52 protein-coding genes, 1 tRNA gene and 1 riboswitch (2 of these 54 running past the window's edge) are annotated in these 56483 nt (G+C 68.9%); of the genes, 29 read left to right on the forward strand and 24 right to left on the reverse strand.

Annotated elements, in window-relative coordinates; all coding sequences use genetic code 11:
- Positions 1 to 189 carry the 3' portion of a protein phosphatase CheZ gene (locus tag CMO28_RS16840; protein ID WP_014744530.1) on the forward strand. It extends 363 nt beyond the left edge of the window, so only the last 189 of its 552 coding nucleotides appear in the window; its start codon lies off the left edge, out of view; the stop codon is at positions 187 to 189.
- A gap of 84 nt (positions 190 to 273) precedes the next feature.
- Here the strand turns inward: CMO28_RS16840 and CMO28_RS16845 are convergent, their stop codons facing one another.
- The 3 genes from CMO28_RS16845 to CMO28_RS16855 all read right to left on the reverse strand — a co-directional run bounded on the left by CMO28_RS16845 (position 274) and on the right by CMO28_RS16855 (position 1954).
- Entirely contained in the window at positions 274 to 1386 is a 1113-nt protein-coding gene (locus CMO28_RS16845) for a class I tRNA ligase family protein (RefSeq protein WP_296715412.1), read from the reverse strand.
- A gap of 272 nt (positions 1387 to 1658) precedes the next feature.
- Positions 1659 to 1735, reverse strand: a tRNA-Asp gene (locus CMO28_RS16850).
- A 27-nt stretch (positions 1736 to 1762) separates the two neighbouring features.
- Positions 1763 to 1954: a hypothetical protein gene (locus CMO28_RS16855; RefSeq protein WP_296715414.1), complete on the reverse strand. Its 192-nt coding sequence runs from the start codon at positions 1952 to 1954 to the stop codon at positions 1763 to 1765.
- On the opposite strand from CMO28_RS16855, the gene CMO28_RS16860 reads away from it, so the two are divergent.
- Complete coding sequence (locus tag CMO28_RS16860; RefSeq protein ID WP_296715415.1) at positions 1953 to 2507, forward strand: hypothetical protein; 555 nt, start codon at positions 1953 to 1955, stop codon at positions 2505 to 2507. The genes CMO28_RS16855 and CMO28_RS16860 overlap by 2 nt on opposite strands.
- Positions 2508 to 2588: 81 nt before the next feature.
- Here the strand turns inward: CMO28_RS16860 and CMO28_RS16865 are convergent, their stop codons facing one another.
- The 3 genes from CMO28_RS16865 to CMO28_RS16875 all read right to left on the reverse strand — a co-directional run bounded on the left by CMO28_RS16865 (position 2589) and on the right by CMO28_RS16875 (position 6489).
- On the reverse strand, positions 2589 to 3368 hold the full coding sequence (locus CMO28_RS16865; protein WP_322111375.1) for a MetQ/NlpA family ABC transporter substrate-binding protein: 780 nt from the start codon (positions 3366 to 3368) through the stop codon (positions 2589 to 2591).
- 146 nt (positions 3369 to 3514) lie between these two features.
- A riboswitch (SAM riboswitch) is annotated at positions 3515 to 3592 on the reverse strand.
- Positions 3593 to 3743: 151 nt separating this feature from the next.
- On the reverse strand, positions 3744 to 5042 hold the full coding sequence (locus tag CMO28_RS16870) for an O-acetylhomoserine aminocarboxypropyltransferase/cysteine synthase family protein (protein ID WP_014744534.1): 1299 nt from the start codon (positions 5040 to 5042) through the stop codon (positions 3744 to 3746).
- A 232-nt stretch (positions 5043 to 5274) separates the two neighbouring features.
- Entirely contained in the window at positions 5275 to 6489 is a 1215-nt protein-coding gene (locus CMO28_RS16875) for a LeuA family protein (RefSeq protein WP_296715420.1), read from the reverse strand.
- Between the two features lie 209 nt (positions 6490 to 6698).
- On the opposite strand from CMO28_RS16875, the gene CMO28_RS16880 reads away from it, so the two are divergent.
- The 6 genes from CMO28_RS16880 (at position 6699) to CMO28_RS16905 (ending at position 13710) form a co-directional block, all read left to right on the forward strand.
- On the forward strand, positions 6699 to 7625 hold the full coding sequence (locus CMO28_RS16880; RefSeq protein WP_296715422.1) for a LysR family transcriptional regulator: 927 nt from the start codon (positions 6699 to 6701) through the stop codon (positions 7623 to 7625).
- A 106-nt stretch (positions 7626 to 7731) separates the two neighbouring features.
- Entirely contained in the window at positions 7732 to 8229 is a 498-nt protein-coding gene (locus tag CMO28_RS16885; protein ID WP_296715423.1) for an NAD(P)H-dependent oxidoreductase subunit E, read from the forward strand.
- Positions 8226 to 9782 (forward strand): formate dehydrogenase beta subunit, encoded by a 1557-nt coding sequence (locus CMO28_RS16890; RefSeq protein WP_296715425.1) that lies wholly within the window; start codon positions 8226 to 8228, stop codon positions 9780 to 9782. Before CMO28_RS16885 ends, CMO28_RS16890 begins: the two co-directional genes overlap by 4 nt.
- A gap of 11 nt (positions 9783 to 9793) precedes the next feature.
- Complete coding sequence (gene fdhF / locus CMO28_RS16895) at positions 9794 to 12634, forward strand: formate dehydrogenase subunit alpha (RefSeq protein WP_296715426.1); 2841 nt, start codon at positions 9794 to 9796, stop codon at positions 12632 to 12634.
- The gene (gene fdhD / locus CMO28_RS16900) at positions 12621 to 13448 is read left to right on the forward strand and encodes a formate dehydrogenase accessory sulfurtransferase FdhD (RefSeq protein ID WP_296715428.1); all 828 of its coding nucleotides are present in this window, start codon (positions 12621 to 12623) and stop codon (positions 13446 to 13448) included. Before fdhF ends, fdhD begins: the two co-directional genes overlap by 14 nt.
- Before the next feature lie 16 nt (positions 13449 to 13464).
- On the forward strand, positions 13465 to 13710 hold the full coding sequence (locus CMO28_RS16905) for a formate dehydrogenase subunit delta (protein WP_296715429.1): 246 nt from the start codon (positions 13465 to 13467) through the stop codon (positions 13708 to 13710).
- On the opposite strand, the gene CMO28_RS16910 is transcribed toward CMO28_RS16905, so the two are convergent.
- From CMO28_RS16910 to CMO28_RS16930, 5 genes are read right to left on the reverse strand one after another with little or no spacing between them, the layout of a single operon-like run.
- Positions 13688 to 14830 carry a serine hydrolase domain-containing protein gene (locus CMO28_RS16910; protein WP_296715431.1) on the reverse strand — a complete coding sequence of 381 codons (1143 nt, stop codon included), beginning with the start codon at positions 14828 to 14830 and terminating at the stop codon, positions 13688 to 13690. The two genes, CMO28_RS16905 and CMO28_RS16910, sit on opposite strands and share 23 nt — an antisense overlap.
- A gap of 44 nt (positions 14831 to 14874) precedes the next feature.
- Positions 14875 to 16695, reverse strand: a complete 1821-nt coding sequence (locus tag CMO28_RS16915; RefSeq protein WP_296715432.1) for an ABC transporter ATP-binding protein — start codon at positions 16693 to 16695, stop codon at positions 14875 to 14877.
- Complete coding sequence (locus tag CMO28_RS16920) at positions 16692 to 18224, reverse strand: aldehyde dehydrogenase family protein (protein ID WP_296715434.1); 1533 nt, start codon at positions 18222 to 18224, stop codon at positions 16692 to 16694. The genes CMO28_RS16915 and CMO28_RS16920 overlap by 4 nt, the downstream gene beginning before the upstream one ends.
- 51 nt (positions 18225 to 18275) lie before the next feature.
- Complete coding sequence (locus CMO28_RS16925) at positions 18276 to 19631, reverse strand: NAD(P)/FAD-dependent oxidoreductase (RefSeq protein ID WP_296715435.1); 1356 nt, start codon at positions 19629 to 19631, stop codon at positions 18276 to 18278.
- Positions 19618 to 20046 carry a Rid family hydrolase gene (locus tag CMO28_RS16930; protein WP_296715437.1) on the reverse strand — a complete coding sequence of 143 codons (429 nt, stop codon included), beginning with the start codon at positions 20044 to 20046 and terminating at the stop codon, positions 19618 to 19620. Before CMO28_RS16930 ends, CMO28_RS16925 begins: the two co-directional genes overlap by 14 nt.
- Positions 20047 to 20328: 282 nt before the next feature.
- On the opposite strand from CMO28_RS16930, the gene CMO28_RS16935 reads away from it, so the two are divergent.
- The 5 genes from CMO28_RS16935 to CMO28_RS16955 all read left to right on the forward strand — a co-directional run bounded on the left by CMO28_RS16935 (position 20329) and on the right by CMO28_RS16955 (position 25992).
- On the forward strand, positions 20329 to 21474 hold the full coding sequence (locus CMO28_RS16935) for an NAD(P)/FAD-dependent oxidoreductase (RefSeq protein ID WP_296715439.1): 1146 nt from the start codon (positions 20329 to 20331) through the stop codon (positions 21472 to 21474).
- A gap of 88 nt (positions 21475 to 21562) precedes the next feature.
- The gene (locus CMO28_RS16940; protein WP_296715441.1) at positions 21563 to 23221 is read left to right on the forward strand and encodes a peptide ABC transporter substrate-binding protein; all 1659 of its coding nucleotides are present in this window, start codon (positions 21563 to 21565) and stop codon (positions 23219 to 23221) included.
- Between the two features lie 18 nt (positions 23222 to 23239).
- Positions 23240 to 24190 (forward strand): ABC transporter permease, encoded by a 951-nt coding sequence (locus CMO28_RS16945; RefSeq protein ID WP_062763777.1) that lies wholly within the window; start codon positions 23240 to 23242, stop codon positions 24188 to 24190.
- A 5-nt stretch (positions 24191 to 24195) separates the two neighbouring features.
- Complete coding sequence (locus tag CMO28_RS16950) at positions 24196 to 25065, forward strand: ABC transporter permease (protein WP_296715443.1); 870 nt, start codon at positions 24196 to 24198, stop codon at positions 25063 to 25065.
- A gap of 24 nt (positions 25066 to 25089) precedes the next feature.
- Complete coding sequence (locus CMO28_RS16955) at positions 25090 to 25992, forward strand: LysR substrate-binding domain-containing protein (RefSeq protein WP_296715444.1); 903 nt, start codon at positions 25090 to 25092, stop codon at positions 25990 to 25992.
- A 47-nt stretch (positions 25993 to 26039) separates the two neighbouring features.
- Here the strand turns inward: CMO28_RS16955 and CMO28_RS16960 are convergent, their stop codons facing one another.
- The 4 genes from CMO28_RS16960 to CMO28_RS16975 all read right to left on the reverse strand — a co-directional run bounded on the left by CMO28_RS16960 (position 26040) and on the right by CMO28_RS16975 (position 29246).
- Positions 26040 to 27278 carry an MFS transporter gene (locus CMO28_RS16960; protein ID WP_296715446.1) on the reverse strand — a complete coding sequence of 413 codons (1239 nt, stop codon included), beginning with the start codon at positions 27276 to 27278 and terminating at the stop codon, positions 26040 to 26042.
- A 10-nt stretch (positions 27279 to 27288) separates the two neighbouring features.
- Positions 27289 to 28011, reverse strand: a complete 723-nt coding sequence (locus tag CMO28_RS16965; RefSeq protein WP_296715447.1) for an L-threonylcarbamoyladenylate synthase — start codon at positions 28009 to 28011, stop codon at positions 27289 to 27291.
- Positions 28012 to 28255: 244 nt separating this feature from the next.
- Positions 28256 to 28849: a hypothetical protein gene (locus CMO28_RS16970; protein WP_296715449.1), complete on the reverse strand. Its 594-nt coding sequence runs from the start codon at positions 28847 to 28849 to the stop codon at positions 28256 to 28258.
- 172 nt (positions 28850 to 29021) lie between these two features.
- Entirely contained in the window at positions 29022 to 29246 is a 225-nt protein-coding gene (locus CMO28_RS16975; RefSeq protein ID WP_014744555.1) for a hypothetical protein, read from the reverse strand.
- Positions 29247 to 29367: 121 nt separating this feature from the next.
- On the opposite strand from CMO28_RS16975, the gene CMO28_RS16980 reads away from it, so the two are divergent.
- From CMO28_RS16980 to CMO28_RS17020, 9 genes are all read left to right on the forward strand, one after another.
- Complete coding sequence (locus CMO28_RS16980; protein WP_296715450.1) at positions 29368 to 29871, forward strand: cupin domain-containing protein; 504 nt, start codon at positions 29368 to 29370, stop codon at positions 29869 to 29871.
- Positions 29868 to 30362, forward strand: a complete 495-nt coding sequence (locus tag CMO28_RS16985) for a hypothetical protein (RefSeq protein ID WP_296715452.1) — start codon at positions 29868 to 29870, stop codon at positions 30360 to 30362. The genes CMO28_RS16980 and CMO28_RS16985 overlap by 4 nt, the downstream gene beginning before the upstream one ends.
- Before the next feature lie 78 nt (positions 30363 to 30440).
- A complete protein-coding gene (locus CMO28_RS16990) occupies positions 30441 to 31067 on the forward strand; it encodes a TetR/AcrR family transcriptional regulator (protein ID WP_296715453.1) in 627 nt (208 codons plus the stop codon).
- Positions 31068 to 31405: 338 nt separating this feature from the next.
- Entirely contained in the window at positions 31406 to 31930 is a 525-nt protein-coding gene (locus CMO28_RS16995; protein WP_416370975.1) for an RNA polymerase sigma factor, read from the forward strand.
- Positions 31927 to 32886: a FecR family protein gene (locus CMO28_RS17000; RefSeq protein WP_296715458.1), complete on the forward strand. Its 960-nt coding sequence runs from the start codon at positions 31927 to 31929 to the stop codon at positions 32884 to 32886. Before CMO28_RS16995 ends, CMO28_RS17000 begins: the two co-directional genes overlap by 4 nt.
- Before the next feature lie 164 nt (positions 32887 to 33050).
- Entirely contained in the window at positions 33051 to 35519 is a 2469-nt protein-coding gene (locus tag CMO28_RS17005) for a TonB-dependent siderophore receptor (protein ID WP_296715460.1), read from the forward strand.
- 10 nt (positions 35520 to 35529) lie between these two features.
- Positions 35530 to 36753 carry a PepSY-associated TM helix domain-containing protein gene (locus CMO28_RS17010; protein ID WP_296715462.1) on the forward strand — a complete coding sequence of 408 codons (1224 nt, stop codon included), beginning with the start codon at positions 35530 to 35532 and terminating at the stop codon, positions 36751 to 36753.
- Between the two features lie 75 nt (positions 36754 to 36828).
- Complete coding sequence (locus CMO28_RS17015; RefSeq protein ID WP_296715463.1) at positions 36829 to 37344, forward strand: flavin reductase family protein; 516 nt, start codon at positions 36829 to 36831, stop codon at positions 37342 to 37344.
- 112 nt (positions 37345 to 37456) lie between these two features.
- Positions 37457 to 37915, forward strand: coding sequence for a hypothetical protein (locus CMO28_RS17020; RefSeq protein WP_296715465.1), 459 nt, complete (start codon positions 37457 to 37459; stop codon positions 37913 to 37915).
- A 38-nt stretch (positions 37916 to 37953) separates the two neighbouring features.
- On the opposite strand, the gene CMO28_RS17025 is transcribed toward CMO28_RS17020, so the two are convergent.
- The gene (locus CMO28_RS17025; protein WP_296715466.1) at positions 37954 to 38460 is read right to left on the reverse strand and encodes a DUF2147 domain-containing protein; all 507 of its coding nucleotides are present in this window, start codon (positions 38458 to 38460) and stop codon (positions 37954 to 37956) included.
- Between the two features lie 187 nt (positions 38461 to 38647).
- Between CMO28_RS17025 and CMO28_RS17030 the strand changes: the two genes are divergently transcribed.
- The 3 genes from CMO28_RS17030 to CMO28_RS17040 all read left to right on the forward strand — a co-directional run bounded on the left by CMO28_RS17030 (position 38648) and on the right by CMO28_RS17040 (position 41378).
- Positions 38648 to 39220: a histidine phosphatase family protein gene (locus tag CMO28_RS17030; RefSeq protein WP_296715468.1), complete on the forward strand. Its 573-nt coding sequence runs from the start codon at positions 38648 to 38650 to the stop codon at positions 39218 to 39220.
- Between the two features lie 263 nt (positions 39221 to 39483).
- Entirely contained in the window at positions 39484 to 40743 is a 1260-nt protein-coding gene (locus tag CMO28_RS17035; RefSeq protein ID WP_296715469.1) for an MFS transporter, read from the forward strand.
- A 23-nt stretch (positions 40744 to 40766) separates the two neighbouring features.
- The gene (locus CMO28_RS17040; RefSeq protein WP_296715471.1) at positions 40767 to 41378 is read left to right on the forward strand and encodes a hypothetical protein; all 612 of its coding nucleotides are present in this window, start codon (positions 40767 to 40769) and stop codon (positions 41376 to 41378) included.
- Here the strand turns inward: CMO28_RS17040 and CMO28_RS17045 are convergent.
- From CMO28_RS17045 to CMO28_RS17080, 8 genes are all read right to left on the reverse strand, one after another.
- Positions 41362 to 42267 (reverse strand): class I SAM-dependent methyltransferase, encoded by a 906-nt coding sequence (locus tag CMO28_RS17045; RefSeq protein WP_296715472.1) that lies wholly within the window; start codon positions 42265 to 42267, stop codon positions 41362 to 41364. The genes CMO28_RS17040 and CMO28_RS17045 overlap by 17 nt on opposite strands.
- Positions 42264 to 43424: a M50 family metallopeptidase gene (locus tag CMO28_RS17050; RefSeq protein WP_296715474.1), complete on the reverse strand. Its 1161-nt coding sequence runs from the start codon at positions 43422 to 43424 to the stop codon at positions 42264 to 42266. Before CMO28_RS17050 ends, CMO28_RS17045 begins: the two co-directional genes overlap by 4 nt.
- On the reverse strand, positions 43421 to 45802 hold the full coding sequence (locus CMO28_RS17055) for a lantibiotic dehydratase (RefSeq protein WP_296715476.1): 2382 nt from the start codon (positions 45800 to 45802) through the stop codon (positions 43421 to 43423). The genes CMO28_RS17050 and CMO28_RS17055 overlap by 4 nt, the downstream gene beginning before the upstream one ends.
- Complete coding sequence (locus CMO28_RS17060; protein WP_296715477.1) at positions 45799 to 46653, reverse strand: hypothetical protein; 855 nt, start codon at positions 46651 to 46653, stop codon at positions 45799 to 45801. Before CMO28_RS17060 ends, CMO28_RS17055 begins: the two co-directional genes overlap by 4 nt.
- Positions 46653 to 47570 (reverse strand): DUF692 domain-containing protein, encoded by a 918-nt coding sequence (locus CMO28_RS17065; RefSeq protein WP_296715479.1) that lies wholly within the window; start codon positions 47568 to 47570, stop codon positions 46653 to 46655. Before CMO28_RS17065 ends, CMO28_RS17060 begins: the two co-directional genes overlap by 1 nt.
- A 65-nt stretch (positions 47571 to 47635) precedes the next feature.
- Entirely contained in the window at positions 47636 to 48265 is a 630-nt protein-coding gene (locus CMO28_RS17070) for a LysE family translocator (RefSeq protein ID WP_014744576.1), read from the reverse strand.
- An 83-nt stretch (positions 48266 to 48348) separates the two neighbouring features.
- The gene (locus CMO28_RS17075; RefSeq protein WP_231889549.1) at positions 48349 to 50412 is read right to left on the reverse strand and encodes a B12-binding domain-containing radical SAM protein; all 2064 of its coding nucleotides are present in this window, start codon (positions 50410 to 50412) and stop codon (positions 48349 to 48351) included.
- A gap of 270 nt (positions 50413 to 50682) precedes the next feature.
- Entirely contained in the window at positions 50683 to 50886 is a 204-nt protein-coding gene (locus CMO28_RS17080; protein ID WP_296715484.1) for a hypothetical protein, read from the reverse strand.
- A gap of 306 nt (positions 50887 to 51192) precedes the next feature.
- Here CMO28_RS17080 and CMO28_RS17085 point away from each other — a divergent pair, with 306 nt between their 5' ends.
- The 4 genes in view from CMO28_RS17085 to CMO28_RS17100 are tightly spaced (at most 14 nt apart) and all read left to right on the forward strand, a layout consistent with a single transcriptional unit that may run on beyond the window.
- Complete coding sequence (locus CMO28_RS17085; RefSeq protein WP_296715486.1) at positions 51193 to 51480, forward strand: hypothetical protein; 288 nt, start codon at positions 51193 to 51195, stop codon at positions 51478 to 51480.
- A 10-nt stretch (positions 51481 to 51490) separates the two neighbouring features.
- On the forward strand, positions 51491 to 51718 hold the full coding sequence (locus tag CMO28_RS17090) for a hypothetical protein (RefSeq protein WP_296715488.1): 228 nt from the start codon (positions 51491 to 51493) through the stop codon (positions 51716 to 51718).
- Positions 51690 to 56417: a choice-of-anchor I family protein gene (locus CMO28_RS17095; RefSeq protein ID WP_296715489.1), complete on the forward strand. Its 4728-nt coding sequence runs from the start codon at positions 51690 to 51692 to the stop codon at positions 56415 to 56417. Before CMO28_RS17090 ends, CMO28_RS17095 begins: the two co-directional genes overlap by 29 nt.
- Before the next feature lie 14 nt (positions 56418 to 56431).
- Positions 56432 to 56483, forward strand: the beginning of a protein-coding gene (locus tag CMO28_RS17100; protein ID WP_296715491.1) for an Ig-like domain-containing protein. 1970 nt of this gene lie beyond the right edge of the window; the window shows 52 of its 2022 coding nt (coding positions 1-52); it begins with the start codon at positions 56432 to 56434; its stop codon lies off the right edge, out of view.

The following is a 56483-nucleotide window of genomic DNA, read 5'->3' on the forward strand; positions in this document are numbered from 1 at the left end:
GCCAAGGTGCGCAAGGTGCTGCAACAGGTGGACGCCCATCTGGAAGAACTGCTGGAGATCGTGGGCCATGATCAGGTGGCGGCCCTGCCGCCGCCCGCGGAGCGCGAGGGCGATGCCCGGCTGCTCAACGGCCCGGTCGACGACGCCACCCGCGTGTCGCAGAGCGACATCGACAGCCTGTTCGACTGACGTACCAATCCCTCTTTATGCGAACGGCGGCGCTGTGAAGCGGCCGCCGTTTTTGTTTCAGGCTGATGTGTTCGTCCGCTCCGCTCAGGCGGCGGCCGATCCGCTTTCCAGCGCGACCAGATCCGCCTCGTCGACCGTGTCGAAACCGGGGGCGGCGCCACGCACGAAGCGGGCGCTGCATGACGGGATCTCGCCGCCGACCCGGGTCCAGGCCTCGCCCCAGCCGGTGCCGAGCCCCAGGAAGCCTGCGACCGCATCGGCGGTGGCCGGCATCACCGGGCGCGCAAACAGCTGGAACAGGCCGGCGAGCCGCGGGATCCGCTCGGGCGTGCCGTAAAGGCGAGCCTGTTTCATCTGGCCGTTCAGCCCCAGCACCACGCCGGCCAGCGCCGCCAGAGAGAAGCTGCGGCCATCGAGTGCCGCATGCAGCCGGGCCCGGAAATCGGTGATCAGGTCGTCCTCGGCCCGGTCGTGGGGCAGGGCGGTGCCGGCCACCGGGTCCAGATTGGCGATGGCACCGAGCGAGGTGCCGAGGTCACGGACCAGGAACAGATTATGGGTGCGGGCCAGATCGGCCAGCGACAGCTCGCGGGCGTCGTGCGGTTCCGACATCAGCGCCAGATAGAAGCGCAGTGCCTCGGCCGGGACCCGGTCGAGCAGGTCGTTCAGGAAGATCGCCCGGCCGGTCGAGGGGTCGAAGCTGCGGCCGGACAGGTCGGTCAGTGCCGGCGGCGCCACGATCCGGGTGTCGGTGATCGGCCCCAGATCCGGAATCTCGGCCACCGCCTCGATCAGGCTGCGGGCAGTGAGGGCATCACGGCCGGCGAAGACCGTCAGGCGCACCGGCATGGGCTTGTCGCCCAGTTGCCGGCCCTGCTGGCGGCGCAGCGGCAGCACGCCCGGGCCTTCGCCCTGGAAGGTGAGCACGCCGTCGATGCCGATCCCGGCGCGGCGCAGCGTGGCGGCCGCGCGGCCGCCCTCTTCGATGCCGTCCCGCAGGCTGCCGTCCCGGCTGCTGCGCGGCCGCGGCGCATCACCCGCCGCGACCAGCACCCGGGCCGACCGGCCCAGCAACCGCTGGCCGCGGGCATAGACATCGGCCGCCAGCCAGATGGATGCGAAACCGGCCGCATCGATATCCCGGTCGCCGGGCGGTGCGGCGCACAGAATCAGTTCATCGGTCAGCACCGTGGTCATTGCCGCGGCTCTCCCCTTGTGCCCTGTCGCGGTTGATGCCCTCTCGCGGGGTCGATGCCCGCGATCCGTCAAGGTTAGGAGGGGGGGCGACAGCCGTCAACATCAAGGGTTGTTCAATTGAAAACGAATGCGCGCAGAGAGATTTATGCCCCAGACAAACCGGCGCTGGTCGCCAGTCTTCCGCGCGGCCCTGCCGGCCGATGCAAATACCGCAAAAGGAAAACGCCCGGCCCATCCAGAGATGAACCAGGCGCTTTCAAAATCCGAGCGAGTGGCGGGAGTGACGGGACTTGAACCCGCGGCCTCCGGCGTGACAGGCCGGCGCTCTAACCAACTGAGCTACACCCCCGTAGCCTCTCGCGTGCCCCACCGTGTCTCAGTGGGTGCGCGGTTTATAGCCAGTCGGCGTGCGCTTGAAAAGCCCTTTTTTTCGACCTTGTGACGATTGCGCGTCGCCGCCACATGTTGAACCAAGAGGGCCGGTATCGGCGCCGGTCCGAGCACCAAAGTCGAGGACATCACCCATGCCCTTCCAAACCGAGGTCCGCCCGCCGAGTTCGACGATCATGCTCACCGCGCTCCGGATGCTGGCCATGCAGCCGGCCGACAAGCACCGGGTGGGGGAGCGTCTGCTGCAGGATCTGGCGCGCATCGCGCCCAAGGCGGCAGAACTGTGCGATCCGGCGGCGCGGGCCGAATTCGACCGCCGCGTGGTCATCGATCTCCGGCGCCTGCTGGTCTCCGGGTTGATCCGGCGGGGCGGCGATGGCCTGCTCGGCATCACCGATCGCGGGCGCGAGGCGCTGAAGGAGAACCCGGAAGGGCTCGACGACACCGTATTGATGCGCTACCCGGAATTTCGTGCCCATCTGGCCCGGCGCTGCGGCCTGGTGATCGACCCGGCCGCGGGGCTGGACGGCGCGATCGAGCCGCCGGTCGAGGGCGGCGACGCGCCGATGCGCAAGGCGCCGGTGGTCCGCGAGCTGCAGGAAGGCTTCATCGCCTTCCTGGACGGCCAGACCGCGACCGACAACCCCTATGAAACCGACACCCAGGCCTTCATCACCTGGGAAGAGGGCTATTGGGAGGCGGCAGGCATCGCCCGCAACGAGATGGCTTGAGCACCACACCATAGCCCTACATGCAAACGGGCCGCCCGGGGATGTCCCCGGGCGGCCCGTTCTTCGAGATCTGGGGACGGATCACCAGGCGACGACGAGCGCGCCCTTGTACTGCTCGTTGATCCAATCCTTGATCTTCTGGTCGTGATAGGCCTCGACCAGGGTCTTGGCCCAGGCGGCGTCGGCATCGACCTTGCGGACGGCGATCACGTTGGCATAAGGCGACTCGGCCGCCTCGCGCGCGATCGGGTCCTTCACCGGATCGAGCCCCGCCTCGACGGCGTAGTTGGTGTTCACGGCCGAGGCTGCGGTGTCGTCCAGCGAGCGCGGCAGCTGGGCGGCGTCGAGTTCGATGATCCGCAGGTTCTTGGGGTTCTCTGCGATGTCGAGCGGCGTGGCCTTGAGACCCGCCCCCTCGCGGAGCTTCAGCACGCCCTGGGCCTGCAGCAGCAGCAGGGCGCGGCCGCCATTGGTCGGGTCGTTCGGGATGGCGACCGAATCGCCGTCCTTCAGTTCGGCCAGGCTCTTGATCTTCTTCGAATAGATGCCGAGCGGGAAGACCACGGTCTTGGCGATCGACACCAGACCATAGCCGCGATCGGCATTCTGGTTGTCGAGATAGGGCTGGTGCTGGAACGAGTTCGCCTGGATATCGCCCGCGGCGAGCGCCTGGTTCGGCACGACATAGTCGCTGAACTCGATGATGTCGATATCGAGGCCCTTCGCGGCGGCGATCGGCTTCACCTGCTCCAGGATCTGGGCATGGGGGCCGGGGGTCACGCCGATCTTGATCTCTTCGGCCTGCGCCGCACCGGCGGCGACGAGCCCGAGGATGGCGGCCGCGCCGCCCAATGTCTTCAGAATCCGCATCTGGACTGGTGTCCCTGCATCTTGTCCGTCGGATCGGGGCCACGGGGGCGGCTGCAACCCTGATCCCGTCCGGCCGCCTCACCCTTGCGGGAGACCTGCCGGACCAAACACGAAAAAACCCGCGTGACAGCGTCGCGCGGGTTTCCGACCCCTCCGCTTTAGCTGCATTTGTAACGCGCCCGCAAGCTGTGGCTCAAATCGGCGCGACAGGGGCACCCTAAAACACCGCCACGCTTACGTCAATTGCCGATCGACAACACGGCAGCCATGTGGAAACCGCAGGCAATCCTGCCCGATTGCGAAACGGCAGCGGGCGCATGGCTTTCACCATGCGCCCGCCGCAGGCATTCCGCAGGGACCGGCCGATCAGGCCGACGTCGCCGCCGCCAGCGCCTGTTCGATGTCGGCGATGATGTCGTCGACATGCTCGATGCCGATCGAGAGGCGGACATAGCCCGGGGTCACGCCCGAGGCCTTCTGCTCCTCTTCCGACAGCTGGCTGTGGGTGGTGGTGGCCGGGTGGATGGCCAGGCTGCGCGCATCGCCGATATTGGCGACATGGTAGAGCAGCTTCAGCGCCTCGATGAAGGCGCGGCCGGCCTCGGCGCCGCCCTTGATCTCGAAGCCGATCAGCGCGCCATAGCCGCCCTTCAGATACTTATCGGCGCGGGCGCGCGCCTCACCCTCGGCCAGACTCGGATGGGTGACGGTCAGCACCGCCGGGTGCTCCGACAGGAACTTGGCGACCAGGGTCGCGTTCTTGTTGTGCTCGCGCATGCGCAGCGGCAGCGTCTCCAGGCCCTGAATGGTCTGGAAGGCGTTGAAGGGCGAGGCGGCGCAACCCAGGTCGCGCAGCAGGGTGACGCGGGCCTTGATGATATAGGCGATGGGGCCGAGCGGCTTCACCGCCTGGGTCCAGACCGCGCCGTGATAGCTGGCATCGGGGGTGTTCAGCAGCGGCTGACGCTCGGGGAAGGCCTCCCAGTCGAAGGTGCCGCCATCGATGATGATGCCGCCGATCGAGGTGCCGTGGCCGCCGATATACTTGGTGGTGGAATAGACCACCACGGCCGCGCCATGTTCAAGCGGCCGGGCGATGATCGGGGCGGCGGTGTTGTCGATGATCAGCGGGATGCCGAAGGACTTGCCGATCTCTGCGACCTCGGCGATCGGGAACACCCGAAGCTTGGGGTTGGGCAGGGTCTCGCCGTAATAGGCGCGGGTCCGGTCGTCGGTGGCGCGGCGGAAATTCTCAGGGTCGGACGGGTCGACGAAGCGGACCTCGATGCCCTGCTGGCGCAGCGTGTTGGCAAACAGGTTCCAGGTGCCGCCGTAAAGATCTGTCGACGAGACGACATTGTCGCCTGCCTGGGCGAGGTTCTGGATCGCCAGCGCCGAGGCCGCCTGACCGGACGAGACGGCGAGCGCCGCCACACCGCCCTCGAGGGCGGCCAGGCGCTGCTCCAGCACGTCGGTGGTCGGGTTCATGATCCGGGTATAGATGTTGCCCAGCTCCGACAGCGCAAACAGGTTGGCGGCCTTCGCGGTGCTTTCGAACTGATAGGAGGTCGTCTGATAGATCGGCACCGCCACCGCGCCGGTGGTGGGGTCCGCACGATAGCCCGCATGCAGAACGGCCGTCTCGGGGTGACGGTACTGGGTCATCTGGTCTCGCTCCCTGGATGGTGCCGGGCCCGGATCATGTCTTGAAGGGGGCAGTGCCGGCCCGTTGCGGCACTGTATATAAACGACACGCATTGTGGAACCGGCTTCAAACACAAAAAATCTTTGTCAATTTGGCAGAAAAAAAGCTCCCGGCGATGATGACCGCCGGGAGCAGAAGGGGCCGGGAGGCCCTGCGGGACAGGGAAGACGATGCTTCGCGGCCTGCGGCAGCTCAGCCGGGCAGGCCGGTGCCGCTGTCGGCCACTTCGCGATAGAGGGCGACCAGCGCGCCATGATCGTTGAAGCGGTCGGGGGTCGGATCGGCCGCCAGCCGGTCGCAGACCGCATCGATCTTGTCGATGTCGATCACCACCCCGGCCTCGGCGAGACGGCGGGTGATGGCGTTGCGCGGTGTGCCGCCGACCATGACCGCATTGGGGCGGAGCGCCGCCACCGGCCGCACCGGCCAGGCCTCGGCCGTGCGCGCCCAACCGAGATGGGTGGGGGCGGTGACGGTGCGGGCCTCGGTGCCGAGCAGCGGCTTGGTCGGCATCAGCGGCAGGCGGATCATCTCGCGCAGGGCATGGGCGGCTTCGATCACCGGCTCCAGCGCCACATCGGTCGCAAGCCCCATGCGCGGACCGTTGAGCCGCAGCTGGGCGATCGCCTCTTCGAGCGCGGTATTGCCGGCCCGCTCGCCGATGCCGCAAAGCGTCGCCTGGAAGCTGTCGGCGCCGGCTTCCAGCGCCGCCAGCGTGTTGGCGAGCGCCAGCCCCATATCGTCGTGGCAATGGGCCGAGAGGATCACGTCCGGACCGACCCAGGACCGCATGGCGCGGACCAGGGCGGCGAATTCATGGGGCAGGGCACAGCCGACCGTATCGGGGATCGCAACCGTGCGCGCGCCTGCTTCGACCGAGGCCTTGAGCAGGCGCTCCAGGAAGGGCAGGGAGCCCCGGGTGGCGTCTTCCGGGGCGACGGCGATGTCGTCGAACCCCAGAGAGGCCGCGTGGCGCACGCTGCGCACCGCCTCCTCGATCGCCTCTTCGGCGGTGATCCGGCGCTTGTGCTCCAGATGGATTTCCGAGCCGACCAGCAGGATCTCGATCTGGGCATTGCCGCTGGAGCCCAGCCCCTCGGCGATGATGTCGATGTCGCGTTCGGCGGCCCGGCAGAAGGCGCAGATCTTGCTTGCCCGCGGGCCCTGGGCCATTTCGCGGAAGGCTTCGAAATCCTCGCCCGACGAGGCCGGAAAACCGCCTTCGACCAGATCGAGGCCCAGCGCATCCAGCCGGCGGAACATCGCCACCTTCTGCTCGGCCGACATCACGTTGCCCGGCGCCTGCTCGCCGTCGCGCAGTGTGGTATCGAAGACCATCACCCGTCGCGGCTGAGGTGCGGTGGCGGGCTGGCGGATGTGAACGATGCCGTTCTCGGTGGTGTCCATGGCTTGCCCCGTCGCTGGCTGCTGCCGATCGTGCAGAACCCTTTGATCGTGGCGCGGGTCTGCATACACAACCACTGGTACATATACCTGATGGTTTTGTCGATCCAAAACTTGCGCACGTCTGGCGCGATGATACGGTCCCGGGATTGGCAGCCTCGGATCGGGGCGTTATCACTGCATGTTTCTCCCGTCTGCCGAGGAGCTGCCCCTTGATCGACCGGCTGGAGTTTCTGCTGGCCCTGTCCCGCGAACGCCATTTCGGCCGCGCCGCCCAGGCCTGCGGCGTGTCGCAGCCGACGCTTTCCGCCGGGGTGAAGGCGTTGGAAGACCTGCTCGGCACCATGCTGGTCCAGCGCGGCTCGCGCTTTCGCGGCTTCACGCCCGAAGGCGAACGGGTGCTGGACTGGGCGCGACGCATCGTCGGCGATGCACGCTCGATGCGGCAGGAAATCGATGCGCTGAAGCGCGGCCTGTCGGGCACGCTCCGGATCGCGGTGATCCCGACGGCGCTGGGCATCACCCCGCGCCTGACCACCGGCTTCCGCATCCGCAACCCCGAGGTGCGTTTCGCCATCCGCACCTGCACCTCCACCGAGGTGCTGCAGCTGGTCGACGATCTGGCCGCCGAGGCCGGCATCACCTATCTGGACAACGAGCCGCTGGGGCGGGTGGGCACGGTGCCGCTCTATCGCGAGCGCTATCACCTGCTGACCGCCGCCGACAGCCCCGAGGGCGGCCGCGCCTCCATCGCCTGGGCCGAAGCGGCCGGGCTGCCGCTCTGCCTTCTCAGCCGCGACATGCAGAACCGCCGGATCATCGACGGCATGCTGGCGGCCGCCGGCGGCGATGCGGCGCCGCTGCTCGAATCCAATTCGGTCTCGGTGCTCTCGGCCCATATCCGCACCACCCGCTGGTCCACGATCATGCCGGTGGGGCTGGCCGAGGCGCTGGGTCTGGTGGGCGACGGCCGGATCAATGCCGTGCCGCTGGTCGATCCGGATGTTTCTCACCAGGTCGGGCTGGTCGTACCCCAGCGTGAGCCGATGATGCCGCTGACCGCGGCCCTGGTCGCAGAAGCCCGCCGTCTGGTGGCCGCCGACAGCGCGTCGATGCCTCAACCCCGATCACGACGATAGGAAAAGCTGATCGTGTAACGGAAACGCGATATTGATGCGGCGCCGGCCGGGGGCCATCCTCACCTAGAGGACTTTCGCCCAGGACAACCAGAAAACGGGCCGGGGAATGACGCGATACGACAGCTGGACGCCCGAAAAGGGCGCCCTGATCATCGGTGATATGGCGGCGGAGGGCCGGACGGCCCTGCTGCCGATCCTGCACGAGATCCAGGCGAGCTTCGGCCATGTGCCGGCCGAGGCGGTGCCGATGATTGCCGAGGCGCTGAACCTGACCCGGGCCGATGTTCACGGCGTGGTCAGCTTCTATCATGATTTCCACGAAACACCGGTGGCACCCCGGGTGCTGAAGCTCTGCCGGGCCGAGGCCTGCCAGGCCGCCGGTGCCGACCAGGTGGCCCGCCGGGTGGCGGAGCGGACCGGCCTTGCCTGCGGCGAAACCTCGGCCGACGGGGCGCTGGCGGTGGAGGCGGTCTATTGCCTGGGCCTCTGCGCCACGGCGCCGTCGGCGATGCTGGAAGGCCCGGGTGTCGAGGGCGGCCGACGGCTCGGCGCAAGGCTGGGCGGGCCCCGGCTCGAACGCCTGATCGACGAGGCGGTGCGATGAGCGTGACGATCTACCTGCCCAAGGATGCCGCCGCGCTGGCGCTTGGCGCCGACGAGGTCGCGGCCGAACTCACCCGTCTTGCCCGCGCAGCCGGGCGGGATCTCAATCTGGTGCGCACCGGCTCTCGCGGTCTGTTCTGGCTGGAGCCGATGGTCGAGGTGGCGACCCCTGGGGGCCGCATCGCCTATGGCCCGGTGGAGGCATCCGATGTCGAGGGGCTGGTCGCGGCCGGTCTCTTCGAGGGGGGGGCCCATCCGCTGCGGCTCGGTGCCCCCGCCGCGATCCCCTTCCTGGCCCGTCAGACCCGGTTGACCTTCGCACGCACAGGCATCGTCGATCCGGCATCGGTCGAGGATTATCGCGCCCATGGCGGCTGGGCCGGGCTTGAACGCGCGCTGGAGTTGGGCCCTGAGGGCATCGTCGAGGAGGTGGTGCAGTCGGGCCTGCGCGGCCGCGGCGGGGCGGGTTTCCCGACCGGCGTTAAATGGCGCACGGTCGCGGCTGCAAAGGCGCTGCAGAAATACATCGTCTGCAATGCCGACGAGGGCGACAGCGGTACCTATGCCGACCGGATGATCATGGAGGGCGACCCCTTCGTGCTGATCGAGGGCATGGTCATCGCCGGCATCGCCGTCGGCGCCAGCCGCGGCTATGTCTATCTGCGCTCGGAATATCCGCATGCCGCGGCGGCCTTTGCCCTGGCGCTGGACGAGGCGCGCCGGGCCGGGCTTCTGGGCGCGCGCATCGGCGGCTCGGCCCATGATTTCGACATCGAGCTGCGCATGGGCGCCGGCGCCTATGTCTGTGGCGAGGAAACCGCGCTGCTCGACAGCATCGAGGGCAAGCGCGGCCAGGTCCGCGCCAAGCCGCCGCTGCCGGCGCATCAGGGCCTGTTCGGCCGGCCGACGGTGATCAACAACGTCATCTCGCTCGCCAGCGTGCCCTTCATCCTGGCCGAGGGGGCGGGGGCCTATCGCGATTTCGGCATGGGGCGGTCGCGCGGCACCATGCCGATCCAGCTGGCCGGCAATATCCGCTTCGGCGGGCTTTACGAGACCGCCTTCGGCGTCCCCCTGGGCGAACTGGTCGACGAGATCGGCGGCGGCACCGCCAGCGGCCGGCCGGTGCGGGCGGTGCAGGTGGGCGGGCCGCTGGGGGCCTATTTCCCCCGCGCCTTGTTCGACACCCCCTTCGACTACGAAGCCTTCGCGGCGGCCGGCGGGCTGATCGGCCATGGCGGGGTGGTGGTGTTCGACGACACCGTCGACCTGCGCGCCCAGGCGCGGTTCGCGATGGAATTCTGCGCGATCGAAAGCTGCGGCAAATGCACGCCCTGCCGGATCGGCTCCACCCGCGGGGTGGAGGTGATCGACCGGATCGGGGCGGGGGATCCGAAACAGATCACCCTGCTGCGCGACCTCTGCGAGACCATGAAGTTCGGATCGTTGTGCGCGCTGGGCGGTTTCGCCCCCTATCCGGTGCTGAGCGCGCTCGATCATTTTCCCGAGGATTTCGGTGCGGGCGCGACCGGGTCCGCCGCCGCGGCCGAATGAGGAGACCGGACATGTCGCTGATCCACGAAACCGATTACGGCACCCCGGCCTCGCACGCCACCGCCATGGTGCGGCTGACCATCGACGGCCGCGAGGTGGAGGTGCCCGAGGGCACCTCGATCATGCGGGCGGCGACCGAGGCCGGGGGCGCCATCCCCAAGCTCTGCGCCACCGACATGCTCGATGCCTTCGGGTCGTGCCGGCTGTGCCTGGTGGAGGTGGAGGGCCGCAACGGCACGCCCGCCTCGTGCACCACGCCGGTGGCCGACGGCATGGTGGTCCATACCCAGACGCCGCGCCTGCAGAAGCTGCGCCGCGGGGTGATGGAACTCTATATTTCCGACCACCCGCTCGACTGCCTGACCTGTGCCGCCAATGGCGATTGCGAATTGCAGGACATGGCGGGTGCGGTTGGCCTGCGCGACGTGCGCTACGGCTATGACGGCGCCAACCATCTGGTGGCCGAGAAAGATACCTCGACGCCCTATTTCACCTATGATCCGTCGAAATGCATCGTCTGCTCGCGCTGTGTCAGGGCCTGCGAAGAGGTGCAGGGCACTTTCGCGCTGACCATCGAAGGGCGCGGCTTCGGCTCACGCGTCGCGGCCGGCCAGGGCGAGGCCTTCTTCGACAGCGAATGCGTGTCGTGCGGCGCCTGCGTCCAGGCCTGCCCGACGGCGACGCTGACCGAGACCACGGTGATCGAGATCGGCCAGCCCGAACGCTCGGTCGTCACCACCTGCGCCTATTGCGGGGTGGGCTGCACCTTCAAGGCCGAGATGCGCGGCGAAGAGCTGGTGCGCATGCTGCCCTACAAGGACGGCAAGGCCAATCGCGGCCATTCCTGCGTCAAGGGCCGCTTCGCCTGGGGCTATGCCACCCATCGCGAGCGCATCCTGAAGCCGATGGTGCGCGAGCGGATCACCGACCCCTGGCGCGAGGTGTCGTGGGACGAGGCGATCGGCCATGTCGCCCGCGAATTCCGCCGCATTCAGGCCAAATACGGCCGCACCGCGATCGGCGGCATCACCTCGTCGCGCTGCACCAATGAAGAGACCTTCCTGGTTCAGAAGCTGATCCGCGCCGGCTTCGGCAACAACAATGTCGATACCTGCGCCCGGGTCTGTCATTCGCCGACCGGCTATGGGCTGAAGACCGCCTTCGGCACCTCGGCCGGTACCCAGGATTTCGATTCGGTCGAACAGTCGAATGTGGTGATGGTGATCGGCGCCAACCCGACCGACGGCCATCCGGTCTTCGGGTCGCGGCTGAAGAAGCGGCTGCGCCAGGGCGCGAAGCTGATCGTGGTCGATCCGCGCCGGATCGATCTGGTGCGCACCCCCCATGTGGCGGCTGCCCATCACCTGCCGCTGCGCCCGGGCACCAATGTCGCGGTGCTGACGGCACTCGCCCATGTCGTCGTCACCGAAGGCCTGGTCGACGAGGCTTTCGTGCGCGCGCGCTGCGACATGGAAAGCTTCGGCGCCTGGGCGGAATTCGTCGCCGACCCGGCCAATGCGCCCGAAGCCGTGGCGCAGTATACCGGCGTCGATCCCGAGGAGATCCGCAAGGCCGCCCGGCTCTATGCCACCGGCGGCAATGCCGCGATCTATTACGGACTGGGCGTCACCGAGCACAGCCAGGGCTCGACCACGGTGATGGCGATCGCCAATCTTGCCATGGCCACCGGCAATATCGGCCGGCCGGGCGTGGGCGTGAACCCGCTGCGCGGCCAGAACAACGTCCAGGGCGCCTGCGATATGGGCTCGTTCCCGCACGAGCTGTCGGGCTACCGCCATGTCGCGGATGATGCCACCCGCCAGATGTTCGAGGAACTCTGGGGCGTGGAGCTGGATCACGAGCCGGGCCTCAGGATTCCGAACATGCTCGATGCCGCCGTCGGCGGCAGCTTCAAGGGGCTCTATGTCCAGGGCGAAGACATCCTGCAATCCGACCCCAACACCGCCCATGTCGCGGCCGGGCTGGCGGCGATGGAATGCGTGGTGATCCAGGACCTGTTCCTGAACGAGACCGCCAATTACGCCCATGTCTTCCTGCCCGGCTCTACCTTCCTTGAGAAGGACGGCACCTTCACCAATGCCGAGCGCCGCATTCAGCGGGTGCGCAAGGTGATGTCGTCGCGCTCGGGCAAGGCCGATTGGGAGATCACGCTCGACATCGCCCATGCCATGGGCTTCCGCATGGATTACAGCCACCCGTCCGAGATCATGGACGAGATCGCGCGGGTGACGCCGACCTTTGCCGGCGTCTCTTACGACCGGCTCGACGCGTTGGGCTCGATCCAGTGGCCGTGCAACGAGAAGGCGCCCCAGGGCACGCCGGTGATGCATGTCGACGGTTTCGTGCGCGGCCAGGGCCGGTTCATGATCACCGAATATGTGCCGACCGACGAGAAGACCGGGCCGCGCTTCCCGCTGCTGCTGACCACCGGCCGGATCCTCAGCCAGTACAATGTGGGCGCCCAGACCCGGCGGACCGAGAATGTGCGCTGGCATGAAGAGGATCTGCTTGAGATCCACCCCCATGATGCCGAGGAACGCGGCATCCGCGACGGCGATCTGGTGAAGCTGCAGAGCCGCGCCGGCGCCACCGCGCTCAAGGCGCTGATCACCGACCGGGTGGCGCCGGGCGTGGTCTACACCACCTTCCATCACCCGATGACCCAGGCCAATGTGGTGACCACCGACTATTCCGACTGGGCGACCAACTGCCCGGAATACAAGGTGACCGCGGTCCAGGTCTCGCCCTCCAACGGCCCCACCGACTGGCAGGCACGCTATGACGATTTCGGCCGTCAGAGCCGGCGCATCGTGGTCGATGCAGCGGAGTGACGAGGACCAGCGGCCGCTGGCCCGGGTGACGCCCGCCTTCTGGCACGAAGGCAATGCCAGCAGGCGGGCGCGTACCATTCCCGACGAGGTGGCGGTCGCCTTCACCTACAACCAGAGCACCCATGCGGTGATGATGGCGAGCCCGGCCGATCTGGAAGATCTGGCCGTCGGCTTCAGCCTGAACGAGGTGATCGTCGAGCATCCCGGCCAGATCGAGGAGATCCGGGTGGCGGTGCTGGAGGACGGCATCGATCTGCGCATCCGTCTGGATGCCGACCGCGCCGCCGGGCTGATCGAACGGCGCCGCCATGTCGCGGGGCCGAGCGGCTGCGGGCTTTGCGGCATCGACAGCCTGGCCGGCGCCATGCGGCCGCCCAGAACGGTGGGGGCGGGGCTGCGGCTGACGCCCGATCAGGTGCTGGCGGCGCTGGACGCGCTGGGGCCGCATCAGATCTGGGGGCGGGAAAGCCGGGCGATGCATGCCGCCGGCTGGTGGCATCCCGACCGCGGCATGGCGCTGGTGCGCGAGGATGTCGGCCGGCACAATGCGCTCGACAAACTGGCGGGCGCACTGGCGCTGGGCGGCCTGCCCGCGGCCGAGGGCGTGGCGGTGATCACCAGCCGGGTCTCGATCGAGATGGTGCAGAAGGTGGCGATGGCCGGGATCACGGTGATGATCGCGGTCTCGGCACCGACGGCGCTGGCGATCCGCACGGCCGAGGCGGCCGGCATCACCCTGGTTGCGGTTGCCCGCGCCGATGGTTTCGAAGTCTTCACCGGGGCCCGGCGGATCGCCGGCCTCGACCTGTCCTGAGGAAAGCTGACCGCCGATGTCCCCCGACAAGCTGGTGATGATGGCCAACCAGATCGGCCGTTTCTTCGTGGCCCAGGGCCCCGATCAGGCGGCCCAGGGCACCGCCGAGCATATCCGCCAGTTCTGGGACCCGCGGATGCGCGCCGCGATCCTGGAGCACCTGGCCGCCGGCGGCGAGGGCCTGGACCCCCATGTCCGCCGGGCGGTGGAGATGCTGCGCGACGGCCAGGCGGCTGCGATCAGCTCAAAGCCCGGGCAATAGCCGCAAAGAAAGCGTCATCGTCGATTTCCAGCCGGCGTTTGTAACCGGGTTTGGAGCGCGCGCTCGCCACCACGACCACCAGGCCATGGGCCGGGTTGATGTGGATGTACTGGCCATAGATGCCTTCGGCCTGGAAGCTGCCGGCCAGGATCGGATCGTCGAGTTCCGGCACCCACCACATATAGCCATAGGGGATGCGGCGGCCGTCGATCTCGTACGGGCTGCCGGCCTCGTCACGCCAGCCGGCGGGCAGGATGGAGTGGCCGTCGATCCGGCCGTCGTCCAGCACGAACTGGCCGAAGCGGGCATAGTCCGAGAGGGCGGCATTCATGCCGCTGCCCGAGATGGTCATGCCCTCGGGCGCCTCGCACCACCAGCGGGCATCATGGGCCATGCCGATCCGCGACCAGATCCGGCTTGAAAGATAGTCGGTGAGGCGCATGCCGGTCGCGGCCTCGACCACCGCCGCCACCAGATAGCTTTCGCCGGTGTTGTAGGCCCAGGCCCCGCCGGGTGGCGTTGCGGCGGGCAGGCCGGTCATGAAGCCGATGATCCCGCCCGGCTGCCAGCGGGCCTGAACCTCCAGCAGCTGCCGGCGGTCCGAGGTTGGATCCACATAGTCTTCATTCCAGCGGATGCCCGAGCACATCCTGAGCACCTGGCGGAGCGTGACCGCGCGATAGCCGCCGCCGAGGGGGACGTATCTGGTGACCGGGTCGTCGATCGAGCCGATGGCGCCCTCGGCGATCGCCACGCCCACAAGCGTGGAGGCGATCGATTTGGCGAGCGAACAGGAATGCCAGAGCGTATCCGCCGTCACGCCGCGCTGGCAGATCTCCGCCACCCGCCGGCCGTCCTTCAGCACCATCAGCCCGGCGACGGCGTTGGTCGCCAGATAGTCGTAAAGGTCGAAGACGCGGCCCTTGTCCCGGATCGCGAGCGGCGGCAGCCCGCCTGCCGGATGGTCTTCGAAAGCCCGCACCGGGCCGGAACCGCGGGAGATGATGCGGGTCGGGAACCAGCCGGTGTCGGTGGTCATGGTCCGGATCATCTCGTCAGGTAGCAGCTGGCCGTCATAGAAGCGGGTGAGATGGGCGCGGGCCGCGGCGGAGAGGGCCATGTCCGGTCGTCCTCGTCTTGTCGGAAAGCAGGCAATGGAGCGTGTCAGGCCATCACGAAATGGCCGGGCGCCACTTCGTCATACCGCCGGAGCGGCGGTTCCCAGCCGGCGGGGCGCAGCGGGCTTGCGATCTCGGCGGGGGCGATGTCGCGGCGGCGGAAGCGCGCGGCCGGGTCCGCCACCGGCACGGCGTCGAGCAGCCGGCGGGTATAGGCGTGGCGGGGATCGTAGAGCACCGCCGCGCGCGGCCCGATCTCGACGATTTCGCCCAGATACATCACCGCCACCCGATGGGCGACGCGCTCCACCACGCCCATATCGTGGGAGATGAACAGATAGGCGAGGCCGAGCCGGGCCTGCAACTCCAGCATCAGATTGACCACCTGGGCCTTGATCGACACATCGAGCGCCGAGACCGCCTCGTCGGCGATCAGCACCGAGGGTTCGAGCGCAAGCGCGCGGGCGATGCACAGCCGCTGACGCTGCCCGCCCGAGAATTCCTGCGGCCGGCGTCCGGCCATCTGCGGATCGAGGCCGACCAGGGCCAGCAGTTCGGCGACCCGCGCCCGGGCGGCGGCACCCCGGGCGATGCCGTTGATCTCCAGCGGTGCCGCGATTGCGGTGCCCACCGAATGGCGCGGGTTGAGGCTGGAGAAGGGGTCCTGGAACACCATCTGCACCCGGCGCACGGCATCGCGGCGCGAGAAGCCGTCGAGCGGCCGGCCGTCGACCAGCACCTCGCCGGCATGGGGGCGGGTGAGCCCCATGATCGTGCGGCCGATGGTGGACTTGCCGCAGCCGCTTTCGCCGACCAGCGCCAGGGTCTCGCCCGGTGCGACCGTGAAGGAGACGTTTTCGACCGCGTGCACGGCGGGCCGCCGCCGGGCCAGCAGCCCGCCGCCGGTCAGATAGCGGGTGGTGAGGCCACGAATTTCAAGCGCCGGTGCCGCCGCATGGTCGGGGGTCACGTCAAGCGGCGCCGCCGGGGTGGCGGCACCGCTCTCGGGATCGATCGCATCGAAGGGGGTCGGGCGATCGATCGACCGCATCGCCCCCAGCCGCGGCACGGCCGCGAGCAGGGCGCGGGTATAGGGTTGTTGCGGGGCGTCGAAGATCCGGGCGGTCTCGGCGGTTTCGATCAGGGCGCCGCGGCACATCACCACCACCCGGTCGGCGATTTCGGCCACCACGCCCAGATCATGGGTGATGAACAGCACCGACATGCCGTCTTCCGCCTGCAATTCGCGGATCAGCCCCAGGATCTGGGCCTGAATGGTGACGTCGAGTGCGGTGGTCGGCTCGTCGGCGATCAGCAGTTTCGGCCGGCAGGCCAGCGCCATGGCGATCATCACCCGCTGGCGCATGCCGCCCGAGAAATTGTGCGGATGGTCGCCCAGGCGCGAGGCCGCGGCCGGAATCCTGACGCGGTCGAGCAGGCGCACCACCTCGGCATCGGCGGCGCGGCGGTCCAGCCCGCGATGCAGCATCAGCGCCTCGGCGATCTGGAAGCCGATGGTCCGGACCGGGTTCAGGCTGGTCATCGGCTCCTGGAAGATCATCGACATCCGGCCGCCGCGAACCCGGCACATGGCGGGCTCGGGCAGGGGGGTCAGCTCCTGGCCCTCAAGGCGAACGGAGCCGGTCGCCCGGCTGGTCGCGGGCGGCAGCAGGCGCATCGCCGCCATGGCGGTGACGCTCTTGCCCGAGCCGCTTTCGCCGACCACCGCCACGGTCTCGCCCGGGCAGACGGCGAGCGAGATGTCGCGGACGACGCTGGTCCAGCCGGCGGGGCCGCGGAAGGCGACGCCCAGCCCCGCGATCTCGAGGACGGGGGCAGGCACCGGCGGAGAGGCCGTCTCGGTCATGCCGCCCCTCCATATCTGCGGTCGACCGGCGTCTTCAGGCCGATCCACACCGTCTTGACCTGCTGATACTGCGCCATCGCCTCCCGGCCCTTGTCGCGGGCGAGCGAGCCCGACTTGCCCCAGCCGCCGAAGGGCGTCTTGACGTCGCCTTCGGTGAAGCCGTTCACCGCCACCGTGCCACAGCTGAGCCGGCGGGCGAAGTGGAGCGCGCGGTCGATGTCGCGCGTGAAGACCGTGGCATGCAGTCCGTATTCGGTGCCGTTGGCGACCGCGAGCGCTTCGTCCATGCCGTCGACCGGCAGGGTGCCGAGAACCGGGCCGAAGATTTCTTCGCGCGCGATCGACATGCCGGCGGTGAGGTCGCCGAAGACCACCGGGGCAAGGAAGCTGCCCGCCGCCAGCGCCGGATCGACCCGGCCGGTGTACACCAGCCGCGCCCCCTCGGCCCGGCCGCGTTCCAGATGGGCCAGAACCCGGCGGCGGTGGCCGGCCGAAATCATCGGCCCCATCCCGGTCGCGGGGTCGAGCGGATCGCCCGGCGCCAGCGACTGCAGCCGGTCGACGATCCGCGCCAGATAGTCCTCCTGCAGGCGGCGCGGCACGATCTGGCGCATATTGGCCGAGCAGTTCTGCCCGGCATTCCAGAAGGCGGCGGTCACCGCATGGTCGATCAGCTCAGGGGTGAGATCGGCATCGTCGAGCACGATGAACGGGCTCTTGCCGCCCATCTCCAGCCCTACGGTCTTCAGATTGCTGCTGCCGGCATATTGCAGGAACAGCCGCCCGACCTCGGTCGAGCCGGTGAACGAGACCGCATCGATATCGCCATGCTGGCCGATCAGCCGGCCGGTGGTCTCCCCCGGGCCGGTGACGACGTTGAGCACGCCTTCGGGCAGCCCGGCCTCGATCGCGAGTTCGGCGAGCGCCAGCGTGGTCAGCGAGGTCTCTTCGGCCGGCTTCACCACCACCGAGCAGCCGGCGGCGAGCGCCGGTGCCAGCTTCCAGGCCGCCATCAGCAGCGGGAAGTTCCAGGGCAGTACGGCGCCGACCACGCCGATCGGCTCCCGCATAATCAGCGCGCAGGCGCCTTCGCCGGTGGGGGCGATGTCGCCATAGCTCTTGTCGATCGCCTCGCCATACCACTGGAAGAAGTCCGGCACCTCGCCGCCGATTTCCTTCAGGCAGTCGCTGACCGGCTTGCCGCTTTCCAGGCTTTCCATCACCGCAAGGCGCGGGGCGGCGGCGCGGATCAGCCCGGCCAGGCGCAGTAGTACCTCCTTGCGCCGTTCGGGCGTCGCCCGTGACCAGACACCGTCGCGAAATGATCGACGGGCTGCGGCAACCGCGCGGTCGACCTCGTCGGCACCGCAGAGCGGCAGGGGGGCGAGCACCGCGCCGGTCGCCGGGTTCAGCGTCTCGAACAGGGCACCGCTGCGGGCGGCGGCCGGCGCGCCGTCGATGAAGGCCCGCGAGGGCAGGCGCAGCTCTGCGGCGATCCGCCGGGTGTCTTCGAGGGTCGACCAGGTCATGGGCGCAGGCTCCGTGGCGAAAGATGGGAAGCAGACCAGGCGCAATAGCTTTCAGATGCCGCCATAGGGGCGGCGCCACCTGCCGGTTGCGAAGCGGTCGGCGGCGAAGGGGGTGATGTCGACCGGTGCCGGCCGGCCCATGGCCAGATCCGCCAGCACCCGGCCGACCGCGGGGCCGAGGCCGAAGCCGTGGCCCGAAAAGCCGGTGGCGACCAGCAGGCCGGGCGTGGCGGCGGGGGTGTCGATCACCGGCAGGGCGTCGGGCATCACGTCGATGGCGCCGGCCCAGGATTTGGCGATCGGGGGCGTGCCGGCGGCGGGGAACAGCGTCGCGAAGCGCCTGGCCGCATCCGACACCCGTTTCGGATTGGCCGGGATGTCGGGCGCGCGCGGCCGCAGGGTGCGCGTGGTCGCGGGTTCCGCCAGACGCTCGATCAGGTCGTCGGCGAAGGGGCGGCCCAGCTTGAGCGAGAAGGCCCGCCGCCGCTGGATCAACTCGCGCAGGAAGAAGCCGGCGGCGCGGAAGGAATCGAGGGTGAGGTCGACATCGGTGCCGCCATCGGTGGCGATGATGCACGACCCGTCGGGCCGCTGGCGCAGGCCCAGCCCCGCGCCCACGAAACAGGGCAGGTCCAGATCGGCCATCGGCGCGGTCAGGGCCACGGTACTGCGCACGGTCTTCTGCGGCAGGGCCGGGATCAGCCCGGCCAGCAGGCGGTGGCTGCGGGCGCCGGCCGTGCAGATGACGGTGGATGTGGCGATGCGGCCGTGTTCGGTGACGACACCGCTGATCCGGCCGGCCGCGGTCTCGATCGCCCGGGCGCCGCAATCCTCGATCAACACGGCACCGGCTGCACAGGCGGCGCGGGCGAACGCGAGGGTTGCGAGCAGCGGTTCGGCCTGGCCGTCGCCGGCAGCCAGGATGCCGCCGGCGGTGCGGCTGCCGAGGCTCGGAAACGCCCGCGTCACCTCGGCCGCGCTCAACAGCCGGGTGTCGTGGACCCGGTCGCCGGCCTCTTTCAGCCAGTCGGCATGGGAGGCCTGTTCGGCATCATCGGCGGCGACGAACAGGCAGCCGCGCTGCCGCCAGCCGGTCTCGTGCCCCAGATCGGCCTGAAGCCCCGGCCAGAGCGACAAAGCGAGCCCCGCCAGCGGCAGTTCCGCCGGGTCGCGGCAGAGGCTGCGCACGAAGCCCCAGTTGCGGCCCGATTGCTGCGAGCCGATCCGCGCGACATCGATCAGCACGACACTCTGCCCGGCCCGGGCAAGATACCAGGCGGCGGCACAGCCCATGATGCCGCCGCCCAGGATCACCGCATCGGCCGTGGCGGGCAGCGGCTCGGCACCGCCGGCAAGCCGGGCCAGGGTGTCGGCGGGGGCGTGCCCCAGAAGACTAAGCGACGGCATCGAGCACGGCATCCATGTCCATCTCGACCCGGATGTCGGGGTCGAACAGCCCGGCCTGAACCGTGGTGCAGGCCGGATCGATGCCGCGGAAGGCCTCGGCATAGCCGTCCATGACCGCGTCGTAATCCTCGGTGCGGGCGATGTAGATCCGCACCCGCACCACATGCTGCAGCCCGCCGCCGGCCTCTGCCAGAACGGCGGCGGCATTGCGGAAGATCTGGGCGGTCTGGGCCGCGGCACCCTCGGCCAGCACATCGGCTTTGTAGTCATAGCCGGTGGTGCCCGATATCCGGACCCGGTTGCCGGTCACAACGGCCCGGGCATAGGCATAGCGCCGTTCCCAGGCGCTGCCGGAATAGAGCCGCCGGCCGGTCGAAGGCGGGGTCGAAGACACGGGATGGGGGAAGTCGGTCATCTCTGGCACCGTCGCGGGTTGAACTCCGCCATGAGGATCGGAGACCGGCGCCGCCGACGTCGATGTCAAAAAATCGCGCCTGGGGTGCAATAAATCGAACCGGCATAGGAGCTGGTTCTATGGGGCGAGGATCCCTGCGCGAGACAGGATCCGCTGTCACCCCGCCACACTTTATTGGGTCGGGCCTGCGATTTATTAGAATCGACACCCGATCCGGCCCTGCGATCCAATTGGGTCCGCCGATCGACGGCGACGAGACAGCCTCAGGGAGAGCGGACGGATATGCGTGCGGACTTCGTCATCATCGGTGGTGGCATATCGGGGGCGGCGGCGGCCTTCTTCCTGTCGGAAGCAGGGCAAGTGGTGCTGATCGAGCAGGAGAGCCATTTCGGCACCCACAGCTCGGGCCGGACCGCGGGCCAGTTCACGGTCGGCATCTCCGCCGACACGATGCGGGCGGCCGCTGCCGCCAGCCGCAGCTTCTTTCAGACCCCGCCCGAGGGCTTCGCCGAGGGGCCGCTGATCAGCCCGCGCGGCAGCCTGACGGTTGCGCGGCGCGACCGGTTCGCGGTGCTCGACCGGCTGGAGGCACGGATCGCCGAGGCCGGCGGCCGGGCGGAGCGGCTGGACCGCGCCGGCGCGCTCGCAGCCTTCCCGGCGCTTCGGCCCGAGACGGTCGATGAGGCGGTGCTGGAGGTGGATGCCGCCGATATCGATGTCGACCGCCTGCTTCAGGGATATCTGCGCGGCGCCCGGCGCAACGGCGCCCAGACCGAAACCGGTGCTGCGGTAACCGCCATCCATCGCGAGGGCGGGCTCTGGGTGGTCGATACCGCGACCGGTCGCCACGAGGCGCCGGTGCTGGTCAATGCGGCCGGCGGCTGGGCCGACCGGGTGGCGGGTCTGGCGGGTGTGGCGCCGATCGGCCTGACCCCCTATCGCCGCACTGCTTTCACCTTTCCACTGATGCAGGCTCCGGAAGGCGGCAGCCTTGGGGGCGACTGGCCGCATGTCACCTCGGCCGAATATGACTGGTACGTCAAGCCCGAGGCCGGCTGTTTCATGGGCTCGCCCGCCGATGCCCATCGGGTTCAGCCGGGCGAGATGTATCCGGAAGATTTCGATGTCGCGCTCGGCATCCATGCGATCGAGCGCGACACCAGGCTGACCATCCGCCGGCCGCTGGCCAGCTGGGCCGGCATGCGCAGTTTCGTGGCCGACCGCAACCCCGTCTGCGGCATGTCGGGCGCGGCGCCGGGCTTCGTCTGGCTGGCGGCGCAGGGCGGCTGCGGCGTGCTGACCTCGCCGGCGCTCGGCCGGGCGGTGGCGGCGATCGCCTGCAACCGGCCCCTGCCGGACGATCTGGACGACTGGGGCCTCCGCCTTGCGGCGCTGTCGCCCGACCGGCCGGGCCTTGCGGCCGGCTGACGCCTTCTCTTCCCCCCGCGCTGCCCTATGACCGGCAAAAAGCCGGCACGATCGACCAAAAAAGAAGATCCATCGGGAGACTTACGTCATGCAGACGCCTTCGCTTTCGAAGCGCAGCTTTCTGAAACTCTCCGCCGCGGCGGGGGTGGCCGGTGCGGTCGGCGGCATGGCCGCGGGGCCGTTCCGCGCCCTTGCCGCCGGCCCCGAGCCTCGGCCGGGCGGCCAGGTCATCGCCGGCATCTCTCAGGAGCCGACGGTGTTCAACCCGCTGATGCCGGGCAGCGAATACGACCAGGGCATCTGGTGGCAGCTGTTCAGCACGCTCTGGTACATCGATGCCGACGGCACGATCGTGCCGGATCTGGCGGCGGAGTTGCCCACGGTCGCCAATGGCGGGCTGTCGGCCGATGGCCGGATCTGGAAGATCCGGCTGCGCAAGGGCGTCACCTGGCATGACGGCACGCCCTTCACCGCCCATGACGTGAAGTACACGCTGGACCTGATCAACAATCCCGATTTCCGGGTGCGCAACCGGGTCGGCCACTCCCTGCTGCGCAATGTAACGGTCACGGCGGACGACGAAATCCAGTGGGTGCTGTCCGAGGCCTTCGCGCCCTATATGTCGGTGCTGTCGCTCACCTTCATCGTGCCCCGCCATATTCTGGGCAAGGCGGATGATCCGAACACCGCCCCCTTCAACACGGCCCCGGTCGGCACCGGCCCGTTCCGCTGGGGGGAGGGCCGGGCTGGCGAGCTGGTGCTGCTGGAAAAGAACCCCGCCTATCACGGCGACGGGCCCTATCTCGACCGGGTGGTGTTCCGCTACATCCCCGATCAGACCATGCTCTACACCCAGTTCCGCAGCGGTGAGATCGACTATCTGGGCCTCTCCGGCCTGCAGCCGGCCTTCGATGCCGAGGCCCGCGCCCTGCCGGACCGGCGCATCGTGGCGGCACCGGCGCCCTTCGTCGAGCATATCGCCCTCAACCACGGCTTCGCGCCCTTTGCCGACAAGGCGGTGCGCCAGGCGCTCTATCTGGCCATGAACCGCAAGGCGCGGCTGGAAGCGATCTATCCCGGCCGGCCGATCGAGACCGAATCCTACGTCCCCCACGGTCATTGGGCCTTCGATGACGGGCTGCCGAAGCACAGCCACGATCCGGCGGCGGCGAAGGCGCTGCTCGACAAGGCCGGCTGGCTGCCCGGCGCCGACGGCATCCGCCAGAAGGACGGCGTGCGCCTGGCCTTCACCAATTCGACCAGCGCCGGTTCCCAGTCGCGCGAACAGGCCCAGCAGCTGCTGAAGCAGGACTGGCGCGAGATCGGCGTCGACATGACGATCGACAACATGCCGGGCGCGGTGATCTGGGGCGAATTCTGGCAGAAGTCGCAATATCAGTCGGTGATGGTCGCCTCCAACTTCCTGCAGGGCAGCGACCCGGACGTCACGCCGCGCTTCTCCAGCAAGGCGATCCCGGCCCAGGGCGGCAGCGGCCTCAACACCTATCAGTACCGGAATGCCGAGGTTGACGGGCTGCTGGAACGCGGCAGCCGCGAGATGGACCAGGCGGTGCGGCGCAAGATCTATCAGCGCCTGCAGCAGATCATCCGCGAGGATCTGGTCTTCCTGCCGGTGTCGCAGTCGGTGATCGTCGAAGGGGTGAAGGCGAAGCTCACCGGCTATCGCCCGAACATCAATGCCTCGTCGAACTGCTGGAACATGCGACACTGGTTCTGGGCGGCGTGACGGAGGATCTTCCGGACCATGACGATCTATCTGGCGCGACGATGCGGGCAGGCCGTGGTGCTGATGCTGCTGGTCTCGGTCATCGGCTTCGGCATCCTGCATCTCGCCCCGGGCGGGCCGCTGTCGCAATACGTCCTGTCGTCGAACATGGCGCAGGAGGATATCGACCGGATCACCCGCCAGCTGGGGCTGGACCGGCCCTTCCTGCTGCAATATGTCGACTGGCTCGCCCGGATGGTGACCGGTGACTGGGGGCAGTCCTATCGTGACGGGCTGCCGGTTCTGACCAAGATCGCGACCCATATCGGGCCGACGCTTGAAATCATGCTCGCCTCCACCGTGATCGCCGCCCTGCTGGGCGGCGTGATCGGCATGCGGGCGGCGGTGCGCCGGCATTCGCTGACCGACCTGCTCGCCACCGGCGGTGCCATGATCGCGCTGTCGATCCCGACCTTCTGGTTCGCCCTGATGGCGATCTATCTGTTTTCGATCGAACTCGGCTGGTTGCCGTCCGGCAATCGCAGCACCATCGGCGACGGCTCGCTCGGTGACGTGCTTCATCACATGGTCGCACCGGTGATGGTGCTGGCGCTGGTGGAGACCGCGGTCTGGGCGCAGTTCATGCGGGCCTCGATGCTCGACACGCTGGGGCAGGACTATATCCGCACCGCCCGTGCCAAGGGGCTGCGCGAACGGGTGGTGATCCGCGCCCATGCGCTGCGCAACGCGCTGCTGCCGATGATCACCCTGGTCGGGCTGCAATTCCCCACCCTGCTCGGCGGTGCACTGGTCACCGAAACGGTGTTCAGCTGGCCGGGCATGGGCCGGCTGTTTCTCGACAGCCTGGAATATCGCGACTATCCGGTGGTGATGGGCATTCTGATGCTCTCGGCGCTGATGGTGATGGCAGGCTCGCTGCTGGCCGATCTGCTTTATGCGGTCGCCGACCCCCGGATCAGGATGGATTGACGGCGATGACAGTGCAGACCGCCCCCGACATCACGGCACCCCCCATGCCGCCCGGTTTCCTGCGCCGGCTGATGGCGCGGCCCGCCACCGTCGCCGGTGCCGGGCTCATCCTGGCGATGGCCGCCGCCGCCTTTCTCGGGCCGCTGATCGATCCGACCGATCCGGACAGGATCGACGTGCTCGCCCGCTTCCTGCCGCCGCTCAGCCCCGGCCATCTGCTTGGCACCGACGAGCTGGGCCGGGACGTGCTCGCCCGCCTGCTCGGCGGCGGGCGGATCTCGCTCGCGATCGGCTTTTCGGCCATGCTGCTCTCGGTGGTGATCGGAACTGCCATCGGCATGGTCGCGGGCTGGCGCGGCGGGGGGATCGGCACCGTGCTGATGCGCTTCGTCGATGCGATGATGGCGTTTCCGACCGTCTTTCTGGTGCTCGCCCTGGCCCTGCTGATCAGCCCCGGCCTTGCCTCCACCACCATCCTGATCGCCGCCACCTCGTGGATGAGCGTGGCGCGGCTGGTCGAAGGGCAGTATCGCGCCCTGCGCACGGCCGATTATGTCGCGGCCGCCCGCACCGCCGGTGCGTCGGATCTTCGCATCATGGTGGTGGAGCTGCTGCCCAATGCGGCAGGCGCGATCATCGTTGCCGCCACGCTCAACGTCGCGCGGGCGATCCTGCTCGAATCCTATGTCAGCTATCTGGGTTATGGCATTCAGGCGCCGATGGCGAGCTGGGGGAACATGTTCAACAATGCCCAGGTCTATCTGACCTCGGCTCCCTGGCTCGCCATTCTGCCGGGCCTCGCCATCACCCTGACGGTCACCAGTTTCAACTTCATGGGCAACGGGCTCAGGGATACACTCGACCCCCATCGCTGACGACCGGCCATCAGGAGGCGCGCCATGTCCCGACGTCTGCCGTCGCTCAACGCGCTCAGATGCTTCGAGGTGGTGGCGACCCATATGGGGGTGAAAAAGGCCGCGCAGGTGCTGAATGTCAGCGAAAGCGCGGTCAGCCGTCAGGTGCGCATCCTGGAGGAACAGCTGGGCGTGTCGCTGTTCCTGCGCACCCATGGCGGCATGGAGATCACCGAAGAGGGCCGCCGCCTGGCCCTGGCGGTGACGGAAGCCTTCGATCACATCGCCAATGCGATCGATCCGTTCCAGAACGACCAGGATGTGGTCACGCTGAAGGTGATCCCCACTTTCGCCCTGCGCTGGCTGTTCCCGCGGTTGCACAGGTTCCACGAGCAGTATCCGATGATCCGGATCGTGGTCCAGACCCGTCTGAACGATATGACGGTGGACGAGACGGGCGCCGATCTGGGCATCCGCTATGGCCGCGGCGGCTTTCCCAACGAGGATGCGACCGAGCTTTACGCCGAATGGATCGTGCCGGTGGCGGCCCCCGGGCATCTGGATTCCGACCGGCCGGAGGAAGATCTGCGCAGCGCCATGCTCCTCCACCCGCTGCCCGATCATCAGGACTGGATCACCTGGTCTGAGAAGTCGGGCATGCCGCTGCGCGTCCATGACGGGCTGGATTTCGACGCGCTCGACATGGCGCTGAGTGCCGCCGAAGCCGGTCTCGGCGTCGCCATCGCCGACGTGGTCCTGGCCGATCAGGCAATCCGCGACGGCCGGCTGGTGGTGCCGATCGACAGGGCGGTGCCGAGCGGCGTGTCCTATTTCCTGGTCCGCCGCCCCGAACTGCGTCGCCGCCGCCAGGTCCGCCTTGTGGAAGACTGGCTGCTGGCCGAGATCGCAACCGCGCGCGAGACGATTGCCGGCTACGCGCGCGGCTGACCTGCACGAACTGACCCGCACGAACCGACCTGCACGAGCTGCCCCGTCTATGCCGTGCGGCGCTCCGTTCCGCGGCCCATCAGCTGTTCGCCGGCCAGCGCATAGGCCAGAACCAGGGCCGCGAACAGCACCGCCACACCCGACATCAGCGGCACGAAGCCATAGGCCGCCAGACACCAGCCGCCCACGGCGAGCACGGCGGCGTTGGTGAGCCCGTACCAGCGTTCCATGCGGCCGATCAGCCGGGCGCGGGCAGGGGCCGCCATCGGCAGGCGGTTGAGATTGGCCATGGTCACCGGCCGGATGCCGCCGGTGGCGAAACCGAGCGCGGTGATCGCGACCAGGCCGGCGATCAGGTTTTCCGAGGCGGTGGCGAACAGGATCAGCGAGACCAGGCCGATCGCCGGCATGGCCACCGTGATCGCCCGGGCGCCGATCCGGTCCATCACGGTCGGCGCATAGCGGGCCGATAGGAAGGCCGCCAGGTTGAACAGGCTGAGCACCAGCCCGAACCAGTAGAGATCGACCTTCAGCGTCAGGAAAAACAGCGCCGGCAGAAAGCCCACGAAGGCTGCAAGCGCGAAGGCGCGCATCAGCACGTAATAGGCCATCCAGCCGGCTTCCCCCGGCACGCTGGTCGCCGGGGCGGGGGAAGCGGGCGCGCCGGGGCTGGCCGCGGTCTGTGCCGGCGCCGCCGGGGTGCTGACCATCAGGATCGCGATCGCCGAGACCAGGGCCGCGGCCAGTGCGGCCAGGAAGGGCAGTTCCGGGGCGAAGCGATAGAGCACACTGCCCGCCGTACCCGCCACCAGCACCGCCAGGAAGATCAGAGACGCGGTGCGGCTTTCATGGGTGCGATAGGCGATGACCTCGTCATCGCCGTGCAGACTGCGCAGCAGGGCCGAATCCGTGCCCTGGGCCAGCGCATAGCCGATGCCGCCGGCGATCTGGGCCGCCAGCAGCCACCAGAAGCCGCCATCGGCCGCCAGCGGTGCCGGCAGGGGCGAGGCGACGGCGAAGGCCACGATCATGCCGAGGCCGGCCGCCTTCAGCACCTCCCCGGTGGCGATCACGCCCTTCTGCGGCAAGACCCGGCCAAGCCGGCCGGCCGGGCCGACCGCCAGGCAGATGGTCAGGCCATAGGCCGCCAGCAGCAGTTCCAGCCGGAAGATGTCGAGCCCGCGTTCGTAGAAGAACACGAACAGGATCGGCAGGTGGAAATAGAGCCGCGACAGGATGCGATAGACATAGATCAGCGGCACGTCGCGTGGGCTGCGGATGCTCATGACCGGGTCCTCACGCGCTGGCCGCGCGGCCGCGGACCTCGTTCACCCGCTGCATCAGGCGCTGCTTGTAGGCCTCGGTGTCGGTATCCAGATTGGGGAAGACCTCCTGGATGCGGCTGACCGGATAGACCCCGGCGCGGACCAGATACGGCCGCTCGAACGTGAAGTCGACGATGGTGTTGGCCTTGACCGCACTGTCCGAGGTGGCGCCGGGCGTGTCGCCGCCCAGATCGATGATCAGATCGACCCCGTCGCCGATATCGGCGACCGCCTTCTCGAGGTCCACGAAGATATCGCCCTGGCCCGAGATGTTGGCCGAGGTGGCCCCCACCGGCCGGCCGGCGGCGCGGATGATGTCTTCCAGCGGCGATGCGCCCTGGCAGGCCACGCCCAGCGTGTCATAGCCCATGGTGAAGGCCGGCGGCAGGTCGCAGGCCTTGTCGAAGATCAGCGTCAGCTCCCCCGGCCACAGCCGCTCGAAGGCATCGGGGGCGACCCAGTCGGGGACCACCACATGGCGGGCCGCCTCGGCCGGATTGGCGATCGAGAAGGTCAGCGGACCGAATTTGGTGCGCTTCTTCACGTCGAACACCCGCTGGATGGCATCGGCGTTGAAGGCGTCGCAGATCAGGTTGTACTGCGTGCGCGTGGGGGTGATGACCAGCCCGCCTGCGCGGATCACCTCGGCCGCCTCGTCGATCGCGCCGGCGGAGAGTTTCACGATATTGACCATGGTGCCTGCCGTCCCTTGCCCGTTCGGACCCTGTCGACCCAGGTTCTGCCCCCGTTGCCCCGGGGACCGGCCGTGTTCCGGCCGGACGTAACCCTGGATCGCCTGGTCCGTGATCCGATCAATTATGGCGACAGGCTATCATCGTCTTTCCTGAATCGGAAGCATGCAGATCAACTTGTACGGGATGTATGCGACAGCCGGGTTCATCCCTGGGTTCCGTCATCCGGGAGCCGGAGCCTGCGGATCAGTTTCCGGTGGGGGCGCCGATGGCGAAGGCGGCAAAAAGCTCCCGCGCCATCGCACGGTCGACCGGCTGGCCGGCATCGCGGGCCAGCGCCAGATAGGCGCGCAGGATCGGCGCCATCGACGGCCCATAGGTCTCGCGCTCGGCCAGGAAAAGCGGGCGGAGCAGCAGCACCGCGCGCTGGACCTCTTCAAAGGCCACCCGCATCCGTCCGGCGCGGGCATGGGCGTCGGCGATGGCGGTCAGCACACGCGCCATTGATGGCAGAAGAACCCGGTTGTGGCGGGTGGCCTGCTGCGACAGGCGCCGGAACACGTCGCGGGCGGCATCGATATCGCCGCGACCGGCATCGGCCACCGCCAGCGGTTCCCCCACCTGGGCGGCGGATTGGGAGAGGCGATAGGCCGCCGCCGCCGTATCGGCATTCGAAGCGATGCGGTCGACCAGCAGGAAAAAGATCTGTCGGGCGAGATTGCGGTCGCCCCGTTCCAGGGCGGACCGGCCCAGATGTTCCGCCCGGGCGGCCGCCTGTTCGGCGTCGCCGTCGCTGATCAGCATGCGGGCGTCGTGATCGATGGTCATACCGTCGGTCATGTCGGGCAGCCTGGCTGAGGAGGCGGGGCCGTGCGGGGGCGCGGGCGGCGGGGGAGGCCTTGAGCGTGGCAACACGCCGCAGGCGCCATAGTTATGGTCGCGTGGCGCATGCGAAACAAGGGTTCCCGACCCGTGGCCGCATGGATTGCGGGATTTCGTCGGCCGGCCCGGTTCAGGGGCCGCGGGGCGGCCGGCTGTCGGGGTTGACGGGGGGACGTTCCTGCCTGCCGCGATTGCGCAGCCCATGGACCAGCAGGGCCAGGATCCAGGCGGCAAGCGGGACCAGAAAGAAGCCGTCGAACAGGGGATGCGCGGGATCCGCCCCGGTCACCGCGGTGACGAAGGTCATCCAGACCAGGGTGAAGACGATGAGCGCGCGGCGCCAGCGATCAGGCATGCCGCAAGAATGCCCTGGTCGCCGCCGCCATGCAATCATGGCGTCTGTTCGATTGCGGCCATGTCCCTTCCGCCGCTATCCTGGGCGGATGGGACATGAAAGGCGACAGTGGAGACGCCCGATGAGCCATGCCCCCAAAGATACACGCCTTGCGGCCTTGCCCCAGGCGGCAGCACGGATCGTGGAGGCCCTGGGGCTTGCCCCCCATCCCGAAGGCGGATGGTTTGCCGAAGTCTGGCGCAGCCCTGCACCCGATGGGGGCCGGGGGGCTTTGACCACGATCTATTTCCTGCTGGCCCGCGGAGAGCGGTCGCACTGGCACCGGGTCGATGCCGAAGAGGTCTGGCATCACTATGCCGGGGCGCCGCTGGCGCTGGACATGGCACCCGACGATGCCGCGGCCCCGCGGCGCCATCTGCTGGGCTTCGACCCCCTGCACCCCGCGGATGCCAATGCCGGCCGGCCGGTGCTGGTGGTGCCCGCCGGCTGGTGGCAGGCGGCGGAAACCCTGGGCGAGTACACGCTGGTCGGCTGTTCGGTGGCGCCCGCCTTCACCTTCGACGGTTTCGAACTGGCGGCACCGGGCTGGGCGCCGGGACGACCGGCCGGCAGGCCGGCATCGTGAGCCCGGCACGGGACGCGCGCTGGCAGGCTGTCGCCGCCCTGACCGTCACGGAACTGGCCGGCGGCGACTGCCCCTCGGCCGAGCGGCGCGCGCGCCGCATGCTGCGGATCGCCCGGGATGCCGAAGGCGGATCGGGGCCGCGCCGGTCGGCGGCGCTGGCCGGGCTGTCGGTGCTGCTGTGGCGGCCGCCGCATCTGGTGCGCCGCGACGCCATGCCCTGGCTGGACCTGATCGCACCCTATCGCGCCGAAATCGCCGCCGACCACCGGCTGGGCGAGGCGATGATGCTGACCGGCCTGGCGCTGAGCTTCGCCATGGGTCCGGATTCGCCGGAAATCCGCCGCTGGGCGGGTATCGCCGGGCCCGATATGGCCGCGCGGGTGGCAGGCATTACCGCGCCGCCGCCGCCCGATGGTGACATGCCCACGCAGGCGCCCTGCACGCGCCCTCAGCGCAGGGCTTGGCGTTCGCGCGCCACTCGGTCAAACTGAGCCGGTCATCCGATTTTTTTATGTGGTTTCCCGCAATGCAACAGCGGGGCCATGCCGGCAGTGAAGGAGAAGCACATTATGGGCAGGCCGCGAGGCTTCGACCGCGAACGGGTCCTCGATCACGTGGTGGATCTGTTCTGGCGTCACGGATATGACGGCACCTCGGTAGAGGCTATCCGTCATGCCACCGGCATCGGGCCCAGCAGCCTGTATGCAGCCTTCGGGGACAAGCGCACGCTGTTCTTCGAAGCGGTGGACCGCTACCGGGCGCGGGTGGTCGACAAGGCGCTTGATGGTCTGGAGCAGGATCGCGGCGACGGGCTGGCGGCGATCCGCGCCTTCTTCACCCGGGTGGTCGACGGCATCATTGCGGGTGAACGCCGCTGGGGCTGTCTGATGACCAATTGTGCGGTCGAACGCGCGCCCTGGGACGAGGCGGCGGCCGAGGCGGCGCGCGCGCATCTGCTCAGGGTTCGTGCGGCCTTTGCCGGTGCGCTGGCACGCGGTGCGACCGGTGCCGACGAGACGCAGATCACTGCCGTCGCTTCCATGCTGACCGCGGTGCTGCAGGGGCTGAACGTCATGGCCCGGGCGGGTTTTGGCCGTGCGCCCATTCAGGCTGCCGTCGATGCCGCGATCGCGAGTGCCGAGGGTGCCGCCATGCTGCCGGTTGCGCGCAGAATGCCGGCCGCCATCGCCTCCTGAGCCGGGAGATCCGCGGCGGACGCTGATTTCGCGATGCAGAATGATCGTATTTGGCGGAATTATGCGGGACCCACTTGCTTTTTCCGTATCCTGGAGTAAACGTTTCGTAACGCGGCGGCCGTGAGCCCCGTGTCGAGAGCTTGCCGGACTGCCGCCGGGGGGGAGGGCGGTCCGGCCGTACGCCCGGTGTGGGGAAACCTGCGCCGGGCGTCCTCGTTTCAGAGACGGGATCTGCCCGTCCGATGCGATCCCCTAATTGCAAATAAGTCTCAATCTTGATATTCCGAGAGCTGACGGAGGCCGGGCGGACCGGCGGGCTCTTCGGGATAGTGCGGATCTTGGACCGAACGGCGCTCGACCGGCTCAACCACATCTATTCAGGCCGGCGGCGCATCCTGGTGCGCAGCCTGTTGCCGATCGTCGGCAGCCTGGCGGTGGCCGAGGATCTGGCGCAGGAGACCTATCTGAAGGTCCGGGCCGCGCTGGCACAGACCCAGATCCAACATCTGGAACCCTTCCTTTTCCGCACCGCCCGCAATCTGGCGCTGGATCATCTGCGCCGGGAGCGACGCCAGGGCGCCGTGCTGCGCCAGGGCGAGGATCAGGACGATCTTGCCCATATCGCCGCCGACACGCCCAGCCCCGAGGCGGAAGTCGGCGACCGTCAGTTGCTCGACCGGCTGGAACAGGTGATGTCGCGGTTGACGCCGCGCCAGCGCCGGGTGATGGTCGCCTGCCGGCTGGAAGGCCGCAGCTATGCCGAGGTCGCGGCCGATCTGGGCGTGTCGACCAGCACGGTTCAGAAGGATCTGAAGGACGCGATGGCCGCCTGTCTGGGCAGTTTCACGGGTGGCAGGCGATGACCGACCCCATCGATGCAGCCCTGCTCGATGCGGCGCTGGAGCGCTTCATCCGCGCCCGCGATGTCGATGCCGACCCGGCAGACAGGCAGGCACTGGCCGACTGGGCGGCCGCCGATCCGGCCCATGAAGCCGCGCTCGCCCGGGTGGAGGCGATGTGGGGCGCCGATGTCTTCGCAACCGCGCTGGCCAGATCGGTGCAGCCGGCGACGTCTGGCGCAACACGCCGGCCACGGCAGCGGGCCTGGCCGCTGGCCCTGGCCGCCTCGGTCCTGCTCATGATCGGCATCGGGGCGGCGCTCGACCTGCCGCTGCGGCTGCGGGCCGATGCGATCACCGCCACCGGCGAACGCCGGCTCGTGGTGCTGGCCGACGGTTCCCGCGTGACGCTCGACACCGACAGCGCCATCGCGGTCACGATCGACGAGACCGGACGGCATCTGACCCTGCTGGAGGGCCGGGCCTTTTTCGAGGTCACGCCCGACGCCGCCCGGCCGTTCGAGGTGGCGGCCGGACCCGCCAGGGTGCGGGTCACCGGCACCGCCTTTGCCGTGGGGTTCACCGCCGACGACGCGGTCATGGTGCAGGTCCGCAGCGGCCGGGTGGAGGCGGGGGCCGCCGGCCGCAGCCGCGCGCTGGGTGCCGGCGACGCGCTGCGCCTGGACGGCACCGGCCCCGGCATCGTCACCCGCCCCGATCCCGCCCGCCCCGATCCCGCTCAGGGGCTGGGCTGGCTGGATGGCCGGCTGGTCTTCGTCGACCGGCCGCTTGGCGATGTCCTGGCCGAACTCGACCGCTATCTGCCCGGGCGGATCCTGGTCACGGACCCTGCCATTGCCGCCCGCCGCGTCACCGGCAATTACCGGCTGGACGATCCGGCCGGCAGCACGCTCGCCCTTGCCGCCGTTGCCGGTGCCGAGATCACGCAGATCACCGGCAGGCTGTTGATTCTGCATTGAAATTCTCCCGGCATGCCGGGCGCCTGAAAATTTTCTTCAGAAAAATTTACGCGATCCGTCGCCCGGTGACGTCAGGTCTGCGGGGCGTAACTGCATACGAGACGCAATCGCAAGACATGCAGCACGCCCCGCCCTTTCGGTGACGCACAGGCGGGACGATCCACATGACCAGACGGCATCAGCAGCGGCGCAAGAGTGCAGGCCGCCACACCACCGGGCGCCAGGCCGCCATGGCCCTGGTTGGCGCGGCCATTCTGGCCGGCGCCGGGATGGGCGCCAGCACGGTGGTGCAGGCGCAGAGCGCGGCTGCCGTCCAGGATCAGCCGCATGATTTCGACATCCCCAGCCAGCCGCTGGTCGGGGCGATCAACGCCTTCAGCGCCGCCACCGGCTGGAATGCGGGCTTCGCGGCCGGGCTCGATGCCGGTGTCGTCTCGCCCGGCGTACAGGGCCGGCTGGAAAGCGAGCAGGCCCTGCGCCGGATGCTGGCGGGCACGGGGCTGACCTATCGCCTGACGGGGCCGCGGGCGGTGATGCTGGAGGCCCTGCCGCCCGCGCCCGACGGGGCAACGCAGCTCGATCCGCTGACGGTGGATGCGGGGCGCCAGGGCACGGCGCGCGGTGCCGTTCCAGGGATCGTCGCGACCCATTCGGTGACGGCGTCGAAGACCGACACGCCGATCATGCTCACCCCCCAGGCGGTGTCCGTGGTCACCCGCGACCAGATGGACATACAGGGCTCTGCCACCGTCTCCCAGGCGCTGCGCTATACGCCGGGCGTGATCAGCCAGTATGGCGATGTCGATCTCCGGGTCGACTGGTTCACGGTGCGCGGCTTCACCCCCGGGCGCTATCTCGACGGGCTGCGCCTGCCCTTCGGTGCGCGCGGCTACAGCCAGCCCCGCATCGAGCCCTATGGGCTGGAGCGGATCGAGGCGCTGAAAGGCCCGGCCTCGGTGCTCTACGGCCAGAATGCCCCGGGCGGCCTGCTGAACATGACCTCCAAGCGCCCGACGGCCGAGAGGTTGAACGAGATCGAACTCGGCACCGGCAGCTATGACCGCCGTCAGCTGGCCGGTGATTTCTCGGGCGCGATGGATGACGACAGGCGTCTGCTCTATCGCCTGACCGTGCTCGGGCGCCAGGCCGACACCGAATACGATTATGTCGAGGAGGATAAGATCTTCGTCGCCCCGGCCTTCACCTGGGCCGGCGACGACACCACGATCACGATCCTGTCGCAGTATCAGAAGATCCGCTCGGAAGGCGGCGGCGGTGCGCCGGCCCTGCCGGCGGTGGGCACGCTCTACCCCCATCCCGACGGCTATATCCCGACCAGCCGCTTCGTGGGCGAGCCCGATTACGACCTGTTCACCAACGAACAATGGATGCTGGGCTACGAGGTCGAGCACCGGCTGGACGATGTCTGGACCTTCAGCCACAGCCTGCGCTATGCCGATGTCGATACCGACACCCGCCGCGTGCAGGGCTATGCCCTGGCGGACACGACTCTTTACCGCTACGCCTGGGCTTTCCCCGAGACGGCGCGGACGGTGACCCTCGACACCCGGACCGAAGCGACATTCGAGACCGGGCCGGTAGGTCATGACCTGCTGATGGGCGTCGACCTGCAATATGAGCGCAGCCATTTCGAGGAGACCCACCTGGCCGGGGCGGGCACCATCGATATCTTCGATCCGGTCTATACCGGCGGCATCTCTGTGCCCTCAGTCAATATCGACATTGACCAGACCCGTCGGCAGGTGGGCGCCTATGTCCAGAACCTGATGAGTTTCGGTCGCTGGCATCTGATGCTCGGCGGGCGCTACGACCATGCGCAGTCGAAGACCGACACGGACAGTGAAAGCCCGGACGAGCAGTACGTCATCCGCCAGAATGACGAAGCCTTTACCGGCCGGGCCGGTCTGGTCTATGCCTTCGATAACGGTCTTGCCCCCTATGTCAGCTACACGACCTCGTTCCAGCCTCTGGGCGGGCGGAACGACGAAGACCAGCCGCTGCAGCCGACCAAGGGCCGTCAGGCCGAGATCGGGCTGCGCTATCAGCCCACCGGCTATGCCTCAATGATTACGGTTTCGGCCTATCATCTGGTGCAGCAGAACGTCGCCACCAGCACGTCGGGTGCCGCCTATATCCAGACGGGTGAGGTAGAGGTGAAGGGGCTGGAGGTCGAAGCCCATGCCGAGCTGGGGGATGGCTATCGCGCGATCGCAAGCTATGCCTACAGCGACAGCGAAATCACCGAGACCCTGCGCGAGGGACAGCTCGGCAACCAGCTGGCCTTCGTGCCGCGCAACACGGCCGCTCTCTGGCTGGACAAGAGCTTCGAGGACGGCATCGCCGAAGGTCTGGGGCTTGGTGCGGGCGTGCGCTATATCGGCCACCTTTATGGCGATCTGAACAACGACTTCAAATCGCCGGGTGTCACCCTGTTCGATGCGGGCCTGCGCTTCGATCTGGGCCGGCTCAGCCCCGATGCCGCCGGGGCCAGCCTGGCGGTCAACGCCACCAACCTGCTGGACGAACGCTATGTCTCCACCTGCCTGTCGGCCACCGGCTGCTATTGGGGCCCCGGCCGGGCGGTGACTGCCTCGATCAAGTACCGGTGGTGACGGACAGGCGATGCGCAGCTTTCTGGTCAGGCTTCATCGCTGGGCGGGGCTTTCCACCGCGCTCTTCCTGGTTCTGGCCGGGCTGACCGGCAGTGCCATCGTCTTCCGGCACGAGCTGGACGCCTGGCTGAACCCGACGCTGTTCCTGGCGCCGGGGCAGGGGGCGGTACTGGCTCCGGATCAGATCGCGGCGCGGGTGGCGGCGATCGATCCGGGCATCGCGGTCACCGCCCTGCCGCTGCGGCCGGTGGCGGGCGAGGCGGTGCTGGTGACCGTGCTGCCGCGGCCGGGCAGCCCGCCGCCCGGCTATGACCAGGTCTTCGTCGATCCGGTGACCGGCGAGATTCTGGGCCGGCGCGACCAGATGACCGCGATCATGCCCTTCCTCTACACCTTCCACTATTCCCTGACTGCCGGGCCGGTTGGCAAATGGCTGCTGGGGGTGGTGGCGCTGATCTGGGCGCTGGATGCGCTGGTGGCGCTGTGGCTGACCCTGCCGCGGGGGCGGCTGCCCTTCACCCGCGGCTTCGGGGCCGGCTGGGCGCCGGCGTGGAAGATCAAGCCCGGCCTGTCGCTCGGCGGCGCCGGCAGCCATCGCCGGGTGCTGGATCTGCATCGCGCCCCGGGATTGTGGCTGTGGCTGGTGTTCCTGGTGCTGGCGATCAGCAGCGTGACGCTGAACCTGGAAACCCAGCTGGTGCGGCCGCTGCTGGGCCAGGTGGCGGCGCTGTCGCCGAGTGCGCGCGAGATCGGCGCGCCGCGCTACCGGCCCGACCCGCCGCCGCCAGCGCTCGGCTTCGAAGCGGCGGCGGCCCGCGCCGAAGCCTATGCCGCGGCCCGGGGCCTGGCGCCGCAGGCGGTCGATGCCTATCACTATGCCGTCTTCGGGGTCTATATCGTCAGCCTGGACGAGGCGGCGCCGCATGATGTCTGGGCGATCGACACCGGCCACCCGCATCTCTATCTCGACGACCAGACCGGCGAGGTGCTGATGGCGACCATCCCCGGCCAGGGCACCCCGGGCGACGTGTTCCTGCAAGTGCAGTTCCCGCTGCATTCAGGCCGGATCGGCGGGCTTGCCGGTCGCATCCTGATCGCGGTGGCGGGCGTGGCGCTGGCGGTGGTTTCGGTCACCGGGGTGGTGATCTGGTGGCGCAAGCGCCGCGCGCGCCGGCAGGTTGCGGCGCGCGAGACCGCGGCCGCCCGAAAGGGGCCGGCATCGGCACGGGTTTGACTCGTCTCCATCCGATCGCATATCCATGACACTGCAAGGCCGGCCTGGTGCCGGCGGATCGCGTGCGAGGATGGGATGACCGACACCCTGAGATGGGCGCTGCAGGGCAGCCCGGCCGATGGCGACAGCCGCGCCTATCGTTCTGCGCTCGGGCGCTTCGCGACCGGGGTGACCGTGGTGACCTGCCGCGATGCCGCGGGCCGGCCGGCGGGGCTGACGGTGAATTCCTTCACCTCGGTCTCGCTGGACCCGGCGCTGGTGCTCTGGTGCCTGGAGCGGACCTCCCCCAGCCTGAACGCCTTCACCACCAGCGGCCATTTCGCGATCAACGTGCTGGATGCCGATCAGCAGCCGCTTTCGGACCTGTTCGCCGACCCCGAGGCCGACCGGTTCGCCGGGCTTGCGGTCGAAGACGGGCTGGGCGGCGCGCCGCTGCTGCCGGGCTGTCTGGCACGGTTCGAATGCGCGCTGCATGCGCTGCATGACGGCGGCGACCATGTCATCCTGGTCGGCGCCGTCCGGCGCTATGCCGAACGGCCGGGCAATCCTCTGCTCTATTTTTCTGGAGAGTATGGCCGGCTCGGCGTCTGACGGCGGATGGCGTTCCACCGGCGTATGCTGTCACGCAAGCGTCACACTTGTCATGGCGGGGGCCAAGGCCGACATTCCTGTCCAGGACGAGGGTGTCGAGGGGAGGCAGGGCATGCCAGATCGTGACTCGGTCCTGGCGGCGCTGGTGGCCGACGGCCAGTCGCTGGTTCACGACCAGCTGCCCGATCTGATCGGGCTGGCCGAGACGGTGGCGACCGTTGCGCGCGACGATCCGCGCCACCCGGCGGGGCTGGTGGCGGCACTGATCCGGGTCAGGACCCTGCTGATCGACCAGCTGCGCACCGAGGCGGGGATCGTGCACCCGCTGATCCGCCTGGGCGGCAGCCCGATGCTGGCCGACATGATCCGGGGCATCCAGGCGGGCCAGGCGGAGATCGAGCGGGAACTTGACCGGATGCTGTCGATGACCGACGGCCTGAAGCCGCCGCCGGACGTGACGCCGTCCTGGGCGGCGCTCTATGTGGCGATCGGCGTCATGGCCGACAGGATCCGCCGTCGCCATGCGCTGGCCCGCACCGACGTGTACGGGCCGCTGGTCGCTGAGGCTTAGCCTTCGCGGATCCACGCTTAGCCGTCGCGGATCCGGGCCTAGCCCTCCCGGATCCACGTCTGGCTGCGGCCGAACAGCGACAGGCCGATGAAGCCGCGGACCTCCAGCGTGTTGCCGTCGGGCGAGAGCGTCATCTTCGCGTCGTAGATCTCGCCGTTCTTGGGGTCGAGGATTTCGCCCCCCTCGTAAGCCAGGCCGTCGCGGACCAGCCCGGTCAGGATTTCCATACCGGTGATCTTCTGCCCGGCGCGGGTGTCGGTGCATTCATGGCAGACGGGATCCGGATCCTCGCCCGGCTCGCGGAAGAGTTTTTCGATCCGGCCGTACCAGCGGCCGTCCCGCTCAAAAATTCTGACCAGAGACCGCGGCTTGCCGGTTTCGTCGTCGATCGTCCGCCACAGCCCGGCGGCATCGGGATTGCCGTGCCCGGCCTGATCGTCGGCAGACTGGGCCAGGGCAGGGTGGCGGCCGGCGGCAAGAGCCAGGGGCAGGGCGGCAAGCCCGGCCAGCAGCAGGCGTCGGTTCAGAGGGGCGGAAGAGGGCATGGAACAAGGGCCTCCGATGGGGGATGGGCGGTCGGCACAGGCCATCATCCTATGATTGAACGGCGGCGGCAATCCTGACGGATCGGCAGGTTCCGGCCCGCTTGTGCATCCCCGGGGTTGCAAGCGTCATCAAAGCGCAGGCAGGCTGGCGCCATAACAGATACGGAAACGCCCGGGAGCCCGCCAGATGACCAGCCAGACCACACGCCTGCTTTTCGTTCGCCACGGCACCGCCACCCGCATGACCGAAGAGCTGCGCGACCCGCCGCTGGCGCCGCGCGGCCGCGACGAGGCGGCGGAAACCGCGGCGCATCTGGCAGCGCTGCTTGCAGACCAGCGGCCCCGGCTGCTGGCGAGCCCGCTGGCGCGCACCACCGAGACCGCGACCATCATCGGTGCGGCGCTGGGGCTTGCGCCCGAACCCGCGCCCGCCTTTGCCGAGATCCCCTGGACCGACGGTCAGCCGGTCGTCTCCCGCGCGGCCGACATCAAGGACTGGCTGGGGCGCGGCTGGGGCGACATGCCGGCGGCACAGCGCGCCTGGGCGGCCGGCGTGGTAGAGGCGGCCCGGGGCCTGTCGGGGCTGGTGGTCGTGGTGTCGCATTTCGTGCCGATTAACGTGCTGGTCGGCCATGCCCGCGGCAGTGACCGGGTGCTGGAATTCCGCCCTCGCCCGGCCTCGGTCACCATCTTCACCGCCGGGGCCGACGGCCTGGCGGTCGAATCGCTGGGGGCCGAAGACGAGAGCCTGTTCGCCTGATCGGACCCGCCTGCGGAGGCCGGTTGCGCTGCTGCGCGTCGTGCGTGCGTATTTTACAACCACATTCGACCATTGAAGCGCACCCGGCTTCGCGCGATACTGCGCCCCAAGAAGCAATGAGAAACATGGCGCCGGCTCGACAGGGCAGGACCAGAAGACGCCATGCCGCCTGGAACACCGGAGAGCCAGAGCCCGATCAGCGGACCTGGCCGGCTGGGGCCGGCCGGGCCGGGGATCCGGGCCCGTGTGGAGGAGACGACGCCATGAGCGTGGCGCGCGGCACCGCAGGCGGTGTGTCCAGAGGCGGCGATGACGGGCGGATGCCCCGGTCGCTCGCCCTGATCGTGATTTCGGCAGGCTGCATCCTGGCCCTGTCCATGGGGGTCCGGCAGAGCCTGGGCCTGTATCTCACCCCCGTCAGCGAGGCGATCGGTACCGGGCGCGAAGCCTATGCGCTGTCGCTGGGGCTGATGAATCTGATGTGGGGCCTGTTCGCGCCGTTCGCCGGCGTGCTGGCCGACAAGCGCGGCCCCATGGCCGTGGGGCTCGCCGGCGGCGCAGTTTATGCCGTGGGCGTGGTCTGGCTTGCCTTTTCGGGCTCGGAACTCGAACTCGCCGGTGCCGGCATCCTGATCGGCATCGGGTTGAGCGGCGCGGGCTTCACCGTCATCCTGGGTGCGGTGGGACGCGCGGCACCCGAACGCTTCCGCGCCTCGGCGCTGGCGCTGGCCAGCCTGGGCTCGTCGCTCGGCCAGTTCGTGGCGCTGCCCTATGCCCATGGGCTGACCGATGCCGCCGGCTGGTGGTGGAGCCTGGTGATCCTGGGCATCACCTCGGCGCTGATGGTGCCGCTGGCGCTCGGGCTGATGGGGGCGTCGAAGGCCGGCGACCCGATCGTCTCGCGCCAGACCCTGGGCGAGGCGGTGCGCGAGGCCTTCAGCACCCCTGGCTTCTGGCTGCTGAATGCCGGCTTCTTCGTCTGCGGCTTTCACCTCGCCTTCATCAGCGTGCATCTGCCGGCCTATGCCGCGGATCGCGGGCTGGAGCCCTGGGTGGCGACCGCGGCACTCACCGCCGTGGGGCTCGGCAACATCTTCGGCACTTATGGCTTCGCCAAGCTGGGCACAGTGATCCAGAAAAAGGACGCGCTGGCGCTGCTTTACACCATCCGGGCGTTCATCTTCCTGGGGTTCCTGCTGCTGCCGCTGTCGCCCACCCTGGTCATCACCATGTCCTTCCTGCTGGGCCTTACCTGGCTCGGCACCGTGCCGCTGACCAGCGGGCTGGTGGCGCATATGTTCGGGCCGGTCTATCTGTCCACCCTGTTCGGCCTGGTGTTCATGGGCCATCAGGTGGGCGGCTTCCTGGGCTCGTGGCTCGCCGGGCGGATCTTCGACATGGTCGGGTCTTACGATCCGGTCTGGTGGCTGTCGGTCGGGCTGGGCCTGATCTCGGCCCTGCTGCATATCCTGATCCGCGAACGGCCGGTCGAACGGCTGCGCGCGGCCGCCGCCACCGCCTGACGCCAACGCCGGAGGGGTTCTGCTTGCATCCTGCCGCACCCGTCGTCCCTGACCTTTCGGTCCTGCAGTCCCTTCCGCCGCAGACGCGGCTGGAGGGGCTGCGCGCCGAAATCGCCGCTGCCCGCATCGTCGATTGCGGGATGGTCCATGAACGGGTGCTGCGGGCGGTAGACGGGCAGACGCCGCTGCCCTCCGACCTGCCGAACGGGGTGGTGCGCGCGGGGCTCTGTCCGATGCCGGTGCGCCGCCAGCGCCTGGCTTGCAGCCATACCACCGCCCGGGTGCGGATGATCGAGGCGGTCCGCGCACTGCAGGATGTGGACGATCCCGCAGCCGCCACCCTTCAGGACCGTCTCGGCGAACTCGATGCCCGGATCGGGCGCATCGACCATGCCCGCGGCGATGCCGAACTGGCCCATGCGCTTGCCTGCCGCGATGGCGATGCGGCGACGCGGGATGATGCCGCGGCCCAGATCGCCCGGACCGGCCAGCAGTTCACCCGGGCGCTGGCGGAACTCGACGCCCTCAGATCCGATCTGCTGGCCGCGATGGACCGTCAGCTGGCGAAGACCATTGCGGCGGGGGGCGTCAGCTCGCCGGGGATCAGCCCGCCGGGGATCAGCCCGTCTGTGTGACCGGTTCCGGCGCCATGCGCGGCGCCAGGGTGCAGAGATGCCAGGCGATCGGCGCCTGCCAGACGGCGGCATCGTCGCCGCGCGGCAGAACCCGGTCCAGCACGCCAGGCAGGGCGGCATCCAGCCTGGCCTGCAGGGCGGCTGGGGCGCGCAGCCGGGCCGCAGCGGCAGTTTCCGCCAGGGCGTCGAATTCGCGCCAATAGCCGGCGGCATCGCCGATCCCGGCGGTGGCGGCGCCATCCTCGATCGCGACCAGCTCCAGCCCGGCCGGGGCGGCGAGCGCCGCCAGCCCGTCCGGATCGATGTCGAAGGGGCCCGCCTCGCCGGCGGGGCGGGTGAGATCGGGCAGCACCTTGCCGAGCAAGGCGGCCCCGGTGCCGATCAGCCGGCAGCGGGCCGGCCTGTCCCAGAGCTGCACCAGAATATGGCCGCCGGGCGCCAGCAGCCCGGCCATCGCGGTCAGCACCCCTGCCGGATCGGGCAGGGTCCAGAGGCCGCGCAGGCAGGTGATCAGATCAACCACACCCGGCTTCAGCGCCGGCCGCGCGGCATCGGCGACGAGCCCGGCAATGCCCGGCGCCCGGATGGCCGCCAGAGGGCCGGCCGCGATGTCGCTGGCGATCACCAGGCGACCTGGATTCGTCAGGGCCGGCTGCGCCAGGGCGCGTGCGAGCGCCCCCTGGCCCGCCCCCAGATCCATCACCACCCCGTCGGCCCCGGCCAGACGATCGGCCACCGCCGCCATGTGGTCGAGCAGGGCGCCTGCCGCTTTTGGTCGGATGGAGCCCCGGTCCTCCAGCAGGGCCCGATCCTCCAGCAGGGCATGGACGCCGTCCCAGTGGGCTCGGCTGCCATAGGTGGCGGGGTTGGCAGGAGAAGGGGCGGTCATCGGATCAACTCCAGCATCATGCCGCCCAGCCACCAGGCCATGCCGACCCAGATCCCCGCCCAGCCGAGGATGGTGCCGAAGGCGACGGCCAGCAGCAGCGGCCCGCGTCCGGCGGGCAGCGATGCCGGCAGGGCAGGGGCCGGCAGCCCGACCGCCCGGCGCAGATGATCGAAGGCCCGGCGGCGCAGATTGGGCAGGCGCAGCACCTCGACCAGCATCAGATAGCCATCGCCGTTCAGCACCGGCAGCAGGGTGACGGTGGCGCCGAACAGCCCGGCGGCAGCCAGGATCACGCCGCCCGAATGCAGCGGACTGCCCATGGGGGCGGCCATCATCGCCGCCAGCCCCAGCCCGGCCAGGGCCTGGCTGGCGAAGGGGCCGGCCAGGATCGCGACCATGCGTGACCCCATGGCCAGCGCCTCCCAGTCGCGCCGGTCGGGGCGGGTCCAGGCGAAGGGCATCAGGAAATAGATCGCGAACCCGGTCTCGCGCACCCTGACGCCAAGGGCCCTGCAGGCAAGCGCATGGCCGCCTTCGTGCAGGAAACCGCTGGCCAGCGTCACGAGATAGAGCAGCGGCAGCATCCAGCCGGTCAGCGTCGCCGATGCCTCGTCAAGGAAGCGCCCGCCCATCACGACCAGCAGCGCCGGGGTTGCCAGTGCGGCCAGGGTGACCACCCCCAACAGCCCCATCCGCACCGCGCGCGGCCAGGACAGCAGCCGGTCGAGCAGCGGTTCGGGGTGGACCACACCCAGCCGCTGGATGACCAGATGGTGGAGCAGGGCGAAATCGAAGCCGGTGAAAGGGTCGCGGGCGCGGTTGCCGCGGCCGTCGATCTCCAGCAGGCCCAGGCCCAGAAGCTTGGTTTCGAACCGCATCAGCTTGGTCGCATCGGCGCGAATGCCGCGCGCCGCCAGCCGGGCGGACAGGGCGTTGAAACTCGACTGCCCGTCGAAGACCCGGGCGACTTCGAATTCGGCCGGGCCCAGCACCCAATGGCCATCGCCCGCGGGATCGGTGATTTCGATCCGCCGGCCGCGGGTGGGATCGGTGATCTCGGCATGTTCGAACCGGGCGGGAAAACAGCCGCGGGCGATCGCGGCGCCGGCGCTCTCAGCGGCCGTTGTGTCGATCTCAGGCGCGGTCAGCGTCGTCATGCCGGGTCTTTCCTGGGGGCTGCCGGGCGAAGCCGGGTGCTGAGGCGGAATTCTGCCGTCACCCGGCCTTCCGGGCCGGCATCGAGCCACAGCTCGTCCGGACCCGGCGACATTTCAGCCAGATCGATCGGCTCGTCGCGGTCGAATAGCCGGGCGAGCATTTCCGCCCCCTGAGGGGCATCGAGCAGGATGCAGACCGGTTTTGGCTCTCCGGGCGCTTTGGCGAAGATCGCCGGCGGCAGGCCCAGATCCCGCGCCCAGCGGCGCATGGCCCGGAAGGCCTCGGCATCCTCGGCCGGCTTGCCGCCGGGGCGAGGGTCGCCGGCTCTGATCCGCCAGCTTCGCCGCTTGACCACCAGCCGGCCCAGTACCAGCCGCGGCGCCAGATGCCGCCCGGTCACCGCAGAGGCGAGCGTGAACATCGCCCGGTGCAGGGCCGTGCGGGTCAGCGTGCCCAGGTCGTCATCCTGTCCGCAGCGGCTTTGGACGCGCAGCGTGCCGTCCGCCGCGCGCCGGACCCGGACCTCCGCCGCCCGGATGCGCCGGCGCGGGCCGGTCGCGGCATCGCCGGGCAGGGCGATGTCGATGAAGCCGGGGTGTTCGGGCCAGTCGATATGCGAACGCTGGTAATGCCGGCCGTCATCGGCCAGGCCCAGCCGCGCCGGCCTGGCGGCATCCGCCAGCGCCCAGCCGGCCGCCAGATCGGCCGCCCGGTCCGGATCGGGGCAGAAGGGCATGGCCACCGGCTGCACGGCGGTGGCGACCGCCGGGTGCACCTCGCCGATCACCAGCCGCCAGTCGCCGCGGATGATCGCCGCGGGGCTTGCCGCCGCAATCATCAGATCGGGCGAGGCGATGTCGAGGCCGAGGGTGACCGGCCGGGGCGCATGCGGCAGCAGGCGGCGGACGGCGGTTTCCACCGCGTCGCCGACATGTGCGATATCGACCGGGGTGAGGGCGATTTCGTCTGTGGCGGCATCGATGGCCAGCCGGTCCCAGGCCTGGCGCAGCACCGGCTCGATCACCGCCACCGCGGCGGTCGCGAGATCGGCCGAGGGGGTGGCGGCCAGCAGGCGGACCAGATCGACCGTTCCCCCGGCATCGGCGGCGCCGTCATGCACCAGCCGGTCGAAGGCCTGTGCCTGACCATCGGCGATCAGCATGGCCGCGGCCGTCGCCACCCGCCGGTACAGGTTCAGCACCGGGGCCAGATCCGGTTCGGCGGCCTTGAGGAACGGCCCGCCCAGAACGACATTGCCCGCCCGGGCGCAATCTTCGTAGACCGGCTGACGGCCGACATACATCCGGCCGTGGTCGCGCTCGCGGTCGGCGCCGGCGGCGGCCAGCAGGGCGTGCAGCCGGTCCAGGATCGCCAGCCGGTCGCGTGGCCGCCCGGCCGCGGCGGCGAAATCGCGGGCACCGGCCTCGATCGCGGCGATGCGATCCAGCCAGAGGTCGGCGGCCGGAGTGCCGATCCGCCCCAGAAGTCCTGCCAGATGATCGAGCGGCCGGCGGCTGCCGGGCGCGGGCGTCAGCGCCGGCAGCAGCACCCGCCGGCCGACCAGCATGTCGATGGCGGCGGCCGCGTCCCCGGTCGCTGCGGCGGCGGCAAGCTCGGCGGGCCGCGCAGGCCCCAGCCGCATGGCCGCGCGCACCACCGCGGCGACCCGGGCGGGCAGGGGGGTGCTGCGATCGACCGGCAGGTGCAGCCGGCCCGCATCATCCAGCGTGCAACCGGGGTTGAGGATCAGCGGCAGCTGCCCCGCCAGCGCCGGATCGGCGGCCACCGCTTCGGCCAGGGCCTCGGCCACCCAGTGTTCGATCACCGTGATCCGGTCGCCGATCACCCGGTCCGGATCGCCGGTCACCTGCAGCGCGGTTTCGGATCGGGGATCGATCCGCCCCCAGGCGACGGGGCCGAAAAAGCTCGCGGTGTCGTTCTTGGCCGCGAAGCGCTGCAGATAGCTCCAGGCCAGACGCAGCTTCTGGCGGGCGCGCTTGCGCGGCTGATCCAGGTTTTCGGCCGCAAGTTCGGCGATGCGCGCCGGCGCGTCGCGGTTGGACAGAAACAGCGCCTCTTCCGCCATGGCATCGCCGAGCGCCGCAACCAGCCGTCGCCGGGCATCGGCCGCGGCAGGAGCGAAGGCGGCGGCGCGGGTATCGGGCGTGACGGCCGGATCATCGATCATGGCCAGAATGTCCGCGTCCAGACAGGCGCGCCGCAGCCGGGCGAAGCCGAAACCGGCGCCACGCATCCAGAACAGCGGAAACCAGTCGATGGCGGGCAGGTCGCCAGCGGATGCCTGGTCTGTGGTGGCGACCTGATCTGCGGTGGCGAGACGGGTGGCGGATGGGGCCGGGCGGGTCGCGACCGTCATGCCCCCACCACCGCGCCGCGTTCGGCCAGCTTGCCCAGCAGGGCCGCATCCTGCGGGCCGGCACCGCCAAGCCGCCGGGTGAGTGCCGCGGGGCTGAGCGGTCCTTCTTCCAGGGCCGCCAGCATCAGGGCCCCCCGCGGTGGCAGCGCCGAGACCTTGGGCGCGGCGGCCAGATCGGGCATGGCGACCAGATAGGCGGCCGGCCGCGCCGGCAGATCCTCGCGGCCCAGCGTCGCAGAATTGCGCAGCCAGGGGGCCAGATCGTGGGCAGTGGTGACGGCCACTGCGCGGCCGGTGAGGCCGACATGCCCTGCGGGCACCGCCGGTTGCGGCGGCGCATCGGCAAGCCGCATCAGCAGCCCGGCCGTGGCGCGGTCGAGCGCGATCAGGGCGCGCAGCCCTGCCGGGGCCTCGGTCGCGGGATGGGCGGCCAGATGGTCCAGGATCCGGGCGCAATAGCCCACGACGAAGGGGCCGTCATCCTGCCAGCGATCGGCTTCGAGGAAGCCTTCGGCCAGCTCGCGCAGGTCCAGCCCCTTGCCCTTCAGCGCCCGCATGGTCAGCGGTGCCGCCGTTTCCAGCGCGTTCTGCACCGATCCGGTCATGCGGAAGCGGTAGTTCAGAATGAACATGCGCGTCGGCTTGGGTGTCGCGGCATAGGCACGTACCGTGGCCACGCCGTCATCGTCCAGGCCGAAGCGGCGGCCCAGCGTCCGATCGTCGATCGCGGGATCGAACATCGCCTCGGCCAGCGGCGCTTCGCGCAGGATCCGCCGCCAGGTGGCATAGACCGTGGCGGCGGGCAGCCCGGCACCGGGGATGGGGGCGGCGGGCGGGGTCATGGCCGTCATCACGCGATCTCCCGAACCGGCGGCACCACGCCATGGCGGCGCGCGGCCGCATCCCAGGCCGCCTTGGCGCGGGCCAGATCGGCAGCGATCATCGCCTCGTCTTCCGCCCCGCCCAGTTCCCGGGTCTGGGGATGATGGGCGCGGCCCTGGAATTCCAGGATCACGGCCGAAGGCAGGGCCCGGGACAGCACCTGGTCGAGCATCGCCCAGACCGGTTCGGGCACCGTGCTGTCATGCCAGTCGTGGTAGAGCCCGTCATACCAGGATCCGCCGGCCAGATGGATGCAGACCACCCGGTCGAGCGGGATGGTCGCGAGATAATCCTCGGCGTCGTAGCCGGCCAGATTGACCGAATTGGTATAGACGTTGTGCAGGTCGAGATGCAGCCAGGTGCCGGCGCGATCGACCAGACGGGCCATGAATTCCGCCTCGCGCATCATGGCCCCCGGGGTCGGCATGTAATAGGCCGCATTTTCATGCGCCAGCGGCATGCCGTAGATCTCCTGCAGCCGCCGCGCCCGGTCGGCGACCCGGACGAGTTCGGGGGAGGAGAACTGAACCGGGCTGGACCAGATGTCGAGCCAGGAGGCGTCGCCGTAGAAGCAGTGATCGCCGACCCAGGGGCTGTTGATCGCCCGGGCCAGCGCCACATGGCGGCGCACGGCGGGCGTGTCTTCCAGCCGGCCGAAGCCGAATTCGCACCCGTAATTGGAATGGGCGAGCAGCGGCTTCGCGGCACCCAGCGCCTGCATGCGCCGCTCCTGGCCCGGGCGGAAGATCCAGGGGCTGTCGAGCGGCCCCATGATCGCATCCAGCAGTATCTCGAACAGGTCGACCGGCTGGGTTTCGAACGGAAACCAGTCGAGGATTTCGGGATTGTACTGCAGGCCGACGCCGAGCGGTGCGGGCTTGTCCATCGGGGAGTCCTTAAGGGTTGATCCCGGGGAGGTTGATCCTGGGAAGGCCTGGCTGCGCTGCAGCGTCAGCCCGCCACGATGGGAATGAGAGAGGCGACCAGCAGGACCGCCATGACGGTGTTGAAGATCCTGACCGCCCGCCTCGTCGCAAGCAGCCGGCGGACCGCGACGCCGAAGCCGGTCCAGATCACCGCGGCCGGCACGCAGACCAGAAAGAAGATCAGCGCGATGATCACCGCCTGAACGGTGGGGTTGTTGGCCGCCGCGCCATAGGCCCCCATGGTCGCGACCGCCATCGTCCAGACCTTGGGGTTGACCCATTGCAGCAGGGCCGCCTGGAGCGCGCCCACCGGCCTGCCCTCGGCCTGTTTCAGGTTCTGGTCCAGCCCCTTGGGCTCGGCGCTCGCGATCTTCCAGGCGAGCCAGAGCATGTAGGCGACACCGATCACCTCGATCGCGATCCGGGTTGCGGGCACGGTTTCAAGAATGGCGCCCAAGCCCAGCCCCACCGCCAGGATCAGCAGGGGGGCCCCGAAGCAGATGCCGGCCATCGCCGGCAGACTGCGCCGGAAGCCGAAGCTGGCGCCCGAAGTGGTGAGCAGCACGGTGTTGGGGCCGGGTGACAGCAGGGCCACGATCGCGAAGGTCACGACCGGCCAGACGAAGTCGAGCGAGGGTGGTTCGATGGGCGGCACGGGGGCGGCTCCGGCGCGGGTTGGATGGATAACCCGAGGTTGATCCATCCGAACCCGGAGTGCAATACGAGCGATGCGATGCCTCAGCTGCCGGTCGCTTCGGCGACGATGCCGATCTTCACCAGCTTGGAGAGCACCGGCGCCAGCCCGGCGCCGGCCGCGGTGTCGCGCCGCGCCGCCTCGATCAGCCCGGCCATGCGGCCGCTGATCCGGTAGGAGATCGGCACCAGAACCCCCTGATGGCCGGCCTTCTGGGTGAAGGCGACGTAACTGTCCGTTTCGTCCATATCCATGATGTCGATGTCGCCGCGACCATGGGCCCCCATGATGAAGCCCGGAATGTCGAAGCGGCTGTGCATCAGCTCCACCCGGATGGCGAGTTCCCCCGCCCCGCCGCCGGCCGACAGCGCCGGCAGCGGCGTTTCGGCAAGCCCGCCCACGGCCACGCGGCCCATGGTCACCTCGTAGCGGAACAGGTCGTGCAGCCGGTCGCGGATCGACGGATCGGTGATGCCGGCATCGGGCAGAAGCCGGGTCTGGATGAACTGCTCGAAGGGTTTCGACAGGTCGATCGCCCGCCAGCGTCCCTCCGGCCGGTTGCCGGCATAGATGCTGCCCAGGATCCGGTCGCGGCCCGCCCAGTCGACGAAGCGGCGGATCAGGTCGCTGAAGCCGTCGACACCCAGCTGATCCTTCATGGCCAGCAGGCATTTGATGGTGGTGCCGTGGAAGTGATAGAGGTCGGCCACCGCAAAGCCGAAGGTCTCCACCCAGGCCATCTGGTCGAGATTGAGCCATTTGGTCTCGTAGACCATGTGGTTCGGTTCTCGCATATAGCGGATCTCGTGCTCCTGGGCCTGCCGCTCGAATTCCGAGCCGGGCAGGATCGAGAGCCGGAAGGCCTGGATGCGGTGCGGGCTCAGCGAGTAGCAGAAATCCACCGTCTGCATGAATTGCGGGATGCCGTCGCCCGGCAGGCCGTAGATGCAGTCGATGATCGCCGAGGATTTCAGCTTGTCCGACAGCCGGTTCCAGGCGCGGCGGAAGCGGTCTTCGGTGAAGGGGCGGCGCATCAGCTTCGCCGCTTCCTGGCTGGCGCTCTGCAGGCCGAATTCGAAGGTGACCAGCGGGTTCAGCCGCACCAGCTCGTCCATCACCCGGGCCAGGTTGTCGTCGATGATTTCGAGCTTCAGCTCCAGCAGCAGGCTGAAGGGCTGGACCCGGCCGTCGCGCAGATGCTCGACCAGGATTTCCAGGATCCGGGCCGCGCGTTCCTTGCGCATGTTGAAGGTGCCGTCGCAGAACATGATGTGCGACGGATGATGCGAGAGGATGTTGTGAAGCTCTGCCTCCACCCGCTCCATCTCGTATTCGCGCACGCCCTTGCTCTCGCCCCAGATGCAGAAGGAACAGCGATAGGGGCAGCCGCGCGAGGCTTCGTAGAGGAAGGCACCGCCATGGGGCAGCTCGATCCCGCCCAGATAAGGCGAGGGGATGTCGTTGATGTCTTCGATCAGCGCGGCCTCGGCGGTCTCGTGATAGGCCGTGCCCGCGGGCACGCGGCCGCTGCCGTCGAAGATCAGGAAGTCGTCGGTGTTGCCGTCGGGCGCCATATAGGCGATGCCGCCCACGGTCGAGAGCTTCGGGCTGCCGTCGAGGAAGGAATTCAGCAGGTCGCGGAAGGTGACCTCTGCCTCGTTGCAGACGCAGATATCGGCGCAGCGCTCGCGGTCGAAGACGAAGGGCACATAAGACCCGCGGATCTGCTGGCCGCCGAAGATCACCACCGTCTGCGGCCACAGCTCCTTGATCGCCTTGGCGGCGCGCAGCACGAATTTGATGTTCCAGATATAGCAGGAGAAGCCGACCACGTCGAAATTGTGGGTCTCCTGCCATTTCAGCAGGAAGAACAGCTGCGCCTCTTCATCCATCAGGGATTTGGGCGTGGCGGCACAGTGTTCGACGAAGGTGACACGCTCGGCGATCGCGGGCGTGCGCCGGGCATAGGTCACCAGGTTCCACAGCGCGAGCGAGGTGTCGGCTTCCCAGTTATAGGCGACGAGACCGACGCGGAGGGTCGGCTTCGCGCCGAAGCCCGCAGAGGCCGCGGTGGCGGTGCGGGCGATCATGGTATCGGGCATGTCCATCCCCTGATGATCCGGAGACAAAAGGTCCGGATCCTGGCTCATTCGGAAATGGCCGGTCATGCGACGGGGCGGCAGCGACGCGGGAATTTACACCGGGGGTCACGGGGGTGCACCGGCCGGTCGGCGGACATAACGAGAGCGCTCCGTGCCTGCGCGGTATGCGCAAGAGCACGGCCGGATCCTGTCGTCGTCATGTCGGAGCGGGCCGGTGTCCGGCCGGGACGGATCGCGGAGCAGCGGGGGCGGCGTCGCGCGGGCCGTGTCGGCCGGTCAGGCGAAAACCTTGCTTTCGATGATCTCGACGTCTTCGAGATCGAAATCTTCAAGAGCGTCGGCTTCAAGGGCATCGGCTTCGACGGTGTCGGCACCGTCGGCTGCCGCGGTATCGGTGGCCGCCGTGGTGTCGGTGGTGCCTTCGGCCTCGGTGGCGGCAGGCTCCAGCTCGTCGGTGGCGGTGGCGTCCCTCTCGGTCATTTTCGTCTCCTCCTCGTGTTCCGGTGAAACCTGTCGTCGCAGGCTGGCGGCCTCGTTGTCACGGGCCGCTCTGTTCTGGAGTGCGTAATCTTTGAATTCTGGCGCCGAAGGCCCCGATACGTCAACCTTTCTAACCATTGAGTATCATGAAACTCCCCGAATGGTGGAGTCATCTGCGCGCCTGGGGATGGGTATCAGATCTCATCTGCTCCACTTGGGATCTGTCATGAAACGGTTACCGGCGGCGGCTAGTGTGCCGGCCGTTCCGGGATATCGCAGGTCCCGGCCCGTTTCAGGAGCAGACCCATGCTCGACCAGGACATCTTCATCGACGGTTTCGGCACCATCCGCCTGGCCGGCGGCGTCGTACGCATCGAGCTTGCGCGTGCGGTGTTCGACGATGCCGACGCCGACGGCCGGCCGAAACTGGCGCCCACCGGCATGCTGATCATGCCGGTGGAAGCGTTCCTGCGGGCGGAACGCCAGTTCGCCGGCGTCGCCCAGCGCCTGGTGCAGGCGGGTATCGCCGCCGGCGATCGCAAGCTGGCCGAGACGGCGGCTGCCGCTGCGGCCCCCGGCACCGCGCAGGGATGAAACCCGCTGCATGATGTTCGCCGGCGGGCACGGATTTAACGATCCTGTCCCGAAGCTGCAACTTTCCTTGGGCATCTTCCACACCTGGGCGCCGCGCAGGGCTTCAGGCGAAAGCATGCGCGGCGTCGCACCCGTCCAGAATTTCCCGACAGAAACGGACCCGGTGACGGCGATCCCCCGCACCGGTCCGCAAGCCGGAGATACGGTTCATGCAGCTCCAGATCCTGCACGCCTCTGACCTTGAGGGTGGCGTCGATGCCATCGGTCGTGCCGCGAATTTTGCGGCGCTGGTCGATGCCTTCGAAGACGACTACGCCTATTCGATCACCCTGTCCGCCGGCGACAACTATCTGTCGGGCCCGTTCTTCAACGCGGCCGCCGACCCGTCCTTCGGCGCAAGCGGCGTGCTGGATCAGGTCTATAACGACCTTTACGACCTGGCGGATGGCGAGGGTTATGCCGGTCTCGGCGCCGGCGCCGGCCGGGTCGACATCTCGATCATGAACGTGATCGGCTTCGATGCCTCGGCCTTCGGCAATCACGAGTTTGACCTCGGCACCGGCACGGTCGGTGGTCTGCTGACCCCGAATTTCGGTGCGGCCGACGGCGTCGCCGATGACGGCTGGGTCGGCACCCAGTTCCCCTATCTCTCGGCCAATCTGGACTTCTCGGGCGATTCGAGCCTGCGCGGTCTCTATACCGGCGAGATCCTGACCTCGGATGCCTTCGCGACGGGCCCCGAGCAGTCGGCGACCTCGACCACCGCGCCCAAGATCGCGCCGGCGACCCTGATCGAGGTGACCGACCCCGAGACCGGCATCGTCGAGACCGTCGGCGTGGTCGGTGCCACCACCCCGATCCTCGGCACCATTTCTTCGCCTGGCGGCGTCGATACCATCGGCACCGATCAGAACGACATGGCGGCGCTGGCCAGGGTGCTGCAGCCGGTCATCGACGATGTGATCGCCCAGGGCGTGAACAAGGTCGTGCTGGTCAGCCACATGCAGCAGATCGCGCTTGAAGAGGCGCTGGTGAAGCTGCTGCACGGCGTGGACGTGGTCATCGCCGGCGGTTCCGACACCATCCTCGCCAACGAAGACGACGTGCTGAACCCGGGCGACGAGGCGGTCGCCGGTTATCCGGTCGTCACCACCAATGCCGATGGCGATACCGCGGTCGTGGTCTCGACCGATGGCGAGTATTCTTATCTGGGCCGCCTGATCGTCGAATTCGACGACGAGGGCAAGGTGGTCGCGGAGAGCCTCACCAACCCGGATAACGGCCCGGTCGCGAGCACCGAAGAGAATGTCGCTGCTGCCTGGGACGGTGATCTGGACGCTGCCTTCGCCGAGGGCACCAAGGGCGATCTGGTCGACGATCTGGTCGACGCGGTCGAGGCCGTGGTGGTCGAGAAGGATGGCAACATCCTCGGTCAGACCGATGTCTATCTCGATGGCGACCGCGCCGATGTCCGCACCCAGGAAACCAATCTGGGCAATCTCTCGGCCGATGCCAATCTGGCGGCGGCGCGTGAGGGCGACGACACCGTGATGGTCTCGATCAAGAATGGCGGCGGCATCCGCGCCGGCATCGGCGAGGTCGTGGTCGACGATGCGACCGGCCAGGTGTCCGCCCTGCCGCCCCAGGCCAACCCGGTGGCCGGCAAGGACGCGGGCGACATCTCGCAGCTCGACATCGAGAATGCGCTGCGCTTCAACAACACGCTGTCGATGCAGACCCTGACCGCCGCCCAGCTGAAGGCGGTGATGGAACATGCGGTCGCCGCCAGCGGCAACGGCGCCACCCCTGGCCAGTTCGCCCAGGTGGGCGGCATGACCTTCGCCTTCAATCCCGAGCGCGCCGCGGGCGACCGCATCGAGACGCTGCAGATCGTCAACGAGGCGGGCGAGGTGGTCGACACCATCGTCTCGGGCGGTGAGGTGCAGGGCGATGCCTCGCGGCCGATCCGGGTCGTGACGCTGGGCTTCATGCAGGAAGGCGGCGACGGCTATCCCTTCGCGGAATTCGCCGAGGCCGATCCCGACTTCGCCAATGTCGTGGCGCTGGACGAGAACAACGTCGCGGCCGGTGATGCGAGCTTCGCGGCCCCGGGCAGCGAGCAGGATGCGCTCGCCGAATACCTGCTCGACGAGCACAATGTCGACAATGGCGGCACCGCCTTCGGCGAGGCCGAGACGCCGGTTTCGAACGATACCCGCATCGTCGACCTTGCGGTGCAGACCGATATCGAGAGCCGCCCGGTCGCGGCCGACCGCAGCATCACCGTCTCGGGCGACGATGTCGCCGAGGGCTCGGTGATCGCGCATAACGTCTGGACCACCAGCAGCGCCGACACGACCGCCGGTGCCTCGGAAATCGTCGCCTATGACAAGGCCAGCAACCGTGTCTTCGCGGTCGGCCCCAATGGTGTCGACATCATCGACGCCGCGACCGGCACGGTTCTGGGTGGTGTGGACCTGTCGTCGCTCGGCGGCGCCAATTCGGTCTCGGTCAAGAACGGGATGGTCGCGGTCGCGGTCGGCGCCGAAGACAAGACCCAGCCCGGCACCGTGGTGGTCATGGATACCGACGGCGCCGAGATCGGCCGCTACACGGTCGGTTCGCTGCCCGACATGGTGACCTTCACCCCGGATGGTACGAAGATCCTGGTCGCCAACGAGGGCGAGCCCGAGGACTACACCGTCGGTGATCCGGAAGGCTCGATCAGCGTGATCGACCTTGCCTCGGGCACCGTCCAGACCGCCGGCTTCACCCAGTTCAACGACCAGATCGACGCGCTGCGCGATGCCGGCGTGCGGATCTTCGGCCCGGGCTCGACGGTCGCCCAGGATCTGGAGCCGGAATACATCGCGGTCGCGCCCGATGGCCAGACCGCCTATGTCACCCTGCAGGAAAACAACGCGATCGCCATCGTCGACCTGTCGGGCGATGCGCCGGTCGTGACCGAGATCGTGCCGCTCGGCTACAAGGACCATTCGCTGGCCGGCAACGAGTTCGACGCCTCGGATCGTGACGACGGCATCAACATCGCCAACCACCCGGTCTTCGGCATGTATATGCCGGATTCGATCGCGTCCTATGCCGGCGCCGATGGCAGCACCTATCTGGTCATCGCCAACGAGGGCGATGCCCGCGAATGGGGCGATTATGCCGAGGAAGAGCGGGTCAAGGATCTGGATCTCGACCCGACCGCCTTCCCGGATGCCGACGCGCTGCAGGCCGATGACAATCTCGGCCGGCTGACCGTCACCAAGGAACTGGGCGACACCGACGGCGATGGCGATTACGACGCCCTTTATGCCTATGGTGCGCGGTCCTTCTCGATCCTGAACGACAAGGGCGAGATGGTCTTCGACAGCGGCGCCTCGATCGAGAAGATCATCGCCGCCCGCTATCCGGAACTCTGGGACGACAGCCGCTCGGACAACAAGGGCCCCGAGCCCGAGGGTGTCACCGTCGGCCACTACGGCGCCAGCACGCTGGCCTTCATCGGCCTTGAGCGTTCGAGCGCGGTGATGGTGTTCGACATCACCGACCCCGAGAACGTCACCTTCCTCGACATGATCCGCAGCGAGGGCGATGTCAGCCCCGAAGGCGTGCTCTACATCGCGGCAGCCGACTCGGCTGACGGCGTCGCCAAGCTGATCGTCGCCAACGAGGTGAGCGGCACCACCAGCCTCTACAACATCGAAGCACCGCTGGCCGTCGACCTGAACGGCGACCTGCCGGTGTTCTCGGCCGGCGAAGGCCCCGAGAAGGGCACGGTGGAGATCGACGACAACGGCCGCTACACCTACCAGGCCGATGCGGCGGTGCTGGGCGCGCTCGATCCGGGTGAGGTCACCACCGACAGCTTCGAGATCGTGGCGACCGACGAGGCCGGCAATACCGACAGCTCGACCGTCACCGTCGAGATCGTCGGTGCGGCCGAAGGCGGCGCGGGTGACGACCGCTTCCAGGCGGTTGAGGGCGGCGACGCCCATATGGCGGGTGCGGCCGGTGACGACATCATCGTCGGCGTCGGCGGCGACGACATGATCTCGACCGGCAGCGGTGCCGACATCGCGATCGGCGGCGCAGGCCGCGACACCGTGATGCTCGACCTCGACCCGTCCGAGATCGAGATCACCACGATGAACGCCTTCGACATCTCGCTCTACAACCGCCTGCTGGCGGCGGGGGATGCGGCCTTCGATGCCGACGCCCCGGCCTATGTGATCACCGATCTGGAGACCGGCGCGCAGACCCGGGTCCAGGCCGATGTCATCGCCTTCGGCGATCGCGCCTTCACGGTGGAAGACGGCGTGCTGACCCTGTCGGCTTCGAATGACGAGATCGACTTCGGCAGCCGCGCCGACAAGGTCGCGGGCGGTGCCGGTGACGACGTTCTCGACGGCGGTGCCGGCGACGACATGATCGCGGGCGGCGCCGGCAACGACACCCTGCTGGGTGGTGCTGGCGACGACCAGCTCTATGACGATGCTGGTGAGGACAACCTCGCGGGTGGTTCGGGCGCGGACGTCATCGCCGCCGGCCATCAGGCCGGTGAGACGGTGGTGATGTTCGGCGGCTCGGGCGCCGACGTCTTCGGCCTCTCGGCCGGCGACGACGAGGGCATCGATGTCGAGGGCATCATCGCCGACTTCTCGACCATCGAAGGCGACATGATCGACCTGTCGGGCCTGCGCGGTGCCGATGGTGCGGTGCTGACGCTGGACGACGTGGTCGGCATGGCCGAGACGGTCGACGGCAATGCGGTGATCGCGCTCGATGGCCTCACCACCACCGGTGGCGAGGCGGTTGCAGGCTCGCTGACCATCGCGGGCTTCGATGCGGCGGATCTGGATGCGGGCATGTTCGTCTTCTCGAACGGCGCCTTCGACGAGGATCTGGTCGCCGCGGCGGCGGCGGCGTGAGCGGGGGGCACGAGATGACCTTCGCCACGATCCCGTCTCTCGCGGATCTGGGCCTGGACGACGGCA

Origin of the sequence: Tistrella sp. (assembly GCF_002684955.1) — a bacterium.
Taxonomy (GTDB): domain Bacteria; phylum Pseudomonadota; class Alphaproteobacteria; order Tistrellales; family Tistrellaceae; genus Tistrella; species Tistrella mobilis.

Bases quoted from the DNA above. Each gene is read 5' to 3' on its own strand.
- CMO28_RS16845 (WP_296715412.1), bottom strand. From the start codon at position 1,386: ATGACCACGGTGCTGACCGATGAACTGATTCTGTGCGCCGCACCGCCC.
- CMO28_RS16860 (WP_296715415.1), top strand. From the start codon at position 1,953: ATGCTCACCGCGCTCCGGATGCTGGCCATGCAGCCGGCCGACAAGCAC.
- CMO28_RS16855 (WP_296715414.1), bottom strand. From the start codon at position 1,954: ATGATCGTCGAACTCGGCGGGCGGACCTCGGTTTGGAAGGGCATGGGT.
- CMO28_RS16870 (WP_014744534.1), bottom strand. From the start codon at position 5,042: ATGACCCAGTACCGTCACCCCGAGACGGCCGTTCTGCATGCGGGCTAT.
- CMO28_RS16875 (WP_296715420.1), bottom strand. From the start codon at position 6,489: ATGGACACCACCGAGAACGGCATCGTTCACATCCGCCAGCCCGCCACC.
- CMO28_RS16885 (WP_296715423.1), top strand. From the start codon at position 7,732: ATGACGCGATACGACAGCTGGACGCCCGAAAAGGGCGCCCTGATCATC.
- CMO28_RS16890 (WP_296715425.1), top strand. From the start codon at position 8,226: ATGAGCGTGACGATCTACCTGCCCAAGGATGCCGCCGCGCTGGCGCTT.
- fdhF (WP_296715426.1), top strand. From the start codon at position 9,794: ATGTCGCTGATCCACGAAACCGATTACGGCACCCCGGCCTCGCACGCC.
- fdhD (WP_296715428.1), top strand. From the start codon at position 12,621: ATGCAGCGGAGTGACGAGGACCAGCGGCCGCTGGCCCGGGTGACGCCC.
- CMO28_RS16905 (WP_296715429.1), top strand. From the start codon at position 13,465: ATGTCCCCCGACAAGCTGGTGATGATGGCCAACCAGATCGGCCGTTTC.
- CMO28_RS16910 (WP_296715431.1), bottom strand. From the start codon at position 14,830: ATGGCCCTCTCCGCCGCGGCCCGCGCCCATCTCACCCGCTTCTATGAC.
- CMO28_RS16915 (WP_296715432.1), bottom strand. From the start codon at position 16,695: ATGACCGAGACGGCCTCTCCGCCGGTGCCTGCCCCCGTCCTCGAGATC.
- CMO28_RS16920 (WP_296715434.1), bottom strand. From the start codon at position 18,224: ATGACCTGGTCGACCCTCGAAGACACCCGGCGGATCGCCGCAGAGCTG.
- CMO28_RS16925 (WP_296715435.1), bottom strand. From the start codon at position 19,631: ATGCCGTCGCTTAGTCTTCTGGGGCACGCCCCCGCCGACACCCTGGCC.
- CMO28_RS16930 (WP_296715437.1), bottom strand. From the start codon at position 20,046: ATGACCGACTTCCCCCATCCCGTGTCTTCGACCCCGCCTTCGACCGGC.
- CMO28_RS16935 (WP_296715439.1), top strand. From the start codon at position 20,329: ATGCGTGCGGACTTCGTCATCATCGGTGGTGGCATATCGGGGGCGGCG.
- CMO28_RS16940 (WP_296715441.1), top strand. From the start codon at position 21,563: ATGCAGACGCCTTCGCTTTCGAAGCGCAGCTTTCTGAAACTCTCCGCC.
- CMO28_RS16945 (WP_062763777.1), top strand. From the start codon at position 23,240: ATGACGATCTATCTGGCGCGACGATGCGGGCAGGCCGTGGTGCTGATG.
- CMO28_RS16950 (WP_296715443.1), top strand. From the start codon at position 24,196: ATGACAGTGCAGACCGCCCCCGACATCACGGCACCCCCCATGCCGCCC.
- CMO28_RS16955 (WP_296715444.1), top strand. From the start codon at position 25,090: ATGTCCCGACGTCTGCCGTCGCTCAACGCGCTCAGATGCTTCGAGGTG.
- CMO28_RS16960 (WP_296715446.1), bottom strand. From the start codon at position 27,278: ATGAGCATCCGCAGCCCACGCGACGTGCCGCTGATCTATGTCTATCGC.
- CMO28_RS16965 (WP_296715447.1), bottom strand. From the start codon at position 28,011: ATGGTCAATATCGTGAAACTCTCCGCCGGCGCGATCGACGAGGCGGCC.
- CMO28_RS16970 (WP_296715449.1), bottom strand. From the start codon at position 28,849: ATGACCGACGGTATGACCATCGATCACGACGCCCGCATGCTGATCAGC.
- CMO28_RS16975 (WP_014744555.1), bottom strand. From the start codon at position 29,246: ATGCCTGATCGCTGGCGCCGCGCGCTCATCGTCTTCACCCTGGTCTGG.
- CMO28_RS16980 (WP_296715450.1), top strand. From the start codon at position 29,368: ATGAGCCATGCCCCCAAAGATACACGCCTTGCGGCCTTGCCCCAGGCG.
- CMO28_RS16990 (WP_296715453.1), top strand. From the start codon at position 30,441: ATGGGCAGGCCGCGAGGCTTCGACCGCGAACGGGTCCTCGATCACGTG.
- CMO28_RS17000 (WP_296715458.1), top strand. From the start codon at position 31,927: ATGACCGACCCCATCGATGCAGCCCTGCTCGATGCGGCGCTGGAGCGC.
- CMO28_RS17005 (WP_296715460.1), top strand. From the start codon at position 33,051: ATGACCAGACGGCATCAGCAGCGGCGCAAGAGTGCAGGCCGCCACACC.
- CMO28_RS17010 (WP_296715462.1), top strand. From the start codon at position 35,530: ATGCGCAGCTTTCTGGTCAGGCTTCATCGCTGGGCGGGGCTTTCCACC.
- CMO28_RS17015 (WP_296715463.1), top strand. From the start codon at position 36,829: ATGACCGACACCCTGAGATGGGCGCTGCAGGGCAGCCCGGCCGATGGC.
- CMO28_RS17020 (WP_296715465.1), top strand. From the start codon at position 37,457: ATGCCAGATCGTGACTCGGTCCTGGCGGCGCTGGTGGCCGACGGCCAG.
- CMO28_RS17025 (WP_296715466.1), bottom strand. From the start codon at position 38,460: ATGCCCTCTTCCGCCCCTCTGAACCGACGCCTGCTGCTGGCCGGGCTT.
- CMO28_RS17030 (WP_296715468.1), top strand. From the start codon at position 38,648: ATGACCAGCCAGACCACACGCCTGCTTTTCGTTCGCCACGGCACCGCC.
- CMO28_RS17035 (WP_296715469.1), top strand. From the start codon at position 39,484: ATGAGCGTGGCGCGCGGCACCGCAGGCGGTGTGTCCAGAGGCGGCGAT.
- CMO28_RS17045 (WP_296715472.1), bottom strand. From the start codon at position 42,267: ATGACCGCCCCTTCTCCTGCCAACCCCGCCACCTATGGCAGCCGAGCC.
- CMO28_RS17050 (WP_296715474.1), bottom strand. From the start codon at position 43,424: ATGACGACGCTGACCGCGCCTGAGATCGACACAACGGCCGCTGAGAGC.
- CMO28_RS17055 (WP_296715476.1), bottom strand. From the start codon at position 45,802: ATGACGGTCGCGACCCGCCCGGCCCCATCCGCCACCCGTCTCGCCACC.
- CMO28_RS17060 (WP_296715477.1), bottom strand. From the start codon at position 46,653: ATGACGGCCATGACCCCGCCCGCCGCCCCCATCCCCGGTGCCGGGCTG.
- CMO28_RS17065 (WP_296715479.1), bottom strand. From the start codon at position 47,570: ATGGACAAGCCCGCACCGCTCGGCGTCGGCCTGCAGTACAATCCCGAA.
- CMO28_RS17075 (WP_231889549.1), bottom strand. From the start codon at position 50,412: ATGGACATGCCCGATACCATGATCGCCCGCACCGCCACCGCGGCCTCT.
- CMO28_RS17080 (WP_296715484.1), bottom strand. From the start codon at position 50,886: ATGACCGAGAGGGACGCCACCGCCACCGACGAGCTGGAGCCTGCCGCC.
- CMO28_RS17085 (WP_296715486.1), top strand. From the start codon at position 51,193: ATGCTCGACCAGGACATCTTCATCGACGGTTTCGGCACCATCCGCCTG.
- CMO28_RS17090 (WP_296715488.1), top strand. From the start codon at position 51,491: ATGATGTTCGCCGGCGGGCACGGATTTAACGATCCTGTCCCGAAGCTG.
- CMO28_RS17095 (WP_296715489.1), top strand. From the start codon at position 51,690: ATGCAGCTCCAGATCCTGCACGCCTCTGACCTTGAGGGTGGCGTCGAT.